The sequence below is a fragment of the Vibrio sp. R12-SW3-ISO1 genome (genome assembly GCF_059834005.1).
Window position 1 is genome coordinate 57,672 of the sequence record NZ_JCBDGK010000021.1, and the last position, 40,796, is coordinate 98,467.

General features: G+C 49.8%; 38 protein-coding genes and 3 pseudogenes (1 of these 41 only partly in view). 14 read left to right on the forward strand and 27 right to left on the reverse strand.

The window, feature by feature from the left end; genetic code table 11:
- On the forward strand, positions 1–1,210 hold the end of the coding sequence (malT, locus tag AC6R0R_RS07295; RefSeq protein WP_500626224.1) for an HTH-type transcriptional regulator MalT. Its footprint begins 1,499 nt before the window's first position; 1,210 of the gene's 2,709 nt are visible here — the last part of the coding sequence; the start codon falls outside the window, past its left edge; its stop codon occupies positions 1,208–1,210.
- Positions 1,211–1,330: 120 nt separating this feature from the next.
- Here the strand turns inward: malT and AC6R0R_RS07300 are convergent, their stop codons facing one another.
- Positions 1,331–1,687, reverse strand: a complete 357-nt coding sequence (locus tag AC6R0R_RS07300) for a YibL family ribosome-associated protein (RefSeq protein WP_334552909.1) — start codon at positions 1,685–1,687, stop codon at positions 1,331–1,333.
- A gap of 370 nt (positions 1,688–2,057) precedes the next feature.
- Here AC6R0R_RS07300 and AC6R0R_RS07305 point away from each other — a divergent pair, with 370 nt between their 5' ends.
- The gene (locus AC6R0R_RS07305; protein ID WP_500626225.1) at positions 2,058–3,719 is read left to right on the forward strand and encodes a methyl-accepting chemotaxis protein; all 1,662 of its coding nucleotides are present in this window, start codon (positions 2,058–2,060) and stop codon (positions 3,717–3,719) included.
- A gap of 80 nt (positions 3,720–3,799) precedes the next feature.
- Here the strand turns inward: AC6R0R_RS07305 and AC6R0R_RS07310 are convergent, their stop codons facing one another.
- Positions 3,800–5,413, reverse strand: a complete 1,614-nt coding sequence (locus AC6R0R_RS07310; RefSeq protein ID WP_500626226.1) for an NAD(P)/FAD-dependent oxidoreductase — start codon at positions 5,411–5,413, stop codon at positions 3,800–3,802.
- A 190-nt stretch (positions 5,414–5,603) separates the two neighbouring features.
- Between AC6R0R_RS07310 and fdxA the strand changes: the two genes are divergently transcribed.
- A complete protein-coding gene (gene fdxA, locus AC6R0R_RS07315; protein ID WP_334553421.1) occupies positions 5,604–5,927 on the forward strand; it encodes a ferredoxin FdxA in 324 nt (107 codons plus the stop codon).
- Between the two features lie 13 nt (positions 5,928–5,940).
- On the opposite strand, the gene AC6R0R_RS07320 is transcribed toward fdxA, so the two are convergent.
- The 14 genes from AC6R0R_RS07320 to urtA form a co-directional block, all read right to left on the reverse strand.
- Entirely contained in the window at positions 5,941–6,675 is a 735-nt protein-coding gene (locus AC6R0R_RS07320; RefSeq protein WP_500626227.1) for a TrmH family RNA methyltransferase, read from the reverse strand.
- Positions 6,676–6,773: 98 nt separating this feature from the next.
- Positions 6,774–7,406, reverse strand: a complete 633-nt coding sequence (gene ureG / locus AC6R0R_RS07325; protein ID WP_500626228.1) for an urease accessory protein UreG — start codon at positions 7,404–7,406, stop codon at positions 6,774–6,776.
- Positions 7,407–7,447: 41 nt separating this feature from the next.
- Positions 7,448–8,125: an urease accessory protein UreF gene (locus AC6R0R_RS07330; RefSeq protein WP_500626229.1), complete on the reverse strand. Its 678-nt coding sequence runs from the start codon at positions 8,123–8,125 to the stop codon at positions 7,448–7,450.
- Between the two features lie 12 nt (positions 8,126–8,137).
- Positions 8,138–8,707 (reverse strand): HupE/UreJ family protein, encoded by a 570-nt coding sequence (locus AC6R0R_RS07335; protein ID WP_500626230.1) that lies wholly within the window; start codon positions 8,705–8,707, stop codon positions 8,138–8,140.
- Between the two features lie 101 nt (positions 8,708–8,808).
- The gene (ureE, locus tag AC6R0R_RS07340) at positions 8,809–9,264 is read right to left on the reverse strand and encodes an urease accessory protein UreE (RefSeq protein ID WP_334552921.1); all 456 of its coding nucleotides are present in this window, start codon (positions 9,262–9,264) and stop codon (positions 8,809–8,811) included.
- A 10-nt stretch (positions 9,265–9,274) separates the two neighbouring features.
- Positions 9,275–10,978 carry an urease subunit alpha gene (gene ureC / locus AC6R0R_RS07345; protein ID WP_500626231.1) on the reverse strand — a complete coding sequence of 568 codons (1,704 nt, stop codon included), beginning with the start codon at positions 10,976–10,978 and terminating at the stop codon, positions 9,275–9,277.
- A 71-nt stretch (positions 10,979–11,049) separates the two neighbouring features.
- Entirely contained in the window at positions 11,050–11,382 is a 333-nt protein-coding gene (locus AC6R0R_RS07350; protein ID WP_500626232.1) for an urease subunit beta, read from the reverse strand.
- 46 nt (positions 11,383–11,428) lie between these two features.
- Positions 11,429–11,731 carry an urease subunit gamma gene (gene ureA / locus AC6R0R_RS07355; protein ID WP_500626233.1) on the reverse strand — a complete coding sequence of 101 codons (303 nt, stop codon included), beginning with the start codon at positions 11,729–11,731 and terminating at the stop codon, positions 11,429–11,431.
- A 128-nt stretch (positions 11,732–11,859) separates the two neighbouring features.
- A complete protein-coding gene (locus AC6R0R_RS07360) occupies positions 11,860–12,774 on the reverse strand; it encodes an urease accessory protein UreD (RefSeq protein WP_500626234.1) in 915 nt (304 codons plus the stop codon).
- The gene (gene urtE / locus AC6R0R_RS07365) at positions 12,771–13,466 is read right to left on the reverse strand and encodes an urea ABC transporter ATP-binding subunit UrtE (protein ID WP_334552932.1); all 696 of its coding nucleotides are present in this window, start codon (positions 13,464–13,466) and stop codon (positions 12,771–12,773) included. The genes AC6R0R_RS07360 and urtE overlap by 4 nt, the downstream gene beginning before the upstream one ends.
- A gap of 1 nt (position 13,467) precedes the next feature.
- Complete coding sequence (urtD, locus tag AC6R0R_RS07370; RefSeq protein ID WP_500626250.1) at positions 13,468–14,307, reverse strand: urea ABC transporter ATP-binding protein UrtD; 840 nt, start codon at positions 14,305–14,307, stop codon at positions 13,468–13,470.
- A 2-nt stretch (positions 14,308–14,309) separates the two neighbouring features.
- Entirely contained in the window at positions 14,310–15,473 is a 1,164-nt protein-coding gene (gene urtC / locus AC6R0R_RS07375; protein ID WP_500626251.1) for an urea ABC transporter permease subunit UrtC, read from the reverse strand.
- 21 nt (positions 15,474–15,494) lie between these two features.
- A complete protein-coding gene (urtB, locus tag AC6R0R_RS07380) occupies positions 15,495–17,078 on the reverse strand; it encodes an urea ABC transporter permease subunit UrtB (protein ID WP_500626252.1) in 1,584 nt (527 codons plus the stop codon).
- A gap of 125 nt (positions 17,079–17,203) precedes the next feature.
- The gene (urtA, locus tag AC6R0R_RS07385) at positions 17,204–18,487 is read right to left on the reverse strand and encodes an urea ABC transporter substrate-binding protein (RefSeq protein ID WP_334552934.1); all 1,284 of its coding nucleotides are present in this window, start codon (positions 18,485–18,487) and stop codon (positions 17,204–17,206) included.
- Between the two features lie 388 nt (positions 18,488–18,875).
- Between urtA and AC6R0R_RS07390 the strand changes: the two genes are divergently transcribed.
- A complete protein-coding gene (locus AC6R0R_RS07390; RefSeq protein ID WP_500626235.1) occupies positions 18,876–19,628 on the forward strand; it encodes an SDR family NAD(P)-dependent oxidoreductase in 753 nt (250 codons plus the stop codon).
- Between the two features lie 44 nt (positions 19,629–19,672).
- Here the strand turns inward: AC6R0R_RS07390 and AC6R0R_RS07395 are convergent, their stop codons facing one another.
- The 3 genes from AC6R0R_RS07395 to AC6R0R_RS07405 form a co-directional block, all read right to left on the reverse strand.
- Positions 19,673–21,370 (reverse strand): EAL domain-containing protein, encoded by a 1,698-nt coding sequence (locus AC6R0R_RS07395; RefSeq protein WP_500626236.1) that lies wholly within the window; start codon positions 21,368–21,370, stop codon positions 19,673–19,675.
- A 16-nt stretch (positions 21,371–21,386) separates the two neighbouring features.
- Positions 21,387–23,225, reverse strand: a complete 1,839-nt coding sequence (locus AC6R0R_RS07400; RefSeq protein ID WP_500626237.1) for a CHASE domain-containing protein — start codon at positions 23,223–23,225, stop codon at positions 21,387–21,389.
- Between the two features lie 197 nt (positions 23,226–23,422).
- A complete protein-coding gene (locus tag AC6R0R_RS07405; RefSeq protein WP_500626238.1) occupies positions 23,423–24,322 on the reverse strand; it encodes a LysR family transcriptional regulator in 900 nt (299 codons plus the stop codon).
- Between the two features lie 102 nt (positions 24,323–24,424).
- Here AC6R0R_RS07405 and AC6R0R_RS07410 point away from each other — a divergent pair, with 102 nt between their 5' ends.
- From AC6R0R_RS07410 to AC6R0R_RS07420, 3 genes are all read left to right on the forward strand, one after another.
- Positions 24,425–25,492 (forward strand): tartrate dehydrogenase, encoded by a 1,068-nt coding sequence (locus AC6R0R_RS07410; protein WP_500626239.1) that lies wholly within the window; start codon positions 24,425–24,427, stop codon positions 25,490–25,492.
- 118 nt (positions 25,493–25,610) lie between these two features.
- Complete coding sequence (locus tag AC6R0R_RS07415) at positions 25,611–26,588, forward strand: Bug family tripartite tricarboxylate transporter substrate binding protein (RefSeq protein WP_487903832.1); 978 nt, start codon at positions 25,611–25,613, stop codon at positions 26,586–26,588.
- A gap of 9 nt (positions 26,589–26,597) precedes the next feature.
- Positions 26,598–28,553 (forward strand): tripartite tricarboxylate transporter permease, encoded by a 1,956-nt coding sequence (locus tag AC6R0R_RS07420; protein ID WP_500626240.1) that lies wholly within the window; start codon positions 26,598–26,600, stop codon positions 28,551–28,553.
- 33 nt (positions 28,554–28,586) lie between these two features.
- Here AC6R0R_RS07420 and AC6R0R_RS07425 read toward each other — a convergent pair whose 3' ends face one another.
- Entirely contained in the window at positions 28,587–29,513 is a 927-nt protein-coding gene (locus AC6R0R_RS07425) for a helix-turn-helix transcriptional regulator (RefSeq protein ID WP_500626241.1), read from the reverse strand.
- A gap of 117 nt (positions 29,514–29,630) precedes the next feature.
- Here AC6R0R_RS07425 and AC6R0R_RS07430 point away from each other — a divergent pair, with 117 nt between their 5' ends.
- The 3 genes from AC6R0R_RS07430 to AC6R0R_RS07440 are packed head-to-tail and all read left to right on the forward strand — an operon-like array spanning position 29,631 to position 32,937.
- Positions 29,631–31,640, forward strand: a complete 2,010-nt coding sequence (locus tag AC6R0R_RS07430; protein WP_500626242.1) for a TonB-dependent siderophore receptor — start codon at positions 29,631–29,633, stop codon at positions 31,638–31,640.
- A gap of 47 nt (positions 31,641–31,687) precedes the next feature.
- Complete coding sequence (locus tag AC6R0R_RS07435) at positions 31,688–32,014, forward strand: DUF2218 domain-containing protein (protein ID WP_500626243.1); 327 nt, start codon at positions 31,688–31,690, stop codon at positions 32,012–32,014.
- A gap of 5 nt (positions 32,015–32,019) precedes the next feature.
- Positions 32,020–32,937, forward strand: a complete 918-nt coding sequence (locus AC6R0R_RS07440; protein WP_500626244.1) for a siderophore ABC transporter substrate-binding protein — start codon at positions 32,020–32,022, stop codon at positions 32,935–32,937.
- A gap of 68 nt (positions 32,938–33,005) precedes the next feature.
- On the opposite strand, the gene AC6R0R_RS07445 is transcribed toward AC6R0R_RS07440, so the two are convergent.
- Complete coding sequence (locus AC6R0R_RS07445; protein ID WP_487903822.1) at positions 33,006–33,338, reverse strand: zinc ribbon domain-containing protein YjdM; 333 nt, start codon at positions 33,336–33,338, stop codon at positions 33,006–33,008.
- 302 nt (positions 33,339–33,640) lie between these two features.
- On the opposite strand from AC6R0R_RS07445, the pseudogene AC6R0R_RS07450 reads away from it, so the two are divergent.
- A pseudogene (locus AC6R0R_RS07450) lies at positions 33,641–33,718 on the forward strand (transposase); the annotation flags it as partial.
- A 262-nt stretch (positions 33,719–33,980) separates the two neighbouring features.
- On the opposite strand, the gene AC6R0R_RS07455 reads toward AC6R0R_RS07450, so the two are convergent.
- A complete protein-coding gene (locus AC6R0R_RS07455) occupies positions 33,981–34,250 on the reverse strand; it encodes a Txe/YoeB family addiction module toxin (protein WP_334552959.1) in 270 nt (89 codons plus the stop codon).
- Complete coding sequence (locus tag AC6R0R_RS07460) at positions 34,243–34,497, reverse strand: type II toxin-antitoxin system Phd/YefM family antitoxin (RefSeq protein WP_500626245.1); 255 nt, start codon at positions 34,495–34,497, stop codon at positions 34,243–34,245. Before AC6R0R_RS07460 ends, AC6R0R_RS07455 begins: the two co-directional genes overlap by 8 nt.
- Before the next feature lie 187 nt (positions 34,498–34,684).
- On the opposite strand from AC6R0R_RS07460, the pseudogene AC6R0R_RS07465 reads away from it, so the two are divergent.
- Both AC6R0R_RS07465 and AC6R0R_RS07470 read left to right on the forward strand, forming a co-directional pair.
- Positions 34,685–35,269, forward strand: a pseudogene (locus tag AC6R0R_RS07465) (IS3 family transposase); the annotation flags it as partial.
- 14 nt (positions 35,270–35,283) lie between these two features.
- Positions 35,284–35,643, forward strand: a pseudogene (locus AC6R0R_RS07470) (transposase); the annotation flags it as partial.
- 16 nt (positions 35,644–35,659) lie between these two features.
- On the opposite strand, the gene AC6R0R_RS07475 reads toward AC6R0R_RS07470, so the two are convergent.
- Complete coding sequence (locus AC6R0R_RS07475; protein WP_140275606.1) at positions 35,660–36,148, reverse strand: P-loop nucleotide/nucleoside kinase family protein; 489 nt, start codon at positions 36,146–36,148, stop codon at positions 35,660–35,662.
- Positions 36,149–36,231: 83 nt separating this feature from the next.
- A protein-coding gene (locus AC6R0R_RS07480; protein WP_500626246.1) for an IS3 family transposase occupies positions 36,232–37,394 on the reverse strand; the annotation gives its coding sequence in 2 pieces (ribosomal slippage) (positions 36,232–37,139 and positions 37,139–37,394; 1,164 coding nt in all).
- A 901-nt stretch (positions 37,395–38,295) separates the two neighbouring features.
- On the opposite strand from AC6R0R_RS07480, the gene AC6R0R_RS07485 reads away from it, so the two are divergent.
- Positions 38,296–39,252, forward strand: a complete 957-nt coding sequence (locus AC6R0R_RS07485; RefSeq protein ID WP_500626189.1) for an IS110 family RNA-guided transposase — start codon at positions 38,296–38,298, stop codon at positions 39,250–39,252.
- Positions 39,253–39,274: 22 nt separating this feature from the next.
- On the opposite strand, the gene AC6R0R_RS07490 is transcribed toward AC6R0R_RS07485, so the two are convergent.
- A complete protein-coding gene (locus tag AC6R0R_RS07490) occupies positions 39,275–39,571 on the reverse strand; it encodes a hypothetical protein (RefSeq protein WP_500626247.1) in 297 nt (98 codons plus the stop codon).
- 238 nt (positions 39,572–39,809) lie between these two features.
- Positions 39,810–40,466 (reverse strand): QnrVC family quinolone resistance pentapeptide repeat protein, encoded by a 657-nt coding sequence (locus tag AC6R0R_RS07495; protein WP_500626248.1) that lies wholly within the window; start codon positions 40,464–40,466, stop codon positions 39,810–39,812.
- Between the last annotated feature and the right edge of the window lie 330 nt (positions 40,467–40,796).

Consider the following 40,796-nt stretch of genomic DNA (forward strand, 5'->3'; position numbering starts at 1 on the left):
CAATCACGTCCTTGGCCGTCTCAGCCGCGCGTTGCCTATGATGCAGCAAACAGAGAAACTGGCTCGCCAGTATCAGGTCTATCATCAGGCGCTGTGGGCGATGTTACAACAAAGCGAGATTTTGATCGCACAAGGCTATGTGCAAGCAGCATACGAAGTGCAAGACAACGCCTTCAAACTGATCGAAGAGCAACAACTGCATCAAGTGCCGATGCATGAATTTTTGCTGCGAGTACGCGCGCAAATCCTCTGGTGTTGGAACCGTTTGGACGAAGCCGAAGACTGCGCGTTCAAAGGCATCGATGTACTGGGCAAACAGAGCCCAAGTAAGCACTTACATAGCTACTCGATGTTGGCTCGCATTGCAATTGGCCGTGGCGAGCTCGACCGAGCCGCGAAATACATCGACCATATTTTGCATCTACTCAAACAATCAACCTATCACGTCGATTGGACCGCAAACGCATCACTGTCGTTGATTCTGTTTTGGCAAGCACGCGGCGATCTTGACTCAATGAAGCAGTGGCTCGATACCGCCGTGAGACCAGAAACCGCCAGCAACCACTTTACTCAGTTGCAATGGCGTAATATTGCACGAGCGCAGATCAATTTGGAGCAATACGAAGACGCGCAGCAAACGCTCGAGTTCATTCAGCAAGAAGCGGCAGACAAGCACTTACTGACCGACACCAACCGTAATCTGATTGTCCAAGCGGTATTGGCGATTTCCAAACAAGATGAAGAGAAAGCGCGTCAATTGCTCAAAGAAGCCCTAAAACTCACCAATCAAACGGGAATGCTGGGTAACTTCTTGGTGGATGGCGCCAAAATTGGTCACATCCTTAATAAACTCAACACCAAGCAAGAGCTTGGTGACCTTGAACGTCACCGCGCGCAGCAACTGCTGAAAGATATTTCCACCACGCAACGCAGCCGTTCGGTACATTTTGATGAGGAGTTTGTCGAGAAGTTGGTCAATCACCCAAACATTCCTGAGTTGGTGCGCACCAGTCCATTGACGCAACGTGAATGGCAAGTGCTCGGGCTTATCTATTCGGGCTTTAGTAATGAGCAAATTGCACAAGAACTCGATGTGGCGGGCACCACCATCAAAACCCACATCCGTAACTTGTATCAGAAGCTCAATATTGCCAACCGCAAAGAAGCGGTCAAAACCGCAGAGAATCTGCTGCAATTGATGGGCTACTGATCCTATCGTCCAATGCAAAGAGGTCGCCCACATTGGCGACCTCTTTTTCATTTCATCTTGTCACTGCTTAGCCTCAAATCACAGAAGCTCAGGATTGCGCACTGTGGCATTGTCCAAGTGCTAGAATGATTTCGGTGCGAATCCTGTCATCACTTCCAAACGCAGCTCTTTGCCGAGTTTCGTCATCGGGTGCACCACCACTAAGCCACGAACGGATTTTTTCAGCTTACCGAGATCCGCTTGCTCAGCCTTGGTAATTTCACGAGAAAACGGCATGTCGAGCAAGCTTTTGCGCTCTTTGTTCATGTCGTACTTCTGCTTACCTTTTAGAGAGTTCAACTTCTTGGTCAAAGACTCCACGTCATCAGTAAATTTACTGATCATCTCATCGTCTTGACGGCTTTTTGCTGCATCAAGTTTACGATTGGCGCTGTCTAAACGGTTGTGAAGTTGCTGGATCTCTTGCTTTAAGCTCATGGTGTGGTTCTCTGCTGGCACTTGGGGGCGGCGAGTGTAGCATAGTGAGACAGCCCGACCTAGTGCTATCGTTCTATCACGACTTTTTCACCCCGAACCACAGCTGCACTGTCGCTGTGATTTCATATGAAATCACAAGCATTTACAACAAGATAGAACTGCTCCTACCAGTGATAGAATCGGTGATATTCCACACAATTTGTTCAAAAAACAGTAACACAACTATTCAGCCTAACATTGTGCTGTCGATATATAGGCTACTCTTAACTCATAAACCTTTGGTTGACTAAAACTACTTTCATAACAACCAAGGTATGACAACGGCTAGGTTACATTAGATAACCGCATGATAATAAACAGGAAGTTTTGTATGAGTCTAACAATCAAAAGCCGCCTATACATATTAGCGCTTGTACCCCTTATCGTTATAGCACTGGGCATGCTTAGCTTTACGTACATCAAAACCACAGAACTCAATCAAACACAGATTGAGGTTACTCGTGAGAACATGATGAACATGAAAAAAGCCGAGCTGAAAAACTACGTGCAGATGGCGCAATCTGCGATCCAGCCGTTTCTTGACCAAGGCGCTTCGCTTGAAGAAGCGATCCCAACCTTGAAACAGCTCGAATTTGGTGATTCAGGCTATATCTTTGGTTATGACTCCAAAGGTATCCGTGTTGTGGTCGGGAAAAGCGATAAAGGCATTGGCGACAACTTTTACAATCTACAAGATCAGCAAGGCAACTACTTGGTTCAAGACTTGCTGAAAAACGCCAAAACCGGGGATTACACCACCTACTACTTCCCTAAACCAGGCGGCACCGTCGCACTGCCGAAGTTAAGTTTTTCCATTTTTATCCCACAGTGGGATTTGATGCTCGGGACGGGTTTCTACACCGATGACATCGATGCGATTATCGCTGAAATGGAGATGGCGACCACCTCAGCACTCGAAACCACCTTGTCTGCCATCGCCTTGTTCTGCTTGGTGATTGCCATTTTGGTGGCGATTTTTGCTGTCACAGTGAACCGCACCATCATGTCACCCATCGAACAATTTGATGCCTCTATCAGCTCATTTGCCAGCGGTGAAGCGGATCTCACCGCACGTATGGAAGCATTCAAAGTACCTGAGTTTGCAAAACTCAGTACCAACTTCAATGCGTTCGTTGCCAGCTTACAACAGATCATTCGCAGCGTGAGCGACGTCGGGCAGCAAGTATTGGCTGAAACCAATAACATGACTCAGCGAGCGACTCAGGTCGATGAACTGGCTTCGGGCCAACGTGAAGAGACCGAACAAGTGGCAACGGCAATGACGGAAATGACCACAACCGCGTCTGAAATTTCCAACAACGCAAGCCAAGCGGCGAACTCGGCCAAGGAAGCCGACGATAACGCGAAAGAAGCGCGTCAAATCGTCAACTCTGCCGCCAACTCAGTGGAAGCGCTGGCTGAAGAGGTAATGCAAGCGGCGTCGGTGATTTCGCGTCTAGAAGCCGACGTACAAAATATCTCTTCATCGCTGGAAGTGATTCAAGACATCGCTGAGCAGACCAACTTGTTGGCCTTGAACGCCGCCATCGAGGCTGCGCGTGCGGGCGAACAAGGTCGAGGCTTCGCCGTGGTAGCCGACGAAGTACGTAAGCTGGCCAGTCGTACCCAAGACAGCACTGGTGAAATCCACAGTATGATTGAAAAACTGAAAGCCGCTTCCGATGACGCCGTACGCGCGATGGAATCGAGCCAAAAACGGGGTTCAGCCACTGTTGAGGAAGCCAATGCGGCCACCAAAGCCTTGATCCAAATTCAGGAATCAATCGATACCATTATGGACATGAACTCGCTGATTGCGACCGCGACCGAAGAGCAGAGCCTTGTCGGTCAGGAGATATCGCAGCGCATCGTGGTGATTTCAGACCAAAGCTCGCAATCTGCGGATCTGGCCAATGAAAACCGCCAAGGCAGTAATGAGCTCAATGGTCGCGCCAACGAGTTGTACCAGCTAGTGAGCCGATTTACGGTGTAAATTGCCCTAAAAAAAAGGCCCATCGCAAGATGGGCCGTTTTTATTGGATGCCGTTCTGAGGACGCGCACTTTAAATGAGCTTAGTTAGCCTCTGACTGCGTCATCGCAATGGCGAGCGCTTCCGCTACCTTAATGCCATCAATGCCCGCAGACAAAATTCCGCCCGCATAACCCGCGCCTTCCCCAGCTGGGAAGAAACCTTTTAAATTGACACTCTGGTAATCTTTACCCCGTGTAATACACACCGGCGATGACGTTCGCGTTTCTACACCAGTGAGTAGCCCATCTTCTGTCGCAAAGCCTTTGATTTTCTTGTCAAACGCAGGGATTGCTTCACGAATCGCTTCAATCGCAAAATCCGGTAACGCTTTGGCTAAGTCGGTCAATTTAATACCCGGAGTGAACGATGGCTCCACCTCACCCAGTGCGCTCGGATCGCGGCCTTTAAGGAAATCACCGATCTTTTGCGCCGGCGCATCATACGTCGCGCCGCCAAGCTCATAAGCCGCCGACTCTAATTGACGCTGGAACTCAATCCCCGCTAAAGGGTGGCCTGGATAGTCTTGCTCTGGGGTAATCCCTACCACAATCGCACTGTTGGCGTTGCGCTCTGCACGAGAATATTGGCTCATGCCGTTGGTGACCACGCGACCCTCTTCTGAGGTCGCGGCCACCACCGTGCCACCCGGACACATACAGAAGCTGTAAACGGTGCGACCATTTTTACAGTGGTGCACCAACTTGTAATCTGCCGCGCCTAAAATAGGGTTGCCGGCATTTGGACCAAAACGTGCTTCATCGATCATCGATTGCTTGTGTTCGATACGAAAACCGACCGAGAAAGGCTTAGCCACCATCTCCACACCGCGCTTATAGAGCATTTCAAACGTATCGCGGGCACTGTGACCTACGGCCAGCACCACGTAACGAGACTGAATTTTTTCGCCATTGGAGAGCGTTAACCCCGTGATCTGGCCATTATCAATGTGGATATCATCAACGCGCGTGCTAAAACGAATCTCACCGCCGAGCTCAATGATTTTGGCGCGCATCTTTTCAATCATGGTCACTAGCTTAAACGTGCCAATGTGCGGCTTACTCACGTAGGCGATCTCTTCTGGCGCGCCCGCTTCCACAAACTCTTTGATCACTTTGCGACCATAGTGTTTTGGATCTTTGATTTGGCTGTAGAGTTTACCGTCAGAGAAGGTGCCTGCGCCACCCTCACCAAACTGCACGTTCGATTCAGGATTCAACGCGCGTTTACGCCAAAAACCGAAGGTATCTTTGGTGCGCTCACGCACCTCTTTACCGCGCTCAACGATGATAGGTTTGAAACCCATTTGCGCCAGAATCAAACCCGCAAACAAACCGCAAGGGCCAAAACCAATCACCACTGGGCGCTCGGTCAAATCCGCCGGTGCGTTGGCGACAAATTTGTATTCCATATCTGGCGTTTCTCTGACGTGAGGGTCGCTGACAAACGCCTCAAGCACCGCGGCTTGATCCGCCACTTCAACATCCAGCGTATAAATCAGCAAGATTTGCGTTTTTTTGCGAGCATCGTAGCCACGTTTAAAGACATTAAAGGAGAGGATCTGATCAGCGGGAATCGCCAGTTTTTTCACGATCGCCGCGAAAATAGCGTCTTCCTCGTGATCCAAAGGAAGTTTAATTTCAGTTAAACGTATCATACGAGTATCTCAGTTAGGATGGTGTCTTAGCGGCGCTGTCTAACTACACCGCTCACAATGGCGCGCATTTTACGTCAACTCGATTGGCCTGTCATACGAAAACCACTTTTTGTCTCGGCGGAGGATTGCTCAAACGCAGCGGGATCGGTATTATCGCCGATTCGAAAATGAACCAAGATGAGTGCACACCATGGCCTTTGTCGTGACTGATAACTGTATCCAATGCAAATACACAGACTGTGTCGCGGTCTGCCCTGCCGATGCCTTCTATGAAGGCCCGAACTTCATGGTGATAAGCCCTGTAGATTGCATTGACTGCGGCTTGTGTGTACCTGAATGCGACGCCAACGCCATCTTCCAAGAAGAAGAACTCGCGGAAGATCAGCAAGTCTTCATTGAGTTGAATGCCGAACTTGCCGAACTGTGGCCCAATCTCACTGAAGTCAAACCCGCCATGGACGAGGCTGAAAAGTGGAATGGCGTGCCCAATAAGCTCGGCATGCTGGAGAAATAGACCGACGCTCGACCTACTGATGCTGCCTGCGCAGGTTGTCCAAAATAATGCCCGTTGCCATAGCGACATTCAGTGATTCTGCCCCGCCAAACGCCGGAATGGTGATTTTGTCACTCACATGTTGAGCGGCATGCTCTCGAATACCGTGCGATTCACTGCCCATCAAGATGATGCCTTGCGGTGCAAACTGCGTCGTGTGCACACTCTCGCCCTCTAGAAATGCGCCATAAACGGGTAAATTGGCACTGGCAAGATAGGCCGGCAGATCGCACTGCGTCACGCTGACGCGACCAAAACTGCCCATGGTCGCACTGATGGTTTTCGGGTTATAGGGGTCGGCGCAATCTTGACTGGCGATGATGTGTTTGATGCCGTACCAGTCGGCGACACGAATGATGGTCCCGAGATTACCGGGGTCGCTGACGCCATCTAACGCGATGAGCCAACCCTGCGCTTTTGGCACTGGCAAGTTAGGGATCGCCACCACGGCGATGGCCGAATTATTACTCACCAATGTGCTGGCTTTCGTCAACTCATCCAAACTCGCTTCAACACAATCGTAATCGCTCAGCGCCTCTTGATGCTTGTCGAGAAAATCTCGGGTGGCGAAAATCTGTTTGACCTCAAGATCACTCACGATGAGCTCTAGGACGTTCTTTTCACCTTGAACTAAAAACAGTCCATTGGCTTTACGCTGCTTCTTTTGTCCCAATGCGCGCAGTAATTTGAGTTGGTTTTTCGATATCATTCATCGCCCCGACGTGCGTTAACCCAGTAAAAAACTCGGGGAGTATAACCCTAAACCGCGCCGAGATGCGAGTGTTGGCACCTAGCCTTTCAAGCACGTCAAACTGACGTGCTTTTCATAGTCAACATCCCTTGCGTCACGATGAAATCAATGATGGTGCTCAGCCCTTGGCTCTCTTTTAAGTTGGTAAACACAAACGGTTTGGTCGGGCGCATGCGCTGGGTATCCGACTCCATCACTTCAAGAGACGCCCCAACATACGGCGCAAGATCGATTTTGTTGATCACCAGTAAGTCCGAGCGTGTGATGCCCGGTCCGCCTTTACGCGGTATTTTTTCCCCTTCCGCTACATCAATGACGTAGATGGTCAGGTCGGCGAGCTCAGGGCTAAAGGTCGCACTGAGGTTGTCACCGCCACTTTCAATGAACACCACATCGAGATTTTGATGGCGTTTGGCCAGCTCTTCCACTGCGGCGAGGTTCATAGAGGCGTCTTCGCGGATCGCCGTGTGAGGACAGCCGCCGGTTTCGACACCGATGATGCGATCGGGCTCAAGCGCCTCGGCGCGAGTAAGGATCTTCGCGTCTTCCTGGGTATAGATATCGTTGGTGACCACCGCGATGTTGAGCTTATCGCGGATCGCTTTGCACAGCACTTCCAACAGCGCGGTTTTGCCTGAACCTACCGGGCCGCCAATGCCGACCCTTAATGGCTGTTTGTGACTCTCCATTGTCCTTCTTCTCCAATTCTATGTACAAAACTGCACAGACGTTATGAGCGAAATAATCGCGTGTATTGTGTCTCGTGTAAGCTGCTGGCGATGGAGACGCTGGGGGTAAAGCTGCCCATCATCCACTCTTCAATCTGCCGAGCGTGCGCGATGGCGTCCTCAAATTCGTCGCTAAGAGCGATCAGCGCTCGCTGGCCATCCGTTTGACCAAGGGGCACCAATTTCACCCCAGCCATAATGAGATTTTCCGCCCAGCTCCAAAGGTAGCCTTGTTTGAGTGATTCGGGTTCGATCTGCCACTGCTCGGCGGCAACACACAAACCGAGCAGTTGATTGATTTTCACCTCAGGGTGATGAAACGCGTCGTGATCCACTCCCAGTTGCACCAAAAGCGTTTTGAGGGCGAGTCCTCGCTGAGACTCTTCGGCGCGCAACTCCTTGGTTTCACGACTGGCGTACAGGGTGTCACTGAGTGATTGAATGCGCGCGATGTCCGCATTCCCGAGCGCCTCGAAGTATCTGTCAATCAACGGCAGTTCTAAGGTCGCCACGCTATTGAACAACATGTTGCTCAACCATTGGTGCATGCTCTCTTTGTCGCTCACCCATTGCGCTTCGACTGCCCACTCTAGCCCTTGCGAGTAGGTAAACCCGCCGATAGGCAAAGAGGGACTGATCAGCTGGAACAGTCGATACACCGCGCGAGGTTCGCTCATCATTGGCTACATCCGTTACGGCAGTAGAATCAAAGCGCTGGCAGACGCGACGCCAACCGATAACCAAGGGCTCGACAACGCTCGGCCAAACTGTAAGCCCAGCACCATCAAACCGGCGGCGGCGGTCAACATGCCACTGGCAAAGGGAAGAACACTGCCCGTTGATTCAACGCCATGCGCGTAACCATGAAAGAACATCAGCCCAACGCTGAGGCCAACCGCCAAATTCAATAGCGGCTTGGAGCGATTGAATGACTGCCATATGGCGCCGCTGACCACAAACAGTGAGGCCCCAATCGCCAGCTCGACGCCACCAAAGCCGCCAAACACTTTACCTGCGCTTAGCCCCAGTAGTAACGTCGCGAGTGCCGCTAGCATCAGCGTTACTTTGCCGCGCCAACTGACCGATAGACACGCAGTCAGCATGCCGAACGCAATCAGCATGACGAGGTGATCCAACCCGGTCACAGGGTGTGTCAATCCAGCCGAAAAAGATCCGCCCTCATGGCCCGGGTGAGCAAATACTGGGCTTGCCATCGTGGTGGCGGCAAACGCGCCGACGGAGGGAATAAAAGAGATTCGCATAACACTGTCCTTGTAAGTCATCTATCCGTTGAAATAGGTTGAAAGAGAAACTGGCCACGCTGTCGTCAACATTGACAACACGCGCCCTATCAAATAGCCATTTAGTGATGGTGATGATGGCCCCCAGCAGAACGCCCGCCATAAGCACCACTTTCTGGCTCAAAGGCCGCTTGCTCGACCGTCACTTTCGCGCCGAGCCCTGTCACCATGTCATCGAGTACGTGATCATGCTGGTAACGTACCCAACCAAACGCCACTTGCAACGGCACATGGCGGTTTCCTAAGTGGTAAGCAACGCGCGTCAATAAATGCAGGTCACTGCAGTAGACGGTCGAGACACTCTCTGGCGCGGCAATCACCTCAACCACCAATCCGCATGGGCTTTTGAGCTGCTCTCCCCCGCGTAAAATGTGTCCGCGAGGAAGAAATAGTCCCGCGTCACGGCCATCATCCAATTTGACCTTTAAGCGGCTTTTGATACGGCTGTCGATCGGCAAACTGAGAAATGTGTGGGGTTGAATGGTTATCTCCTGAGCAATTTCCGTCAGTTCGATCATGGTTGTTCTCCTAGAATAAGAAATAGCGCTGCGCCATCGGCAGCACGTCTGCAGGTTCACACACCAGCAACTCGCCATCCGCGCGAACTTGATAGGTTTGCGAGTCCACTTCGATGTGCGGCTGCCAGTCGTTTAACTTCATATCGGCTTTACGGATGTCACGGCAGTGGCTCACCACGCCGATTTGACTGCCTAAGCCCAGTTCAGCGGCAATCCCGGCTTGGTGAGCGGCTTGCGAGACAAACAGCATCGAGGTCTTTTGCGCCGCTTTGCCGTAGCTGCCAAACATGCCACGGTAATGGACCGGCTGTGGAGTGGGAATGGATGCGTTCGGATCGCCCATCGGCGCCATGGCTATCATGCCGCCTTTCAAAATCACGCTCGGTTTAACGCCGAAAAAAGCCGGTTTCCACAACACCAAATCCGCCAATTTACCCACTTCAATCGAACCAATTTCATGGGCCATCCCGTGTGTGATCGCCGGGTTGATGGTGTATTTGGCAATGTAACGCTTCAAACGAAAATTATCGCTGTAACTAGAATCTTGTTTCAAACTGCCGCGCTGCACTTTCATTTTGTGCGCCGTTTGCCAAGTGCGTGTGATCACTTCTCCCACTCGCCCCATGGCTTGTGAATCCGAAGCGATCATCGAGAAAGCGCCCAAGTCGTGAAGAATATCCTCGGCGGCGATGGTTTCTCGGCGGATGCGAGACTCCGCGAACGCCACATCTTCTGCAATGGATGGTGAGAGGTGATGGCACACCATCAACATGTCCAAATGCTCATCGACCGTGTTAACGGTGTACGGGCGTGTCGGATTGGTCGACGACGGCAGAACATTGGCTTCCCCGGCGGCGCGAATAATATCTGGCGCGTGACCGCCCCCTGCCCCTTCGGTGTGATAGGTATGAATGACGCGATCGCCGATCGCATTCAATGTCGATTCGACAAAGCCGGATTCATTGAGGGTATCGGTGTGTATCGCCACCTGTACGTCCATCTCATCCGCTACCGTCAGGCAGGTATCAATAGAAGCTGGCGTCGTCCCCCAGTCTTCATGCAGTTTCAACCCCACCGCGCCCGCCGCAACTTGCTCTCGCAGTGCGTCAGGTTGGCTAGCATTACCTTTACCAAGCAAGCCAAAATTCATTGGAAATCCATCTAGGGATTCAAGCATGCGATGCATATTCCACGGGCCTGGCGTACAGGTGGTCGCATTGGTGCCAGTGTTCGGGCCAGTGCCGCCACCAATCATGGTGGTGACACCCGAGGCGAGCGCCTCTTCAATTTGTTGTGGGCAGATAAAATGGATGTGCGAGTCAATGCCACCAGCGGTCAGAATCGCCCCTTCTCCAGCCAACACCTCAGTGCCCGGGCCAATCACTATGGTGACGCCGGGCTGAACATCGGGGTTGCCTGCTTTGCCAATCGCGTGAATGCGACCATCTTTGACCGCCACGTCGGCTTTGACAATGCCCCAATAGTCGAGCACAACGGCATTGGTGATCACTAAATCTGGGGTTTCTTGGCTTGGTCTTTGGCTCTGTCCCATGCCATCGCGAATCACCTTCCCGCCACCAAATTTCACTTCATCACCGTAGACGGTGTAATCTTTTTCTACCTCAAGCCACAATTCGGTATCCGCGAGGCGAACTCTGTCTCCGACTGTTGGCCCAAACATTTCGGCGTATGCCCGTCGAGAGATGCTTGCCATGACTTATCCTTGTCTGTTGCGTGTGCGCATTACCCATTTGTCTATCAACTTGGTGGTGTAACGCCATCGAGCTATAACTTGCCCATCACCTTGCCTTGAAATCCGTACACTTCGCCTTTTCCGGCGTATTCCACTAGCTCAACGCTGCGTGATTGTCCTGGTTCAAATCGCGTCGCCGTACCGGCGGGAATATTGAGTCGAAACCCGCGCGCAAGCGCTCTGTCAAACACCAAGGCTTCATTCACTTCGAAAAAATGATAATGCGATCCGATTTGAACCGGGCGGTCACCGACATTCTCAACGCTCACTTTGACGGTGCGGCGGCCCACATTGAGCGCAATCTCATCGGCGGCGGTCTCGATTTGACCCGGCGCCCAACCCTTGCCGATTGTCGTCCCTGCCATCCCTGTATCTCCTCATCCTATTGACTTTGCCTTTACCCATCACTGACTACACAATCGGCTCGTGCACGGTGACGAGTTTGGTGCCGTCAGGGAACGTTGCCTCAACTTGCACGTCCGGAATCATACTGCCGACCCCTTCCATGACATCCTCTACCGTAAGCAACGTACGCCCGTAATCCATCAATTCGGCGACGCTTTTTCCTTCCCGAGCGCCTTCTAAAATGGCGCTACTGATCAGCGCAATCGACTCTGGGTAGTTGAGTTTTAGCCCTTTTTCTTTGCGACTTTGCGCCAACAGGCCCGCGCAAAAAATGAGTAATTTGTCTTTCTCTCTCGGGGTGAGTTCCATTGCTATCCCTCGCAATTCATCGCTTTGTTCCGCCGAATGCACTCTCATGCTTATGGTTGAGTGTACTTGTGGATGAGTGTGCTGTAGATGAGTAAGTCAGCTTGCATCCACACTCTCAGTCCACCTTGTTAGGTAGCCCAGATCCTCGGAGGCTGAGGCTTCTCGCCAAACCAGTGCAACCTGATCTGTTGCCAAATACGCTCAAAACTGGCCAGAATCACTTCACTCCATTGACCTAATGCCCTGACGACTATCAGGTTTTCCAGCTGAGTGGCACCAATGACCAGCGACGCCTTACCCACATCTTCTTGAATAGAGCAGAGCAAGCTCTGTACCAGCTCGATTAAGTCCTCGTCCTGTGAGGAGATATAAAAAGTGCCCATCATTGGAAAACCAAGTAAGCCCTTATTTATCAGAGCCTTATCACCACCTTTCATATTGAGCCCTTCGCTGAGTATTTTGCTCCCTTGGTAGTAAATCTCTGTTTTTCCTACCAAATGTCCACTTGAGAAGCCCTCATTTAGTGCGGGCCTCCCAAAACAGTGCATCTCCCAGCCCATAAATTGTGCATCACGCTCTAGGTGGATCTGTGTATCTAATCGCGCGTGGGCATCGGGGAAAAAGATGTTCTCTTGCGGTAACCACTCTAAGGTGGCGTTTGACGCCACGCGCAATATTTGCGTCTGGCAAGCAAAACGCGCCGATGAACGATAAAACTTGGTAGCGCCGGGGGTCGTGACCAGTGCATGCCCCCCCTCTCGCACCTGTGCCTCGATGGCTAACGTGTCGCCGCCGACTACGCCGCCAGGCGGGTGCAACAAATAGGTATGGCACACAGACCCCTCAGGATAGAGCGGGCGCTGTATCGCCAGCGGGCCTTGCTGCTGGCGCTCTTTGATCACCGTTTTATCTCCTCGGTCGGTAAACAGCAGAGCCAGTTTTGCTTTCCAACCAGAGCGAGTATCAGAATCGAGTTTTTGTTCAAGGCTGGGGTTGTCATTGGCATCCGTCAAGGCAAATGCCACAGCAGGGTCACACATCATACGGTGAGATACTCCTTTATCAGCGCGTCGTTGAGCGCCTCCATGGGGCCATTGGCCACCGGCCGGCCGCGATCCAAAATGCAAAACTCATCACCCACTTTGCGGGCGAAAGGCAGCTTTTGCTCCACCAGCAATACCGTCAGACCATATTGCTGATTGAGCATGCGAATGATGTCGCCAATCTCTTGCACTATGTTGGGCTGGATGCCTTCCGTGGGCTCATCCAAAATCAGTAGACTCGGGTTGACCACCAGAGCACGACCAATCGCCAGTTGCTGCTGCTGCCCTCCCGACAGATCGCCACCGCGGCGATGAAGCATCTCTTTAAGCACCGGAAACAGCTCGAAAATGAATTCTGGGATCTGGCGATCACCTTTGGCGCGAATCGGCAATCCCACTTCAAGGTTTTCTTGCACGGTGAGCATCGGAAAGATTTGCCGTCCTTGCGGCACATAACCGATGCCGAGTCGCGGGCGGTCTTCGGCGTCACGTTTAATTAATGACTGTTCACCCAGTTTGATGTCGCCACTTTGTACCTTCACGAGCCCCATAATGCACTGCAATAAGGTGGTTTTCCCCACCCCATTGCGACCCATGAGTACGGTACATTTGCCTTTGGGGATCGTCATATTCAAGTCCCACAGGGTGTGGCTTTCGCCATAGAATTGGTTCAATCCATTGATGGTCAACATACTACTCTCCCAGATAGACCTGTTTGACTTGCGGATGGGCCTGGACGTGGTCCATCGTCCCTTCTGCCAGCACATGCCCCTGGTGGAGCACAGTGACATGGCTGGCAATTGAACGGACGAAATCCATATCGTGCTCAACGACCACGACCGAGTGTTTCCCGGCAAGCGAGTTAAGCAGCTCAGAGGTGCGATCCATCTCTTGGTGCGTCATCCCCGCGACCGGCTCATCGATGAGCAACAGCTTCGGGTTTTGCATCAAGAGCATACCGATCTCGAGCCACTGCTTTTGACCATGCGACAGGTTACCGGCGAGTCGCCTTGCACTGTCTTGCAAATCAATCAGCGTGAGCACTGACTCCAATTTGTCTTTCTGCTCGCCTGATAGCTGCGCGATGTACGTACCCCACACAGAACGTACGCCCGCCATCGCCAGCTCAAGGTTCTCCCACACGCTTAAGCACTCAATCACCGTCGGCTTTTGGAACTTGCGTCCGATGCCGGCATTGGCAATTTGCGCCTCATTCATCTTCAAGAGGTTGATGTTAGAGCCAAGCCACACCGACCCACTGTCGGGTTTGGTTTTGCCCGTGATGATGTCCATCATAGTGGTTTTCCCTGCACCATTCGGGCCGATAATGCAGCGCAGTTCGCCCTCTTTGATGTACAAGTTCAAATCGTTGATGGCTTTAAAACCGTCAAAGCTTTTGTTGACGCCTTCGACATAGAGCAAAATGTTGTGCCGCGTATCAATCAACGGGTGGGTATCGGGCTTGAGAAACGAAAAAACTTCATCACGACGGGTCAGTTGCTTGACCGAATCGGTCAATGTTGTATGGGTCATGTTCATGCCGTCACCTCTTTGCTCTTATCTCTTTCCTCATCGCTTGCTGCGCGGCGCTTAGGCGTGTCGACCTTCGCGAGCTTATCGCTGACAAACCCCATCAACCCTTTCGGGAAGTACATAGTCGAGAGCACGAACATGCCCCCGAGGGCAAAGAGCCACACCTCTGGAAACTCAACGGTGAACCAGCTTTTGGCATAGTTGATCACCAAAGCGCCTACAATTGCGCCAAACAAGGTAGCTCGGCCACCTAACGCGACCCAAACCACCACTTCAATCGAGTTGAGCGGCGCAAATTCCCCGGGATTGATGATGCCCACTTGCGGGACATAAAGCGCCCCCGCAATGCCCGCGATCACCGCAGAAAGGACAAACACCCACAGTTTGATGCCGTCGACGTCATAGCCCATAAATCGAGTGCGAGATTCGGTGTCGCGAATCGCCAACGCCACGCGGCCAAGACGGCTGGCCACCACAGTACGGCACACCCAGTAGCTCAGGGCCAGCATCAGACCGGTGGCCATAAACAGCACGATGCGCGTGCTGTCTTGCTGCAAGCTGTAGCCAAGTATGTCTTTAAAATCCGTGAGGCCGTTGTTGCCGCCAAAGCCCATTTCGTTGCGAAAAAATGCCAACATCAGGGCATAGGTCAGTGCTTGGGTGATGATCGACAAATAGACCCCCGACACGCGAGATCGAAATGCCAAATAACCAAACAGGTAAGCCAGCGCCCCCGGCACTAATACCACCATCACACACGCGAACCAAAACTGATCAAAACCAAGCCAGAACCACGGCAGCTCTTGCCAATTTAGAAACACCATAAAATCCGGCAGAATCGGATTCCCATACACACCGCGATCACCAATTTGACGCATCAAATACATGCCCATCGCATAGCCGCCAAGGGCAAAAAAGGCGCCGTGGCCCAAACTCAAAATGCCGAGGTAGCCCCACACCAGATCCACCGCTAAGGCGAGCATGGCATAGCTGAGATACTTGCCCATCAAAGAGAGCGTGAATGTCTCAACGTGAATGGGATGACCGATGGGCAGCAAGGTATTGGCCAAGGGCACTAGCACCACCGCCAACAGAATGAGCGCCACGGTCACTTGGCCACCTTTGTCGCCTCGCATCGCCGACAGCACTACCGAGCGTGACTGAATAGATTGACTCATGTGAACTCCTTAACCTTCTGCCGCTCGGCCACGTTGTGGGAAGAGCCCACGAGGACGTTTTTGAATAAATAGGATGATAAACACCAACACCAAGATCTTCGCCAGTACCGCGCCCGCCCAAGGCTCCAATATTTTGTTAAACAGCCCAAGGCCGAGCCCCGCCACTAAGGTGCCCCACAGATTGCCAACGCCGCCAAACACCACCACCATAAAGGAGTCGATGATGTAGGCTTGGCCCATATTGGGCCCCACGTTGGTGAGTTGAGACAGCGCAACACCTGCAATACCGGCAACCCCGGAACCTAAGCCGAACGTCATGGCATCGACACGCTCTGAGCGGATCCCCATCGCACGAGCCATCGCGCGATTTTGCGACACCGCGCGCACTTGCAGACCCAAAGGTGTTTTTTTCAAGACCATCACCAAACCAATGAAGACACACGCGCAAAAAAGGATGATGTACAAGCGGTTGTAGGTGAGAGAGAGCATGGGGTTGAGGCTGAGTGCGCCGGACATCCAATCCGGCGTGCTGACTGAGCGGTTAAGCGGCGAAAACACCGAGCGCACCGCTTGTTGCAGAATCAGGCTGAGACCAAACGTCGCCAGTAAGGTTTCCAGCGGTCGTCCGTACAAATGGCGAATCACGCTGCGTTCAATCGCAACGCCCACCAACCCAGAGACAATAAACGCCGCAGGAATAGAAAGTATCAACGCCAACCCAATGTGATTAGGCATCAATTGCTGCATAACGTAAGTGGTGTAAGCGCCAAGCATAATGAGCTCACCGTGCGCCATGTTGATCACGCCCATCACACCAAAGGTGATCGCCAAGCCAATGCCGGCCAACACCAGTACCGAACCTAAACTAAGACCAAAGAAAAGGGTCTCCACCCCCGAATACAAACGCTGGCTTTGTTGGTAGCGATCGAGGGCCTTTTGCGCCGCCTCAATCACTTCCTCATCTTGCTCACGGCTTAACACTGCATTGAGGGTTTGCACCACCACTGGCTGTTTGTAATCCGACAACAGCGCAATCGCCGCCACTTGGCCCGGGTCACTCGCATTGAGGGCACTGTCCACCGCCAACGCCAGATGCAACTGCTCAATCACTGCGGGCGAGGTTTCGCTCACCAGACGCTTTTTAAACTTGGCCACCACGCTGGGCTCTGTATTGCCCACCAACGCCACCACCGCCGCAAGTCGCACCGATTCATCGGCGCTGCTTAGGCCCAGTGAGGCGATTTCAGCGCGAATCAGACCACGCAACGCGTTATTCACCCGCACTTTGCTAAACTGGCGTTTACTTTCAATCATGAGTGTCTCGCCCGTCCAAACCTGAGTGGCGGTTTGTTTCGCTTTGAGCTCTGGCACGATGTAAAGGTCTTGCTTGTTGGCTTTTAAGCTGTAGAGATCGCCTTCTAGCCACGCGGTCAAAATAGGCTTCGCTACCTCGGCTGGTTGTGTCTCCACCAGCCAAGTCATAGCTTGCTCTTTCGCTTGATTGTTCTTGCCATTGAGTATGCTGGCAAAGTCTTCCTGACTTTGCGCATTGGCGAGATTCAACCCGATCAGGCTCAATAGACTGATCCACATAAACTTGATAATCGGCGCACTCCTTGGCCTCATGATGTCTGTCCTTGCGTGGGTGAAAAGGAAAGGGTCTCAACAGAAAAAAGACGCCCAGCTTCCACGTAATAGCCGGGCGCCAATCGTGGAGATTAATTAGAACCTGAACACTGCTTGGTTTCGACGTTAAACGCGCCGCAAGAGAAAGGTTTCGACCAGCTTGAGAACAGTTTCGCCGACTCAGGAAGGTAATCAGACCAAGCATCACCAGCGACTAAACCTGTTGTCTCCCACACCACATCGAACTGACCGTCATCTTGGATTTCACCAATTAAAACCGGTTTGGTGATGTGGTGGTTAGGCATCATGGTCGAGTAACCCCCTGAGAGGTTGGGGACAGAAACACCAATCAATGCATCTTGAACGGCTTGTGCGTCGGTCGTACCTGCGTTCGTCACCGCTTGCGCCCACATGTTAAAGCCGATGTAGTGCGCTTCCATTGGGTCATTCGTGACACGCTCTTCACTGCCGATGAACGCTTGCCACGTTTCGACAAACTCTGCGTTGCTGTCTGTATCGACACTCATAAAGTAGTTCCAAGCGGCAAGGTGGCCCACCAGTGGTGAGGTATCCATACCCGAAAGCTCTTCTTCACCCACAGAGAACGCCACCACGGGGATGTCTTCCGATGAGACACCTTGCGCCCCAAGCTCTTTGTAGAAAGGCACGTTCGCATCGCCATTGATGGTCGAGACCACCGCGGTTTTCTTCCCTTCTGCGCCAAATTTCTTGATGTCAGAGACAATTGACTGCCAGTCGGAGTGACCAAACGGCGTGTAGTTGATCATGATGTCAGACTCACCCACCCCTTTGGCTTTGAGGTACGCTTCCAAGATCTTATTGGTGGTGCGCGGATAGACGTAGTCAGTGCCCGCCAATACCCAGCGCTCAACGCCGAGTTCATTCATGAGGTAATCAACCGCAGGGATCGCCTGCTGATTTGGCGCAGCGCCAGTGTAGAAGACGTTTTTCGACGACTCTTCCCCTTCATATTGAACCGGGTAGAACAAGATACTGTTGAGCTCTTCAAACACAGGCAACATGGATTTGCGTGATACCGACGTCCAACCACCAAACACCACGTCGACTTTTTCTTTCTCGATCAATTCGCGCGCTTTCTCTGCAAACAGTGGCCAGTTGGACGCAGGGTCCACCACCACGGCTTCGAGTTTTTTACCTAGCAAACCGCCTTTTTTGTTCTGCTCATCGACCAACATCAGCACGGTGTCTTTCAGTGTGGTTTCACTGATCGCCATCGTCCCGGACAACGAGTGGAGCACACCGACTTTGATCGTCTCTTCTGCGTATGCCAAAGAGGAGCTCAGTGCGAGTGTGGTGCCCAAAGCGGCCAGTTTCAGTTTGAACGTCATGTTCATAGTGGCTATCTCCTTATAGATGAATGGTTATTCAACCTGTCGGTATCTATATCCAACCAATCCAAAAAGGGTGCCAATAAAACTCGTTCAACAATTTAATTTTAACTCATTGAATTATATTAATTTTATTCTAACCCGCTTCTTAATTGTGCAAGAGCGGTTATTTTTTGCGCTGTATATTAGTGCAATCGATTCTCTCCTCTCACCATTTTGGTCTGACCTTAACCCCAAAAAAGAAAACTTGATGCATATCAGTCAGGTAGTTCAGCCAAACGCACCCATCCAGACCAAAACCATAACGGCAAGCAGGATGAGATTGTGCATTCATCCCCAGTAACGAAAACATGCTATGCTCCGAGTTCAGTTTGGCAATCAAAAGGAATAAAGAATGAAAAAAGTGGCGTTTATCACTGGTGCGACATCTGGATTTGGCCGAGCCGCGGCAGAGCGTTTTGCACAAGCGGGTTGGTCATTGGTGCTCTCTGGTCGCCGCCTCGAGCGTTTAGACGCACTGAAAGCCGAACTCAATGTGCCTGTGCACATCATTCAACTTGACGTTCGTGATTCAGACGCGGTGAAACAAGCCGTGGCAGAACTGCCAAGCGAATTTGCCGCCGTGCGACTGCTCATCAACAATGCCGGTCTGGCATTGGCTCCGCAAGCGGCGCAAGACGTCGAGCTTGATGACTGGAAAACCATGATTGACACCAACGTCACAGGATTGGTGAATGTGACGCACGCGATACTGCCGACCTTGATCCAATCTGGCGCCGGCAGCACCATCATTAATGTGGGATCTATCGCCGGACAATGGCCCTACCCAGGTAGTCACGTCTATGGGGCAACCAAGGCGTTTGTTCAACAATTTAGCTACAACTTGCGCTGTGATTTGCTCGGCACCGGTGTACGTGTGACTGACATTGCGCCAGGCATGGCAGAAACCGAGTTCACTTTGGTACGCACCAAAGGCGATCAAGCGGCGTCCGATAAGCTTTACAACAGCACTACCCCACTCACCGCGCAAGACATTGCCGAACAGATGTTCTACGTGGCGACGCTGCCCGATCACATCAACATTAACCGCCTTGAAGTGATGCCGACACGTCAAGCATGGTCTCCGTTTGCGGTTGACCGCGATTAAGCGATGATTCAACTAGAGCGTGGTGAACTAATCAGCGCTGCGCTCTAGCCAAAATACTTCTTCTCAAACGCCTCAACAGGCAATGGCTGCGAGTAAAAATAGCCCTGATGACGCGCCACCCCGACTCCCTGACAAAGGCTGCTTTGGTACTCGGTTTCTATACCTTCAGCCACGGTATCGTACTCTAGACTGGTCGCAAACAGACAGATGGCCGTAAAGAGTTGCTGAGCGCTTTTCTCTTCAACGTTCGCGATGAACGATTTGTCGATCTTAATGATATCAATCGGGTACTCTTTGAGATGCGAGAGCGACGAGTAGCCAGTACCAAAATCGTCCACCGCAATTTTGAACCCCAGCCCACTCAACTGTTGCAGCATCTCAGTTGAAGCGCCTTCTGCGACCAAACAGTTTTCCGTGATCTCCAACTCCACCTGACTCGGAGAGACTTCATAAAACGAAAGGTACTCTTCAAGCTGTGTTTTTAAACTCAGCTCTGTCAACTGCTTGGGTGAGACATTAATTGCGACCACAAACGAGGCGCTAAAGCGTGCAAATTGCTCTTTCCAAATTTTGAGTTGATCAAACGCCGCGCGAAATACCCAATGACCAATTTCGATCATCAAATGAGACTCTTCCGCGATCGGAATGAAGTCGGTAGGTGAAACAATACCCAGCTTTTTGTGATTCCAGCGCAGCAGTGCCTCTGCCCCCACTAAGTTGGCGTTGCGGTCAAACTGAGGCTGAAAGTAGAGTTCAAACTCATCATTTTGAATCGCGCGTTTAAGATCGTTTTCAATGCGGATGCGTTTTTCAATCAAGTTATGAAACGCTTTTGAGTAATACTGCGCTTGATTTCGCCCTTGGTCTTTGGCTCGGTACAAGGCGATGTCAGCACACTTGGTTAAATCCACGGAGTTAGTGGCACATTCTGGCGCGGAAGCGATGCCAATACTGATGGTCATATCAATGCTATGGCTATCCACTATGATCGGCTCTTCAAACGCCTTAAGCAGGCGCTGGACCAATAGATGAACCTGATTTTTCATCTCAAGGTTTTGGATAATAATGGCAAACTCGTCGCCACCGATGCGGCACAAGTAATCACTTTTTCGTGAGCAATGGGAGAGACGCTGAGCCACGTGCCTAAGGACCGCATCACCGACAACGTGGCCAAGGCTATCATTGATGTCTTTGAACTTATCGAGATCAATCAACAGCAGCATCAAAGGCTTTTTCGAGCGAGAGGCAATCAATAGCGCTTTTTTCAAGGTTTCATCAAAAAAGTAGCGATTACTCAACCCAGTTAAACTGTCCTCTTCCGCCATACGTTTGAGTTCGGTGTGTTTGGCTTGAATCTGCTGCTCGAGGTAATAGCGTTCGGTGGCAATCACGATTGCGCGACGTAATCGCGACGCGGTGATCTCTTTTTTCATAATGAAGTCTTGCGCGCCCACTTCAATGCACGACAGCGCCAACTCCTCATCATTACTGTGGCTGAGCATCACAATCGAGGTAGAGAAATCGCTCACACTCCTCAATTGCATCAGCACTTCAATACCATTGGATGGTGGAAGCTGATAGTCGAGCAAAATCACATCATATTTATTGGCGAGCGCCATCTTGAGCCCTTCATGGGCCGTCGTTGCTTCGTCGATCACCTGGATGGGTAAATCGGTATCGCGCAAAGTCCGAATCGCAGCAATTCTATCGATGGTATCGTCGTCAATAATCAAGATTTTCATCAGTTAAATCCCATCCTTATGGAGTAACGGTTGGATTGGCGCGCTCGATGGTTAGCGCGGCAAAGTACGGCTGTTTGGGCCAACTAAAACGGAACGTGCAGCCCTGTTCAAGGTTGTTTTCTAATCGATAGTCGCAACCATAGAGATCGAGCGTTTTCTTAATAATCGACAGGCCAAGGCCACTGCCTTCTACTTTGTCTCTTGGTTGCAGAGTGTGGAAAAGTTCAAACACTTTCTCTTGATAGGCCTCAGGGATGCCTGGCCCGTCGTCTTGCACGGTAAACACATAACGGTCATCAATTTCCGTAGCGGTCACGCGAATCAAACCATTCTCCTTGTCATGATGCTTAATCGCATTACCAATCAGGTTTCTCAGTACCATTTCAAGCGGCGTGACTAAGGTGGAGATCTCACCCAACTGATCGTCATACTCTAAGGCTATCCCTGGCGGCGGGCTAAGCAGCTCAAAAATCTCTTCAATCTTATTCCCAACATGAAACAGGTCTAGGCTCCACTGTTTCCTGCCTACACGCGAATAAAGCAGCAGATCATCCAGCAAGCGCTCCAACCGGCTGACTCGATTTTGCAATAAGGCGGTGTACTGCTCTGTTTGCTCAGTGAGGTGGGGTTTTAAGTCATCGATGGTCCAAGTAACCAACTGGGATATGCCACGCAAGGGCGCTTTTAAATCATGGGAAGCGACGTAAGCGAATTGATCCAGTTCGTGGTTGGCCTCTTCGAGCGCATGGTTGCGCTTCTCTAAATCGGCCGTCACTTGTTCTAAGGTTTGAGTGCGCAGCTGCAAATCTTGGGTGGCTTGATCGGCGTACTGCTGAGCACGCTCTTTCTCACGACTGAGCATCAAGAAAATGACCAGTAGCAGAACATCAACCAATAGACCAAACACTAAGATCAGCGCAGGTTGACTCAGGCTTTGCTGTTCTTTAAATAGCAGCGAGGACTGAACATGAAACACCCAAGTACGACCATACAAATCCAAACTGATTTGCTCAGAAAACGTCGGATCAGCATCGTAATGACGGTTGCTATCATTGAGTTCACTGTAGAGCTCCGTGTCGCCATCATAGATGCTGAAATTCACTAAACGTGTACTTCTGTCGAGCGTACCATCCATCAATTTGTAGACCACAAAAGGCGCGTAGACTAAACCCTGAAAATCGCCGCCACTTTCACCATATTGATTATTTTCCATACCTTGGCGATACCACGGGGCATAAAAAAGAAAGCCCGGCGTGCGCTGAGAATCTTGTACCAAGACGATCGGCCCGGTGATGCTGGCCTGACCGCTTGATTTCGCCCGCTGCGCCGCACTGTAACGATTGGTTTCATGCGCCATGTCTAGACCCACCGCTTTGAGATTGTCTTGCTGAGGCTCGATGTAAGTGATAGGCCAATACTCCTTGCCAGAGCGCGGGGGATGCATGGCATAGGTCGCCATCGTCTCACGCTGCCAAGACAAATACGTCGGTACTTTCTCTTCTGGCACGTAATGAATCACACCAATCCCGTTGATGCCCGGGAACCGAGATTCGATGCGCAGCTCATCGGCAAACACTTTCCAATCCGCGCGGCTCGCCGGTCTATCAAGCATGTGCAGTGCAGAGACGCCGGCCCATAGCGCTTCCTCATACTTCTCCATCCGCTCTTGGACCAAGGCGACCAATTGTTTGGCTTGATGTTGAAATTGAACCTTTGATTTCTGATGACTCTGTTTGAGCGTCACTTGCCAAGCGGTCAGCGTCAACGCAAGCGAAAACACAATCACGACCCAGTGATACCAATGCAGGGCCCGAGGTGCCCGGACAGCAGAGTGGAGCAACGAGGTTTTCAGCATTCAACCTAGCCTGTTTTTGTGAGTTATTTAGTAATCACTCTAGTCTATTTTTTTCCACCCTAACTCGGTCAAAAGCACTAATTGGTCAATTTGTGAACTCCCGCTCTAATTTGTCTCAATAATATTAAAAACGACAATAGTTACAGTTCAATATACTGCGATAAGCCATCAAGAGCTCTTTTCGCGAGAGAAACATGCTACTGGTCGATCAGCTCTGGTGAGTGTTTCAACATTTCCACCAATCCCTGCCTAACAGAATCGGAGCACCCTTTAAGCCAAGCTGCGGCCAAAGGTAAACCGATATGGCTGTGTCCCTCTATCTCCCTAAAGCACACATTCGATGGGGCGACACCGGTTGACCAAGAAGGCACAATGGCTAGCCCCATTTCCTGAGCAACCAAATTCAAAATCGTCTGCTTTTCATTAGCCACTTGTGAAATCGTGGGCTGAAAGCCTGCAGCCTGAAACAACTTAAAAGTCAGGTCGTAACTATGAGGTCTGTCTTTGCGGTTCGGTACGATCATCGGAAAATCCGCAATCAAGTCGATGGTGACACGCTCGAGCGTCGCTAATGGATGAGAGTCTGGCAGTGCCAAGCGCAGTGATTCATGGCAAATAGGCTCGATTTCAATGCGTTCACTCAGACTGTCCGGCGGTCGGATGAGCGCCAAATCAATCGCGCCTGAGAGTAGTTTTGGAATCAGGCGCTTAGTTTTATCCTCGATGATACGAATCGATGCGTTCGTATGAGAGCGCTTGTATTTAAGAATCAATTTCGGCAGCAACCCAATCGCGGCGCTGTCAATTGCCCCGACGCGCAATGTGTGAGGCGAACCAATCCGCAAGTTTTTGTACCGATTTTCTACCGCATCTATCTGATCAATGAGATGACACGCATCAAAATAGAACTGCTGACCAATCAACGTCAGCTCCACGCTTCTCGTCGAACGATTAAACAGTACGAGCCCCAGAGATTGTTCGAGCAACTTAATCTGTCGCCCAAACGCGGCGGGTAGCATGTTCAAACTTTGTGCAGCGCGCCCAAAATGTAGAGTGTCGGCGGCGGCGATAAAACACCTAAGCTGTTCCGTCTTCATCTTACCTCCTGATTATATCGTTAATTTATATAATAGAACGCCAGTGATAACAATTTATTTACATCTCATAATCAAAATCTAACAAGTAAGAAGGTAACCATTATGTCAACATACAAAATCGCGACCATTCCGGCTGATGGCATTGGGATGGAGGTCATTTCAGCAGGGGTTCAAGTACTTAAATCACTAGCGAGCAGATTCCCGGAGCTCAGATTTGAGTTCAAACACTTTGACTGGGGCTCGGACTACTACCGCCAACACGGCGAAATGATGCCCAAAGATGGCTTAGACACGCTAAAAGGGTTCGATGCGATTTACTTTGGCGCGGTGGGCGATCCTGACATCCCCGATCACATAACCTTGTGGGGCTTAAGACTGCAGATTTGCCAAGGTTTTGACCAATACGCCAATGTTCGTCCAACCAAAATCATCCCAGGAATCCCATCACCCCTCAAGGGAAGAACCAAAGGCGACCTAGATTGGGTCATCGTCCGAGAGAACTCAGAAGGCGAATACTCAGGTCACGGCGGACGCGCGCACAAAGGTTTTCCAGAAGAAGTCGGAACGGAAGTGTCGATCTTTACCCGTGCTGGCGTAACCAGAATCATGCGGTATGCATTCGAGATTGCGCAGCAACGTCCACGTAAGCTCCTGACCGTGGTCACCAAGTCTAATGCTCAACGCCACGGGATGGTGATGTGGGACGAAATTGCAGAGGAAGTGGCGAAAGAGTTCCCTGATGTCACGTGGGACAAGATGTTAGTGGACGCAATGACGGTAAGAATGACGCTTAACCCTGAATCACTCGATACTATCGTCGCCACCAACCTTCACGCCGATATCCTTTCCGATCTTGCCGGTGCCTTAGCGGGCAGTTTAGGAGTGGCTCCGACAGCAAACATCGCACCAAATAGCCCTTATCCCTCAATGTTTGAGCCGATCCATGGCTCTGCGTTCGACATCACTGGACAAGGAATTGCCAATCCTATCGCGACCTTTTGGACTGCAGTCCAAATGCTCGAGCATTTAGGCGAACATCAAGCCGCTCGCCTAGTGATGAGTGCCATAGAGTCGGTATCTTCCGAAGGGATTTGCACACCCGACATTGGTGGGAAAGCAACCACTAAGCAAGTGACCGATGCGGTCATTGACTACATCCAAAACCATTAAAAACTCGTCACACATTTAGAGGAGCTCATCGAACAAAGAATATCAAGGCGCGAAATAAGAACGATTAAAAATCGTCACCCACTTCGCGCTTAAGTGAACCAATAACGAGGACGAAACAATGAAAACAAGTAAGTTAAGCTATATCACTAAACCATTGCTCACAACACTAGCTGCCGGTGCTCTATCGCTGTCTGGCTCCCTGTTTGCAGCCGATGACTACCCCAGCAAACCCATTAATTATATTCTTCCCTTTAACGCCGGTGGCGAATCTGATCTTTCTGCACGCTTTCAACAGACCGTGTTTGAAAAACACGCAGGTGTGAAAACCGTCATTCAATATCAACCCGGTGCGGGCGGCGCAGTAGCTTGGTCACAGCTCAACAGTATGGAAGGTGATGGCTATACCGTGATGGGGATAAATATCCCTCACACCATCATGCAGCCGATTGTTAAGGAGTCTGGCTACACGACCGATGACCTCACGCCCATTTATTATTTTCATTACACTCCGAACGCGATTTTCGTCCCGGCAAACAGTCAATTCAAGAGCCTACCTGAACTGATCGATTACGCAAAAGCCAATCCAGGACTGGTCACGTTTGCAGGCTCAGGATCCAACTCAGCCAACCATATTGGTCAGGTATCGTTTGATAAGCAGGTGGGTGTGAAAACAACCTACGTTCCATTTAGCGGTATTGGTCCTGCCATGACAGCGCTAATGGGTAGTCAGGTGACCGCAGGTTTCAACTACGCCACATCCGGGGCAAATGCTGGTGACAAACTGCGCATGCTCGCAGTCTCGGCAGAAGAGCGTCTCGCGGCGTTTCCAGATGTCCCAACGTTCAAGGAGCTAGGCATCGATTTAGTGGGAGGGGCATACCGCGGCGTCGCTGTTCCGAAATCGACCCCAGAGGCCATTCGTGTGGAGCTCTCTCGAATTATCGGCGATATCAATAAAGACCCTGATTTTGTGGAAAAAATGGAGAGCAACGGATTTGTGCTTACCGACATCCCTTATCAAGAGATGGAGGCATTTATTGAAAAAAACAAAGCTGAAAACCAAGAAGTAGCAAAACTGCTTGGGCTAGTGAAATAGGGGTTCACGATGGAATTGCTTAGTTATTTACTTGATGCACTCACACCGATCAACCTATTACTCGCACTGGTTGGTGTCGTAGCCGGCACAGTAATCGGAGCAATGCCAGGATTGTCTGCCACCATGGCGGTGGCAGTTCTCGTCCCTTTTACCTATGTGATGGGCCCCGCTTCGGGCTTGATTGTCCTCGGTGCAATTTACACCGGGGCTATCTATGGTGGGGCGTTTGCAGCAATTTTGGTTAATACTCCAGGCACCCCTTCTGCCATCGCGACGACGTTCGATGGCTATCCAATGGCGAAGAAAGGTGAAGGGGCCCTTGCCATTTCTCTAGCAACGTTCGCTTCAGTAGGAGGTGGTATCGTGGGTGGTCTTGCCTTATTGATGCTGGCACCACCACTCGCTCAAGTCGCCTTGGCCTTTGGTCCATCAGAATATTTCTGGATGGCGGTTTTTGGTCTAACACTCATATCGTCTCTTTCGGTGGGCAACACACTCAAAGGCTTGATCGGCGCTTGCATCGGTTTATTACTTTCCACGGTTGGCGTGGCGGTAGTCGGTGGTGACGTCCGCTATACCTTTGATCAGGTCTCACTGCTCGGCGGAATTGATATTACCTCTGCAATCATTGGATTGTACTGTGTTCCCGTGATCATCGACCTAGTCGCGAACAAAACCCCTCATCTAGATTTTGCTGAGGTATCAGGGAAATCCTCGTTGTCACGCGCCTTTTCTCTGATCAAAAACAGTAAATTCAATCTGATGCGAAGCTCCATTATCGGCACCGTCGTCGGAATCCTACCCGGTGCAGGTGGTTCTATTGCGGGATTAGTGGCGTATACAGAAGCTCGCCGCAATGCGAAGAAAGATCAAAAATTTGGCGAAGGCGCATCAGACGGTATCGTCGCGACCGAATCAGCCAATAACGCGACCGTTGGCGGTGGTTTTATCCCAACATTGGTGCTTGGCATTCCTGGGACGCCACCTGATGCGATCATACTTGGGGCTTTGCTCGTCCAAGGCATTAAGACCGGTCCATCACTGTTCACTGAACAAGGCAGCATTGTCTACACCTTTATCTACGGTTTGATCATCGCAACGCTATTGATGCTGCCCGTCGGTTTAATTCTTGGAAAATATGCCTATCGTTCGATTGCCAAAACGCCAAAACAGTTGTTGGTCCCCACCGTTGCGTTCTTAACCGTTATTGGGAGTTATGCGATTCACAGCAACCCTCATGACACCTTTATGATGTTCATACTGGGTGTGTTTGCGTGGTTCTTAGGTAAATTTGGCTTCAGTGCTTCGCCAATTGTACTTGGCTTAGTGCTAGGAAAGATCGCAGAACAAGGGTTTGTTCAGGCCTATTTGATAGGCTCGGCGCAAGGTAAAGTCTTCGAGATGTTTTTTGCTCGTCCCATCTCTATTGGCATCATTATATGTGCAATCATTGCGCTTGTGTTCCCGCTCTGGGCAGCAAAAAAGCATAACTTTGCTCCCTCTGACACGCCAAGAGATCACAAAGGCTCGACCATAGCGATCGGTGCACTGCTCATCGTCATAGGTGGCCTGCTGCTCAATCAAACGCAGAGCATGTCTAAACTAGGCGCAGTATTTCCCACTTATATTGTGGTCGCCATGATGGTCTTGGCAGTATTACTCATCGGTAAAGTATGGCGCGCGAGCGATACGGTCAATTGGTCTTCGCTAAATATAAGCCCAACTATGCGACAAAGCGCTCTGATTGCCATTATGGCCCTCTGGACGCTCTTGATGACCACGCTTGGTTTTGGGCTATCCTCGTTACTCGCCTTTGTTGCCATTATGTTGATCGCGAACTTCGATAAAATAGAAACCTGCTCTATGAGTAAACACCTCACCGCTTCATTTGTTATCGTGGTGATGTTTTATCTGCTGATGCGTGATGTACTTTTACTCAGGCTGCCCACTGGGTTATGGTTTTAACACTGATCCAACGTAGCCCGTTCAAACAATGGGCTACGTTGGGCATTCAGAAGTGAATACTCGCTTTGCCCTTAGCTCTTTGTGCTCAAGACTTGCGTTTTCACCCACTCGATTTGGTGAGTAACCAAACTGTTTTTTGAACGCGAGAGAGAAATTGGAGGGGTGGCGATAACCATAACTGTAAGCGGCTTCGCTGACCGTCATGCAACCGGTCGCCAGTTTCACTCTGGCATCATTCAGCTTTCTGCGCCGTACATAGTGAGCAGCGGTCATGTTCATGTGATCTTTGAACAGCCGCTGCAGCGACGAAACGCTCATGTGCGCAAACTCAGCGATGGCCTCTAAAGTCAGCGCCTGCGTTAAATGGGTTTCAATAAAGGCAACAATCTCCGCCATCTCGACGTCTTGGCGCGCGCTAGGATGAGGGGCCTGAGTCACCTCGCACGCACATAGCTGGCTCATCAATTGGAGAAGCAGCTGATGGATGTCGCTCTCCAGTTCGATGTGTTTGGCAATTGTCTCTGGGGGCGGGGTGCGAAGCAGTCTTTGTATTTCTTTAGCGGCCTCACTCGGCAAATCAAAACAAGCACTGGCGAGGTGAGCGGAGTAAAAAGTACGAAAAGCGCCGCCTTCAAGCGGTTTTGTTTCAAACCAAATTCGCGGCAACACAAGGTGAATTTTCTCGACCCACTGATCTTTCTCTACACTTCGCCAAAAACTGGCAGGGTGAACGAGATTGACGGCCATCACTTGCGCCTGGGGTTGCGCACTAAGCGTACATTCAAGCTGGTCATAACCAAACTCTAAATCTCCATCTAACAACACGGTAAAGATCACCGATGGCGTCGCAGGGGCGATCACTAGGCTCTCTTGCTGACTCCTCTGCCCGCCGCCAAAGACGTTAATCCCGTCCGCCATTTCCATGCGAAACAGTGACGGGGTGATCTGTTTTGAATGCATAACTTTCCTCATAACAAGTTGGCGATTTTGCATAATCATAAAAGCTGTTCATGTACTAGCGGTGTAGCATAACATTAATGATATTAATTATCATTTACAATGTATGAGAGGGAGTTCATGAACTCACATCACCAACCGATCGTTTCGGTATCGACTCTAGCCTTGGCCATTGCGGTCACACTCAGCGGCGGTGCCTATGCCGAGACCCAAAGCGACAACACGAGCGATGAAACGCTCACAGTCTGGGGCACTCAAGTTTCGAGCAGCTCGGAGTTCTTGGGCGATCAAGACATCTCCATTAAGCAAGCGGATCACATGTCGGATCTACTGCGCAGTGTACCCGGCGTCGATGTCGGCGGTACTCATTCCGTTAACCAACGCATTACCATTCGTAGCCTCGGGGAAACGGACTTAGACATTCGCCTCGATGGCGCATCGCAGCACGCCAATATGTTCCACCATATCGGCAACCTCACACTCAACCCCGACATCCTTAAAGCGGTCGACATCCAAGTGGGCAACAACTCCGTCACCCAATCAGGCCTTGGTGGTGCGGTCTATTTTGAGACGAAAGACGCTCGCGACCTGCTGCGTTACAACGAAAGCTTTGGCGTCCGTGTGTATGGTGGTGTCGCCAGCAACGACAGTCGTCAAGGCTCTGTCACCGCATATGGTCTCTTGAACGATAATGTTGATGCGATGGTGTACGCGAACTACGTCGAACGTGATGACTTTAAAGACGGCAATGGTTACACCACCTATGGCGCAGCCGGCGATGTCGGCAATATGCTGTTCAAACTGGGTTATGAGCCTTCTTATCTACATCGTTTTCAGCTCAGCTATGACCTCTACCGTGATGAGGGCGACTACAGCCCAAGACCGGATATGGGTGGCAGTGCCAACACTGAGCTCTCTGGTGAAGACTTAATCCCGACTCAGTATGACCGCGACACCTTTACGGGCTCCTATGAACTACGGGGTGACAATCATCAAGGTAAAGTCACGCTCTATTCCAGTACCACTCAAATTGATCGTGACGAGTCAGCAATTACTGGCCGCTGGCCAGCCAACCGACACAGCCAGAACACCGCGAAAAACCAAAACTTGGGCGCCACCGCTCAGTTTCAATCAAGCTTGATGTTGGCTGAGCGTGCGCATCGGTTCACCTATGGGCTTGAGTACATGGATAAAACCAGTGAAAGTGCCTATGGGGGTACGCCATTTATGCAAGAGCATGCGAAAAGCAGCGCTGGCTATCTCGAAGACAGAATTCAGCTCTCGCCAAGTTTCGCACTTACAGCGGGCCTGCGTTATGACCACTACATCCGTGATGCCGAAACCAGCAAGGACACGTTTAACGAGTGGACTTGGGCGCTTGGCGCCGATTGGGATATCACCGAGCAATGGACGCTCTTTGCCAGCACTCGCAGTCTATTTAAGGGCCCGGAGCTGCTTGAAACCTTTATCGCCTATCAAGATGTCGCCTATCTCGCTGACGATATTAAGGCAGAAACTGGCCTCTCAAGCGAAGTGGGCGCTCGCTACTTCCAACGCTTTGACCAGCATGCCATCAGTGCGAACCTAACGCTGTTCCAAAACGAGATTGACGACTACATCGGTGAATCCTACCAAGATGATGGCAGTTACTTGATTGAGAACATTGGTGATGCGGAGATCAAAGGCTTTGAGCTCAGCGCAGCCTACAGCTATCAGGCTCTGAGTGCGCGAGCATCCTACTCTCGCAGTGACACCACCAACCAATCCACAGGCGGCCCACTGATTGCAGCGAACGGACGCAGTATGGACGTCGGTGACTCAATTTCGCTCGGCATCGACTATGAGTTTGCAGCGATTGATACCACCGTCGGTTGGACATCCATCATCGTACTGGAAGAAGATAATGTTCAAGAGGATCAGCCGGTTAAAGAAGCGTATAACACGCACGATCTCTATGCTCAATGGCGCCCTAGCCAACTGGATCGCTTGCAGGTCACCTTTGGTATAGACAACATTTTCGATGAAGCCTACACCTCGCACGCCTCACGCTCTGGTGCCGCACGTGGCGCTACCTTGGATGATCTAGAACCCGGGCGCAACTACAAACTGTCCGCCTCTTACGAATTCTAATGATAAGGAGACGCGCCTTGGGCCTTTAGCCTAAGGCGCACATTGCTATGGAATCCAACCAACCCTCCCCTAACAATTGCCAGGTTCATACTCAGATTCATTCTGAGCACTGCGCGCGCTACCTCACCACTTTATGTCGACATTTCAGTCGCAAGATTGAGGTTGAGTATAACGAGCGCCAAGGCGTCGCTTATTTTCCCTATGGGGTGTGCACACTCACCCTCAGCGAACCCGACGGTTTAGATATTCACTGCGCAGCACAAACCCCCGAGGCGCTCAGCGCCGTCAAGCAAGTGCTCACCTCGCACCTGGAGATGTTTGCCTATCGCGGCGATCAGTTTGCTATTCAATGGACTCAACCTACTTCGGAGTAATGCACATGTTTACACGTCTATTATTTCAATTCACGCTGGCCGTGATGGCCTGCACGGCACATGCGGCCTCAATTGATGTCTCGCATATCAAAGGCCATATCGAACTCGATAAGCCGGCACAACGGGTTGTCGTGTTGACACATAGCGCCCTCGACACGCTCGACTTCCTCGAAGTCACGCCAGTCGGCGCTGTGCATATGCTGATGCCGAGCTACTTGGCCCACTACGGTGAGACAGTCACCAACGTTGGCTCTCTGTTTGAGCCCGATTTTGAAACCCTCTTTACCTTAAAACCCGACTTGATCATTGCCGATGAGCGCATGATGCGCATTTATGATGATCTCAACGAGGTCGCACCCACACTCATGCTGTCCACGACCAATGGACAATATTGGCACGATACCCAAGTGAACTGGCGTGCTATCGCGACGTTGGTCGGCAAAAAAGATAAAATGGCATCGAAGATTGAAGAAACCGAGCAGCGCATTAACGCCATCCAGTCTGCGGTTCGCGCTGAGAAACGTGACGCGATGATGGTCATGAGCAGTGGCAAAAAAATCTCGACCTTCGAGCCACAAAGTCGCTTTTCCATCATCTTTGAAGAGTTCGGATTTTTGCCCGCATCGAGCCAAACAGTGGCCAGCGAGACAGGCCCGCACGGTAAACTGATTTCGTTTGAATACATCGCCGACGCCAAACCATCAACGCTGTTTGTGCTCGACCGAGAGCAAGCCACGGGCAAGGCCCACGGCGCCGCGCAGCAACTCTTTGACAATCCGCTTATCGCGCGCACTCCCGCAGCCAAAGCGCAGCGCATTGTCTACGTCGATCCTGTTGCGTGGTATCTCGCCTATGGAGGCATTCATGCGACCGAGATCATGATGGATGATGTCGCCAGTAGCCTCGACAACTCGCCTCAGTAGTGGACTTAGGCAACGCACACTAGAAACGCGAGTACAACGCACACTCAATGGCAATGCCAAAGGGTGTGCTACTGGACCTTTTTCACAAACTGCGCCGTAATCACCATGTCACCGGCCCCATCAACTTTGCAGTCCAACTGGTGATCTTTACCTTCTGTAATGCGACGAATGAGCGCTTTAGTGCCAATTTTCAATACTAGCGAACTGCCTTTCACCTTAAGATCTTTTGCCAACGTCACTTTATCGCCCTCACTGAGCAGCGTTCCGTTCGCATCTTTGACTTGTGGCTCACCCTGAACCTCATCAGGATTCCACTCATAAGCGCATTCCGGACACACTAAATGGGATTGGTCTTGATAAACGTACTCAGATTGACAATTCGGGCAAGGAGGTAAGGACATACTCATCATTCTTTTAGCGAGGAAACACACGGATAGTGTTCAACGTCTTGAGAGAGAACGCAATGTTTTCTTGGTGGATTCCACCTGGACAATTCGACATCCGAGTCTTTCACTAGCGCCTCCAGACGATCTTTCCCACGAATAGGTAGCGCTGCATCAGAAAAAGAAACAGACACTACGAATATATCCACCCAAGAGTAAGCCATATTTTCTGGTGATTGAGCGAAAGAAGATAGATGGTCGAGGTAGTTAACACTATTAGGCACACAACGAATGACATGGATTCCCCCTCCCAAGGATCGACCATACTAGCCTCGATAGGTAATGGGGCTCAGTTCGATAAAAGCCGGGATTTCTCTGCCTGGCTCGGCTTAGTTCCCATGAGGCAAATCCACGAACATCGAAACGCGCTTTGGTTTGAGTAATTCAAGAACTGGCACCGACAGTACCAAATTGCTGATAACGCTAGACGAATAGTTAAAGAAGGTACTGAACTAGCCCCAAAAATTCACCCGCTAACTAACGCCTTACATGGTGACGCCTGCGATGAATTCACAAAGCCCACTGAACTCCAGATCAAAACTACCGAGCACTTGGTGTCCACTTGAGTAACTTGTTAAATTCCAGATCACTGAACCTGATTTAGTAGTGGTAACGACACGAAATTATCGTTATCGCTCGATCGTCGACTGCGTAAACAAGCCGATTAGTGTCATCAATACGACGAGACCAAAAACCAGATAAGTTCTCTTTTAACGGCTCTGGTTTACCGATGCCCTCAAATGGAGAGCGCTTAACATCATTGATGAGTTTGTTGATGCGCTTGAGTGTTTTCTTGTCTTGAGTTTGCCAATACAGGTAGTCATCCCAAGCGTCATCAGTCCACGACAGTAAACGTTGACTACTACTCATCAATTAATTCTCGTGCTGTTGTCTTACCAGCACGGTACTGTGCTATTGAACGGTTTAGGTGTTCAGCGTTTTGAGGAGAGCGCAGTAAGTGAACTGTCTCCATAAGGCTATTGTAGTATTCTAAAGACATAACCACAGCATCTTCAGAATCGCGGCGTGTAATAACTGTTGTATCAGCGTCGTTAACTACACCGTCCAAAACAGTTTTGAGACTATTTCTCGCTTCAGTAAAAGATACGATTCTCATAAGAACCTCCACATGTACATTTAATGGAACAAGTATAGTCTTCACCAACCGACTTGTACAGTATATTGAACATGCGATACTAATAAGGAAACTAACGCCGCATAAAGGTGCTGAGCAACGCAATACCTAAATCGCCGCATCCCACCTTAAACACTAAAACCAACGCATAGTGAAAATGCCACGCGTGAATAAGAAGCACACGTATCGTATTTACACTGAGGAAGGACTGCAAGTCAGAACGAAGAAGCGCAAAAAGCTACAGCGCCCGAGACTAGTTATGAATTCACCCACAAGAGCCAATCAACGCTGGTCGATGGACTTTGTCTCTGACCAATTGAGCAATGGTAGACGTTTTCGTGTGCTCAATGTCGTTGACGATTTTTCACGAGAACTCATTGGGCAGCTGGTGTCCCTATCAATCAGTGGCCAACAAGTTGCCCGTTTTTTAACTCAACTAACCGAGGTGCGCAGTAAGCCAGATAACATTGTTTGCGATAACGGCACAGAGTTCACCAGTAAGGCTATGTTCTTTTGGGGTAAGGCGACCTCGGTAACACTCGCCTTTATTCAACCAGGTAAACCGACTCAAAATGCCTTTGTGGAGAGCCTAAACGGCAAGTTCAGAAATGAGTGTCTCAATCAACACTGGTTCCGCACTCTGGATGAAGCACGTTACGAAATAAATCTATGGAGAGAGCACTACAACCATATTCGACCACATAGCTCTCTAAATTATATGTCGCCAATTGATTATGCCAATCAAGTGGCGTAAACATGGGAAACTTCATCGAGGCGGTGGTATTAATCTCGGTGAAAGGTCAGTTAGGCTACATCACCAACAAACAAGCAGCTTCACTCATCGGCGTCGCCCCGATTACACGTGAAAGCGGACGCTACAAAGGGAAACGAGTTATCCAAGGAGGCCGCGCACATGTGAGAACCGTTCTGTACATGGCCATGATGTCAGCCATGCAATGTAACCCTGTCTTCAAGGACACTTACGCTCGGTTACTCGAAGCTGGAAAACCAAAGAAAGTGGCGATTATCGCTTGCGTTCGCAAGATGGTGGTCATCTTAAACTCCATGCTTCGAGATGGCGTCATGTGGGACCAAAACATCGCCCAAAATACAGGATTGACGCCATAGTCGTTTGTTATGCGTATTATCCCACACGTACCAGACTGAGTTTTTCACTCGCTGCTGGAGCTTCAAAATACTGGGTCACATGATGAAATACAGCCTCTGTGTCAAACATAGCTCTTTCAGGTTGTTCTACTCGGCGCTTAGCAACTTGGGATAAACATTGCTCATCTGTTAAGTCTAAATACCAAAGCTCATGTTCACTACCTACTTCGACACACAGTGATACGAACCAAGCTCTTTGCTTAATAGTATTCGCTGGAAAGTCCATGACAACGTTAGCCCCAACATTCAACAAACTTTGAACATGACTTTTAACGAAAGGCTTTATGAGATTCGAGTATTTAATGTAGTCGTCAAACGTTTGAATTTGCGAAGGATAATGAGCTGACAACCAGTCGTCTTCTGAAATTAGGACTGCATTATTTTCAGCAGCCACAACCTTAGATTTAGTCGATTTTCCTGCTCCCATCTTGCCACAGAAGAAGAACAGCTTGCCCTGATTTTCCATGTTTCCTCCATTTACGCATAACGCCCAATTAAGGGGTGAGCAACGCTACCACCCAACCTAAAGCATTGTACCGTATGTAGTGGTCAACTAAATCCGGACACTTTGTTAGGCCGATTCTCGGCTTTAGCGGGCGGCACCCCATCATTGTGCTGATGCGGGCGCTGCCAGTTGTAGTAATCCATCAAAAACAGACCCACGTCTCGCCTCGCTTCTCGAGCAGTCATGTAGCCTGTTGATGGGATCCATTCTGTCTTTAAGCTCCGGAACAAGCGCTCCATTGGCGCATTATCCCAACAGTTGCCACGGCGACTCATACTCTGTGTTATCTGATAACGCCATAGCCGTTGTCTGAACTTCCGGCTCGCATATTGGCTACCTTGGTCTGAGTGAAACATGACTCCACGAGGGCACCCTCGTTGCTGGTAAGCCATATCTAGGGCTTTCACAACCAAGTCTGCATCAGGCTTTTCTGACATCGCCCAACCTATGACTCGCCGGGTATGAAGGTCGATAACAGCAGCCAAGTAGTGCCAACGACTGCCAGCCCAGACATATGTGATATCTCCGCACCAGAATTTATTAGGTTCGACAACGTCGAACTCCCTTTCTAGTCGATTCGGGATATCCGGTCGTTCCATTTGCACTGATTTATAAGAATGAGAGCCAGGTTGCTTAGACAACAACCCTGCTTCTTTCATCAGGCTACGCACTTTGAAACGACCAACCTGATATCCCAGCTCCTGCATCATTGACTTTAGCGAACGACTCCCTGCAGAACCACGACTCGCCTTGAACAGGCGACGAAGCTCACTTCGGAGTTTTAGTCGCTCAGGATCGACACTACGTTTCCGGGCCTTGTACTCATAGAAACAGGACGTGGAAATACCGAAAGCGGAGCAGACCAGTTCAGTGGGCTCTTGCTCTCTTAACTGGTCTATCAGTGCGTACGTTCGAACTCGTCCGCCATCAAGAGAGCTGTTGCCTTTTTTAGAATCGCTTTTTCTCGTTCTAGCCGGTTGATGCGGGCCTCAAGCTCTTGAATCTTCTGCTGCTCAGGCGTCAAAGCCTTGCTGCTGGGAGTTTTACCATCACGCTCGGCCTGAAGTTGACTTACCCAGCGGCGGAGTACTGTCTCCCCAACATCTAAAGATCGACTGGCCTCAGCAACCGAATAGCCTTGATCAAGCACTAGGCACGCGGCCTCTAATTTAAACTCAGCAGTAAATGAGCGACGCTTTCTAGTCATTAAACACCTCTTGTTACGGTGGCAAGTTTACCACCTAAAGTGGTGTCCGGAATCATTAAACCACTACAGGCTAATGCCACTAAACCGAAGCAAAGCCACCGTAAACACTAAACTCAACCGAACCAAAACTGCCAAAGGTTAGCCGTCACTCTTGAGCAATTTGTTAGCTGCGATTGCTAACTATATGCCAAGCCTAGCGAACCCCTTCATAGCCTCACGGTCGTATGGTAACCATGCATTCTCTAGTGCTTGGTTATATAAGTAGTCAAAATCATATTCATAACCGTCCGAACGAAATGGGCGCTCGCCTTCCACCCTGCACGTGAAATAGTTTGCACCTCCACAAGTGTTACCTGTCCAATGTACCGATTGAAGTGAATCGCATGACACTCCATCAACGCTTAGGCTCAAACCAACAAAAGGTGGAAACGGGAGTTTAATATTCAAATATACTTGCTTGCCTGCATGATCTTCAGCGTCTGGTGAATAACTTATGTGTTTGAGCACAATTACATCGAACATCCTTACTTACTCCGTTAATTTTTCTTCAAGACTATGCTATTTCTGCTTAGCAGCTAACGCCGTGTTAAGGGGTGAACAACGCCAACCACCAAACCTAAACCATTGTACCTTAAACACTTAAGCTAACTTGAACTGAAATCGCCAAACGTTGTGAATCCGCCTTAAACGCCTTGTATGGATAATAAGCACTCCAATCGGGTAAGGTGAGACCCAGACTTTAGCTGCAACTAAAGTTTTTCTATCTGGTAGTTCGATTAAATGATGGCTCCTCTATCGAGAGACCGGTAACAAGTACGAACGCCAGATAGAACTCCAAGCACCACACTCGAATAGTCTTCTGGGTCTCGAGCCCGCATTTGCAAGCAAGAGTTAGCTTATTATGAATACAAACACACTTCAAAACATTAATGTCGGCGTTGATACTGGCAAGTCACAATTAGACATTTATATTCGTCCTCTCGATATTTACTTCACCGTTCCCAACAATGAAAAAGGCATCAAGGAAGCAATTAGAACTATTACTAAACATAGACCTAGACGCGTTGTCATCGAAGCTACGGGCCGACTGGAAATGCCTTTCATACTCGCCTGTGATAAAGCCAAATTACCTTACGTCATTGCTAACCCGCTACGTATCAAAAAGTTCGCTGGCGCCATCGGGCAACGCGCTAAGAATGACCGCCTAGATGCCGCGCTCATCGCACACTACGCTGAGAAAGTCCAGCCTGAACTCACTCAATTAAAAAGCGAAAACATTCGACTAATGAGTGACTTAGTTACAAGGAGAAACCAACTACTTACCATGCAGACCATGGAAAGAAACCGACTTCAAATATTACCAAAGAATATCTCTTCGACCATTACCCCCATTCTCACCGCTTTAAAAAATCAGATAGAAAAAGTAGAAACTAAGATAGCTAAACTGATTGATAGTTGTCCTGAGTATCAAGCCAAAAATACTATTCTTCAAAGCATGCCGGGGGTTGGAAAAATCCTTGCTGCCTCATTAATTAGTAATGTACCCGAGCTGGGCTTTATCACTAACAAACAAGCGGCTTCCCTCATCGGCGTCGCACCAATAACAAGAGAAAGTGGCCGTTACAAAGGCAAGCGTGTGATACAAGGAGGACGAGCTCAAGTTAGAACCGTTATGTACATGGCGATGATGTCGGCAATCCAGTGCAACCCGATTTTTAAAGCAACTTATGAACGACTACTTGCGACAGGAAAACCAAAGAAAGTAGCGATAGTTGCCTGTATGAGAAAGATGGTGGTTATTTTAAATTCGATGCTCAGAGATGGTGTCACGTGGGATCAAAATGGCGCCAAAAATTAGCTGTTGACGCCATAGTCTCTTGTTATGCGAATAGCCCACCTATTGCTAAAGTAACACCTACAGACACTACCTTTGTGAATAGAACAACCCAAATACAATCACCTATGTTTGTATGAGCCGCCTTACTTAATAGATACACAAACAACATCAAACCTAGAACCCAACCTACTGTTGGAATCAAAGACACTAGCGACACCAAGACCGCAATAATTAAGAGTGACTTGATATCAATCATTACGAAAGAAAGCTTTGAAGCAACAAACATACAAAAAGTAGTAATCAATACATCAAGTGTAAAAACTAACGCTTCAATTCCCATTACAATCTCCAGCATACATAACGACTTAATGAGACCATAGCTTCATAACGAAACCAACTTCACATTGTAAGTTAATGTTTGTTTCAGAAATTCGCATAACGCCCGCTTAAGTGGTGAGCAACGCTACCACAACACTCAATCATTACACCGTAAACACACAAGTCGAATCAAACCAAAACCGCCGAGCGTTGCGAATCCGCCTTGAAGCGTTTGTTATGTGCGTAGCCGAATCTTGCGCTTAGTCAGGAACAATGATTACCCCTAATTGCTCCAGTAACTGCTCCTGTTGCCACGAGCATATTTTTACACCCGTAAGATCAATCTTTCGAGGATCTAAACCATAAAGCTCTGAATGACTTAAATCACAGCCTTGTACTCTAAACTGTTCCCAGCAGTCTTCCGAAAAAACACCACGGCTTAAATCTGATTCTTTAAATGAAGCGCCTCGAAGATTTGCACCAATCCATCTATTTTCGAACAGGTCACATTTTTCAATAAGCTGCTGCTCAAAATTGGCATAGGATAAGTTACAACCTGTTATGTATGCAGAACAAAAGTACATTTTATTCGAAACCTGATTTACAAAACTAACTTGACTAAAATTTGCTCCTTTAAGATCACAATCTCTCAGTTCAATACCAAAGCAATTTGCCCCCTTAAAATAGGACATTGAAAGCTGACAGTTTTTAAATGAAGCATCTCGAAGATCAGCATAAGAAAAATCGCACCCTTCCAATGCCCCCAACTCTATGAAAGTACAGTTAATGAACTGTGTATCTCGAAGGTTTGAGCGCTTAAAATTACAATGTATAAAAGTACAATTGCTAAAGATATGTTCTTGTAAGTCCTGATGTGAGAAGTTCACTCGATTATATAATTGCTTTGATTTTTCCATGCTGTGCCTCCAAAAAACATTGGATTTGAAGACTATCATTTACCTGAAAGTTCTCAACAAAAACAAAACCAATAAAAACAGAAACTTAAAACACCCCGTTTTAGCCAAAATAAGGCACCAAAACGGCATTTTAAAGGGGTCTAATTCGAAACGACCGATGCGGCCAGCCAGAAAAAAGTTTTAGTGAATCTGGCTGGTTTTAGAGAAAGCACATAACGCCGCATTAAGTGGTGAACAACGCGACCACCCAAACCTAAACCTTGCCACATTTAGCACTAAACCTGACCTAGGCTGAAATCGCCAAGCGTTGAGAATCCGTCTTAAATGCTT

Excerpts from the sequence above, each read along its gene's own strand:
- AC6R0R_RS07300 (WP_334552909.1), bottom strand. The coding sequence starts at position 1,687 with ATGAGCTTAAAGCAAGAGATCCAGCAACTTCACAACCGTTTAGACAGC.
- AC6R0R_RS07305 (WP_500626225.1), top strand. The coding sequence starts at position 2,058 with ATGAGTCTAACAATCAAAAGCCGCCTATACATATTAGCGCTTGTACCC.
- AC6R0R_RS07310 (WP_500626226.1), bottom strand. The coding sequence starts at position 5,413 with ATGATACGTTTAACTGAAATTAAACTTCCTTTGGATCACGAGGAAGAC.
- fdxA (WP_334553421.1), top strand. The coding sequence starts at position 5,604 with ATGGCCTTTGTCGTGACTGATAACTGTATCCAATGCAAATACACAGAC.
- AC6R0R_RS07320 (WP_500626227.1), bottom strand. The coding sequence starts at position 6,675 with ATGATATCGAAAAACCAACTCAAATTACTGCGCGCATTGGGACAAAAG.
- ureG (WP_500626228.1), bottom strand. The coding sequence starts at position 7,406 with ATGGAGAGTCACAAACAGCCATTAAGGGTCGGCATTGGCGGCCCGGTA.
- AC6R0R_RS07330 (WP_500626229.1), bottom strand. The coding sequence starts at position 8,125 with ATGATGAGCGAACCTCGCGCGGTGTATCGACTGTTCCAGCTGATCAGT.
- AC6R0R_RS07335 (WP_500626230.1), bottom strand. The coding sequence starts at position 8,707 with ATGCGAATCTCTTTTATTCCCTCCGTCGGCGCGTTTGCCGCCACCACG.
- ureE (WP_334552921.1), bottom strand. The coding sequence starts at position 9,264 with ATGATCGAACTGACGGAAATTGCTCAGGAGATAACCATTCAACCCCAC.
- ureC (WP_500626231.1), bottom strand. The coding sequence starts at position 10,978 with ATGGCAAGCATCTCTCGACGGGCATACGCCGAAATGTTTGGGCCAACA.
- AC6R0R_RS07350 (WP_500626232.1), bottom strand. The coding sequence starts at position 11,382 with ATGGCAGGGACGACAATCGGCAAGGGTTGGGCGCCGGGTCAAATCGAG.
- ureA (WP_500626233.1), bottom strand. The coding sequence starts at position 11,731 with ATGGAACTCACCCCGAGAGAGAAAGACAAATTACTCATTTTTTGCGCG.
- AC6R0R_RS07360 (WP_500626234.1), bottom strand. The coding sequence starts at position 12,774 with ATGATGTGTGACCCTGCTGTGGCATTTGCCTTGACGGATGCCAATGAC.
- urtE (WP_334552932.1), bottom strand. The coding sequence starts at position 13,466 with ATGTTGACCATCAATGGATTGAACCAATTCTATGGCGAAAGCCACACC.
- urtD (WP_500626250.1), bottom strand. The coding sequence starts at position 14,307 with ATGACCCATACAACATTGACCGATTCGGTCAAGCAACTGACCCGTCGT.
- urtB (WP_500626252.1), bottom strand. The coding sequence starts at position 17,078 with ATGTGGATCAGTCTATTGAGCCTGATCGGGTTGAATCTCGCCAATGCG.
- urtA (WP_334552934.1), bottom strand. The coding sequence starts at position 18,487 with ATGAACATGACGTTCAAACTGAAACTGGCCGCTTTGGGCACCACACTC.
- AC6R0R_RS07390 (WP_500626235.1), top strand. The coding sequence starts at position 18,876 with ATGAAAAAAGTGGCGTTTATCACTGGTGCGACATCTGGATTTGGCCGA.
- AC6R0R_RS07395 (WP_500626236.1), bottom strand. The coding sequence starts at position 21,370 with ATGAAAATCTTGATTATTGACGACGATACCATCGATAGAATTGCTGCG.
- AC6R0R_RS07400 (WP_500626237.1), bottom strand. The coding sequence starts at position 23,225 with ATGCTGAAAACCTCGTTGCTCCACTCTGCTGTCCGGGCACCTCGGGCC.
- AC6R0R_RS07405 (WP_500626238.1), bottom strand. The coding sequence starts at position 24,322 with ATGAAGACGGAACAGCTTAGGTGTTTTATCGCCGCCGCCGACACTCTA.
- AC6R0R_RS07410 (WP_500626239.1), top strand. The coding sequence starts at position 24,425 with ATGTCAACATACAAAATCGCGACCATTCCGGCTGATGGCATTGGGATG.
- AC6R0R_RS07415 (WP_487903832.1), top strand. The coding sequence starts at position 25,611 with ATGAAAACAAGTAAGTTAAGCTATATCACTAAACCATTGCTCACAACA.
- AC6R0R_RS07420 (WP_500626240.1), top strand. The coding sequence starts at position 26,598 with ATGGAATTGCTTAGTTATTTACTTGATGCACTCACACCGATCAACCTA.
- AC6R0R_RS07425 (WP_500626241.1), bottom strand. The coding sequence starts at position 29,513 with ATGCATTCAAAACAGATCACCCCGTCACTGTTTCGCATGGAAATGGCG.
- AC6R0R_RS07430 (WP_500626242.1), top strand. The coding sequence starts at position 29,631 with ATGAACTCACATCACCAACCGATCGTTTCGGTATCGACTCTAGCCTTG.
- AC6R0R_RS07435 (WP_500626243.1), top strand. The coding sequence starts at position 31,688 with ATGGAATCCAACCAACCCTCCCCTAACAATTGCCAGGTTCATACTCAG.
- AC6R0R_RS07440 (WP_500626244.1), top strand. The coding sequence starts at position 32,020 with ATGTTTACACGTCTATTATTTCAATTCACGCTGGCCGTGATGGCCTGC.
- AC6R0R_RS07445 (WP_487903822.1), bottom strand. The coding sequence starts at position 33,338 with ATGTCCTTACCTCCTTGCCCGAATTGTCAATCTGAGTACGTTTATCAA.
- AC6R0R_RS07455 (WP_334552959.1), bottom strand. The coding sequence starts at position 34,250 with ATGAGTAGTAGTCAACGTTTACTGTCGTGGACTGATGACGCTTGGGAT.
- AC6R0R_RS07460 (WP_500626245.1), bottom strand. The coding sequence starts at position 34,497 with ATGAGAATCGTATCTTTTACTGAAGCGAGAAATAGTCTCAAAACTGTT.
- AC6R0R_RS07475 (WP_140275606.1), bottom strand. The coding sequence starts at position 36,148 with ATGGAAAATCAGGGCAAGCTGTTCTTCTTCTGTGGCAAGATGGGAGCA.
- AC6R0R_RS07485 (WP_500626189.1), top strand. The coding sequence starts at position 38,296 with ATGAATACAAACACACTTCAAAACATTAATGTCGGCGTTGATACTGGC.
- AC6R0R_RS07490 (WP_500626247.1), bottom strand. The coding sequence starts at position 39,571 with ATGGGAATTGAAGCGTTAGTTTTTACACTTGATGTATTGATTACTACT.
- AC6R0R_RS07495 (WP_500626248.1), bottom strand. The coding sequence starts at position 40,466 with ATGGAAAAATCAAAGCAATTATATAATCGAGTGAACTTCTCACATCAG.